Consider the following 57,671-nt stretch of genomic DNA (forward strand, 5'->3'; position numbering starts at 1 on the left):
ATGAAGCAATTGCCTGTTTCGCATTACTTACTGCCTCATCAATACGCTCAAAATCACTCGCAGATACGGCTTCTCCTACACTTTCCATAATGCGATGTTCTGACTGATAGTCACTTGTTCTGTAATGAATTGAACGCATATTATCAACTACCCTTCTATATTATTAACTAACTTAGCAAATTCATTTCCCCAATGCTGATCTGCTTCTGCAAATTCTCTTGCCGAAAATGCAACACCTTCTGAAATCAATCCAAATTTTCCATTTAAGTTATTCAAATTAGCTAATACCGCTCCATATGCACCCATACTTTTCTCGGATTTTAAACTCTGGTAGTACGGATTATTTACAACTTTTTCTAAATAATTCATACTTTCAGCGTATTTCTCGTCAATCGCTTGCAACTTTGTAATAATTTGAAATAATTCTGCTGGATCAACTGTTACTTTGTTAGCCATTTGCAACACCTACTTCTTTATTAAATCCTAAACTTTCAAATAACATAGAAATGATTAAAGAACTATGAATATTATAAGTTTGCTTTTTATCAGGATAGTACATGAATAACAATCCATACTGTTCGTATATTTGATATATACTATGTTGCTGCTTTGCATCAACACTAATTATTTCAAGTTCCATAGCATTTGTTATCGTGTTAACACCAGCGTTGTCAATAATTGCTAATGCTTCATCATCAATTGTTCTAAAAATAAAATCGTTTGATGATTCTTCTCTCATTAAAAATGGATATTGATCTAAAATTGAAGACCATACTGCCGCCCTATCAACAATCCTAATTTGAAATTTATTTTCATCAAATCTACTTAATAAGAAGTACCTATTTTCGATTGATATTGACGGACTGAAATGAATATCACCGAATCTAATGTTATATGGATGTTTACAATATTCTTTTAATTGATGTGCGATTTTTATACCACTTTCAGTTAATTCAAGGCTACCTGAAAGTAATTCTTTTGATAATAATGCTATTTTAGCTTCTTCATAATTTTGAGGTGGTGCAATTTCGAAATGAATTAATGGAATATCAGAGTTGCTCAATAATTTTAATTCTTCATACGTAAAGTAATCTTCTCTATCAAAAGTAAATTGAGTACTCATATATTCACCTCCTTTAATTTAGAAGTAATACTTAAATTATCATATTCAGATAAATTATCTTTTAATGATTTTATCGCATTAACATGTTCATCCATCGCGGGAGATATCATATTTTGAAACGTAGTTGCTGTTTTTAGAATATCAACAACCTTATTTTTAAATTCTCCCTCCCATGACGATCCTTCTATAAAACTTGTAAGTTCATTTGCCATTTTTAATGCATCATCAAATGCTACTTTGGCTGCTTCAGCATCCCTTAAAGCTGTGTTTATTTCATCTTCTAAAGCTTTTATCCCTTCGAATGTTGCAGTACAAACTTCCATTTCATGCATGTAAATCACTCCTATCCAAAGATTTTATTTTGATAGTAATCTCTTCTTTCTTCAGCAGAATTAATACATGTATCGATATTTTTTTTCGCTTCAATTGATTTATCAGTAAGATCATTTAATTTTCTCATTAACATTTGTTTTTTCTCTATATAAATGATATTTGGATTTTTAGTCTTTATAGTAACCGTATCATTGCCAGCAATACTTTTTGCAGATTCCATTTTTTGAATGGCAGTTTCTATTTTTTGTTTTTCATTTTCTAATTCACTAACAAGCAGTGCATATTGAGCAGCTTTTCTTCCATACTCCATTCGTTCTGCAATTTCAGATGCAATTTCAGATGCATGCTTTTTTATTTCTTTCGCATCTTTGTATCTAGCCTTAACAAACCTCTCAATTTCTTCAAACATAATTATCACCTCAATCTTTATTATTCAAACCATCTCATTTTATGATATGTGCTGTTATGAATGTAATATGCTTCTAATTCTTTTAAATTTGGTTCTCCAGTTAAATATCCAAAATTCATAACTTGTTGATCTGTTATTCGTATACCAAGTATCATTTGGCTAATTGATTTTTTAGCAATATCAAACTGATTATCATATGAATCAATTGCTGTTTTATGATTACCAGTTAACAGTAGTGACACACCAACTCTATGTCCTGATGTTAATATATTAGTTAATTCATTTTCAGTTAATCCTGTTTTTTGAATAAATGCTTTAAAGTCGTTGATAATATATACAGATTTCTTAGAAGATATTTTATTAACTTTAGTATTTTCAATTTCTGTTAATAACACTTCTTTCATCGTATTAAATCCATCTGCATCATTAAAATATAAGTTTACTTTTTCTTTATAGATTGCATATTCACCATTAAAGTCAGCAATTATAAATGAATAGTTTTGATTTAAATAATCTATTTCTCTTAATATCGAAAGTGCAATATGAGAAGTCTCATTAGGTTTTTCACTGGTTATAGCCGCATGCTGATTTAGGTTTATTGTAACTACACTAACATTATTATATTCAAGACCGATTGGTATCTGTCCTTTAGCTAATAATTCATCAAAGCGATACACATGAGCATTTTCTTTATAATCCATTGTTTCAGGCATCATTGGTACTTTGTTTGGTAGATTATTGTGCCAATTATTATGCATATTTGATACTTCTTCTTTTATATTTTCATTTAATGTCGCTATATTCTGATATGGCAATGGAATTTGGAAATATGTTTTATTTGTATCATTAATAATTGTACGTCCAATTATTTCAGAAGTTTCAATCTTCATTGTACCTAATACATTGCTTAGTTCTGATTTATCGAATAAATGTAATGCTAATTTCGTTTTAATATTTGTTAAAATTTGCATTTTTAATGCATTTGCTCTTGTTGCTGTTGAAATTAAATGCATATTTAATGCGAGTCCTTCTCTCGTAATTTTTGTAAGTAAATTTTCAAACGCTTCTTGAATAGGGGTTTCTTTAATACCGTCATAATTATCAATAAAAATTAATATATTAGGTATTATGTTTTTAGAACTTTTCTCATAATCATTTATTGAAACGACTCTATGTTTGCTTAGTATCTGTTTTCTTTCGTGTAATACTTCACCTAAAATCCTTATAACTTTTGTTATTTTTTCTTGTTGATCTATAGTAAAGTAATCCGCCACATGCGGGAAATCTACCATCGGCATTAATCCATTCGTCCCAAAATCAAATAAATACATATGTACTTGATCAGGTTGATGATGCCTTGCTAAATACGTGATGACGTTATGCAGAAACGTCGTTCTTCCATAACCCGGACTACCAATCAATGCAATATGACCCGTCTCTTGAACATGCTGAATCAGTACGCCCTGCATCTGCTCTTCCGGTACATCTTTAAACCCAAACAATATTTCTACCGGCTTACGTTCACTCGACCATAACGCTTTAAAGTCCGTCTCCACTAAATCACTTTGATAAATCACTTCAGGCAGCGGCGGTAACCACGGCGAAGGCACTTTCTCAATCCTCATCGCTTCATGCACTTCCTTAACTTCCTCTATCACCGCTTCCAGTTCCGTCTTCGTCTCAACAACCTTCACTTCTTCTAAACCACTCAAATCCTGTGTCACGTTCTCATACTGCCCGTAATGATTTATCTCATACAACGTCTTATCAATCGTCTTTCCACTATCATCCGGTGCATAATTCGCACCACTCCACGCCGATTGAAACAACTCATAAATCTCATTATTTCCAACCTGCAAGTACGCTCTCCCAGGCAACGTAATATCTGCAGCATCCGGCGTCTTCAATATTTCATTCGAATCCTGCTTATCCTGCACTTTCAACGCTAATTTAAATTTCGAGTTCGACCATATTTGGTCATTCACAACCCCAGAAGGTTTCTGCGTTGCAAGAATTAAATGAATCCCAAGTGAACGTCCAATACGTGCTGTTGACACAAGTTCTTTCATAAAGTCAGGCTGCTCTTGTTTCAGCTCAGCAAACTCATCTGAAATAAGGAATAAATGCGGCATTGGTTCTAGCTGCTTCCCGTCTTCAAGGAGCTTATGGTACTGATTTATATGATTCACTTCATTCTCATTAAACAAACGTTGTCTTTTCTTAAGTTCTGCTTTAATACTCGTCAATGCACGCATACTACTTGCACCATCTAAGTTTGTAATCGTTCCAACTAAGTGTGGTAAATCTTTGAATAAATTTGCCATCCCCCCACCTTTATAGTCGATCAGTAAGAATGCAACTTCATGCGGATGGAAATTCACTGCTAATGATAAGATGTATGATTGTATAATCTCTGATTTACCTGAACCTGTCGTCCCTGCAACTAATCCATGTGGGCCATGTGCTTTCTCATGCAGGTTCAAATGGACGATATCGTCTTTCCCTCTCACACCTATCGGTACAGCCATCGTCTTATACGTCTGGTTCGTTTCCCATCTTTGTTGTATGTTCAAGTCTTTCGTATATTTCGTTTTGTACAACTGCATGAAACTAATCGTTTCTGGTATCGTATTCTTCAAACTTTCAACATGATTAATATTCGCAAGCTTACGATATAAATATTCTTTATTGATCGTATCTTCCACAATCGCCGGTCGAATGGTCTGTCTTACTAATTCTTCATTATGAATCAATAACTCGGCATGACTTTCTGTCTTCATATCAATTACTGTTACGACGTGCTCTGGTAACGTTTCATATACATCGTCAACAAAGATTAGTGATATACCGTAAACTGTTAAATCCATATTCACGTATTCTAATATGACGTGGTCACTCAGTAACGTCATATCTGAAATCACCATGATATAATGCGGTAGAAATTGAATACTTTCTCTTCCTTGTTCTCTTTGCTGCTGCATTCTATCTTTAATAATGCTATAGAATGACGTCAACACTTGATCTCTCGTACGTTTATCATGCACTAGTCCACGTGTATGAATCGCATTGATATGACAATGTTTCAACCAACGCATACTGCTCAGCGTTTCATACTCATGTGTCTTCATGCAGAATAGAAACTGCACATCATGATAACTATGGAATGTTGCAATTTCCAGTACCATATGTTCAATATGCTTAAAGATGTAATGGCGATTCCCGATATAGCCAATCGGCCCTTCCATCAGTGAAATCGTTACTGGTACATCATCGATTGTTGCATATAAATCATGTAACTGATTCGCCTGCTCGACAAGCGGGTCAATCTCTTTCACGAAATCATCTTTGCGATATTCTATATCAAAGCTCGAAGCGATTTCCCCAGTCCCGATTTGATAATGAAGAAAGTCATGATGTTTACGCGTCTTTTCAAAGATTCTCACTGAATACTCTGAAATGATTTCTTTAATTTTATTCATATCCGGAAAGTGGTATTTCAATGCCATGCGTTGTGCATTCGCCAGCACATATAACTGACGTGTCTTATCAACTAAATATTGTTTATATGCTCTTTCACGTTCTATCGAATCATTTCGAAATTTATTCTTATCAGCAATATATTGCGAAATACTCATGATGATCGTTACGATACTCATCCCAATCATCATAATGATATAAATCCCTGTCGGTCTGAACATAAAGACAATCACCGTTAATATAATCATCACGAGTGGTGGAATAATCATTCGCCATAACCCACTCGTTGAGCGTCCTGGTTTCGCAGGTACTTTTTCGATCACAACTTTATCTGTCGGTTCACGATGTATAATTCTTGGCTTTCTGCGATATGTATTCGCATCGGATAACATTTGTGATTCTGCTGCATTTAATTGTGTATTGATTGCATTCTCTGAATAAATTTCAATTTGCTGTGCTTTCATAATGAACAACGTATGATCAATATAGATTTCATCGCCATCGTGAATCGTCACGGGAGATTGCATTCGCTTATAATTCACAAATATCGGTGTATCACTCCATAATTGATACGTATCACCAAGTTGTTCTAGTAATAATTGATGTTGAAACTGTTGTATTTGTATATCGCTCGTATTACATTGACTGATTTCGAGGAATGGCTGATTCATTTCAAATATGTCAGCCGCTTTAAATATCGCCATATCATAATCATTGATTTGGGTCGTTGCGTCGGTGATGTGTACGTTATTGATATAAAGTGTTAATGCTTCATGGTCTTCAAGTGATGCTTCTCGTGTTACTCCCTGAGTTGCTTCAGGGAATGTATGCTCAATTTGTGCTGTTGACTTTAATTGAACCGGTAACTGCTGATTGATCGCATAATCACCTGGTTCACTCATATTTAAACCGTATAATTGTCCGTCTTTCGTTGCTCTTATTCTGATCAATGCCATCACCTACTTGCTTTTTTCTTCAGACTTTTTCGTATCTTTTACTTTTGATTGTGCCGCTTCTTTATTCTTCTCAGCCTCTTCAGCTGCTTTTTCTTGATTTTCTTTTTCTTTCTTCGCTTCTTCTTCCGCTTCTTTTTCCTTTGATAGAATCGTGTCTAATTTTTCCTGGTACGGTTTCAGCTGTTCATCACGCTTCTCTCGATTCATATCTTCAGTCTTGATATCATTGATAATATTCATCAATGCGAGCTTCTGCATATCGTTACTCCCGATCACTTCAGAAAGGTTCAATGCTGTTTCATAATCGGTATGACTCATTTTGTACCAGTACTCTAATATATCTTTACGTGCATTGACAGATACCATATTTTTAATTTGTTGTATTTGTGAGTCTTCCAAACCTTGCTCATTCACATTTAAATAACTATCTGCATAAACAAATAGTTCATTTTTAGATAATGCGCCTGCGTCAATATCTTTATACGTATCAATGACTTTACTATAATGATGATTCTGATAATGTTGATACCCTTCAATAATGCTTTGCTTTATCTTTTCCGTATGAAGCATCGTATAAACTAACCAGGCGCCAAGCACAATCGCTAATGCTGTACTGATTATCGTTCCATATTTAAATAGATTAAATTGCTGCTTCGGATAATATCGGTATTGTTGGTCGAAACGTGCTTTCTCTTCAAGATAATGCGCCTTTAATACTTCACTTAATTCAGCAACGCTCGTTTGTGCATTAATTTGAGCTAAGAACGGGCTGAGTTTCGTTTCAGGTAGTACGCCTTCCTGTAACGCTTCAAATTGAATTGAAGGTTCAAATACATGCGTAATAATTGCTTTATATGCTTTAAGGAAATCTTGCTCTGTCAGTTTTGTCGGTGGAATTTTATTTTGAATGCCGCGTTGCTTTATTTTAGGGATACCGTCTTTAGAAAAATAAAGTTGATCTGGATGTAAAATAAATGTATAACGCGTCTTTATCATTTGAAATAACGAGGATATATTCAGTAAATAACGCATTTGTTCGATACGTTCAAACTGAGTAATATTGGAAAACGGGATATCACCTGGTTGCAGTGTATACGAAACTTCATATTGATCTGCATGAGAAATAAGCGTTGCATCCAGGAGGTGTTGGTGTGGTTTAACGAGTAAATTTAAATCTATTGCTGATGCATTAATTGCATCGCTCTTAGGAATGAACGTTGTTAATGTATCAAATTGTTCAGTTGGATGTGTATTTATTGCTTTAAATTCAGCTTTGTTATGATTTTCATTTGTTTCGGTTGATTGTTTTTTTGGATTTCTTTGATTTGATTGTTTTTTTTGGTTTGTTTGTTTTGTCTTAAAACGTTGTTGAAATTTCATATGCATCACCTTTCTCTTTCAATAAGATGAGTAAATCACCATTGCTCACGACACTTTGTGTCACTATATCATCGGCCGTAATAATAAATGCTTTATTCACGTTCTTAAATACGGGATACTGTACTGTTTGCTCAAGATGAAATGACGTACAGATTAAATGATATAAGTCTTTAAATGTAATGTGTTCTGGTATTGAAATATCGTACTTACGTTGAGCATGTTGAAATTGCAACGTAATATCAATATGATTTTTCATAACGACTCCTTTTCGTAATTTGATGCAATATGTATAGTGCAAAACAAATAAAAATAACAATGACACCCCAGGTTAATACTGGGGAGTCATCTTCTGCTATGCTGTTCGTCGGTCTTGAGACGAAAGATTCCTGCTTTGTAAATAATTTAGCTTTCGATTGACGCAAATCTTCACTTTCTTTGTCATCAAAGAGCGATGTTCTAAGCTGTTCAGTTTGTTTTGCCTGCTTTTTGTCCAGATGCTGTTGATTTGAAATCGTCTGATCATTAAATAATTCAACACCATACTGGTTTATATTAATTTGCTGACGTTGATGTTGCGTAACACCTTGATCGATATCAAGCTGTAATGATGCATACATCATTACAGAAAATAAAGTTGCAATCATTTTAAATCATCACCTGGTTCTTAAATTGTTTACGCACGACATTGAGTGCTGTAAATATGATAGCGACCGCAATAAGCATTGTAACTGTTAATGCGATACTCAATTCTCCTGATAAATAGTTAAAGAACATTCTATCAACGTAACTTAACGGTGAATACGCTGTATTCAGTAAACCGGATTTAAATTGTGATAATCCTTCTATAGATAATAAATAGAATGACAATATGATAAGCGATAATAACATACCGATTGAACGTAATTGACGTAACAAGAACGTATTAAATACTGTAAAGGTTATCGCTGTTATTGTAATTAACGCAATAAACACCATCATATGTTCTGTAATACCGAGTTGTTGAATCGCAATGCAACTTGCGACAGCAGATAATATTAATCCTGCGATTAACGTAATGGCTGTCATAACGAGATTATGTTTGAGCGGTGTCATGACTTTATATTTATTGTTAAATAACTGCGTGATATGATTCGTATCTTCATATGACTGTAAGCAATATGCAATCAGTAAAGAGAAGAGATAAATAAACAATACGATATAAATCGGTCCGTCAAATTTCTTTTCTGTCGGTATTTCATTTTTCACCTGATCTAACACCGTCTTGTCTAAAGGCATGCCGATAAAGTGCTTTAACGCTTCATTCGGTTGACCATTTCGTTCTGCATTCTCAAAAGATTTCGTGAAATTATTTTTAAATGTTTCTTCTGACTTTAAGTTTTGTTCCATCACTTGATTGAGATGCGTCGCTTTTTCACTTAACTGCTTCCCTTTTGACTCAATATCGTTTGAAGCATGCTTTAACGATGACAACTGGTGTTCGATTTCTGAACTTACCGTTCTTGATTGTTCACTTTGGTCAAGTAACTGTAGTGAGTCTTGCATTAAATGGTTAATATCTTCACTTAAAGAAAGTGTAACATTCGTTTCATCTTCTGACTTATCCAGGTCAATGGCTAGCGGCTCTGCATCACTTTGATTGAGTTTCTCCTCCATTGTTTGACCGAGTGTTGCTAATTGCTCCTGACTATCTGCGCGACCATTCTGTGCTTTCAAATAATCATCTAATATGCGCTGTTTCTCTTCTTTCAAAGCATCGACCGATTGATTTAATACGTCCTGCTGTTGATTGAACTGTTCAATTTGTCCATTAATCGGACCGTAAATTTCATCCGTTAATAACTGTACAAATAAATCGATATTCTCTGCTTCCGGATTAACTGACGTATTGCTTGGTGATAATTGATTATAAATATTAAATAATTCATTAAATGCCGTAAAATCTGTAAATCCACTTTGAGTACCACTTTGTGCTGTTTGTCCTAATAATACATGCTCATTAAATTCATAATAATAATGGTCATTCTGAGTTGTTGCTGGTTGTGCATCGTTTTGTTTAACCACTTGTATCACTTTAATGTTGCCGTCATTAAGTTTTTCCATCGTCATTTGTTTCACTGCATTTTTGCGTGATGCATTTGCGCCATTCGGTTGTTCCGATGTAGGTACGGCAGGTGTTTGCTGTTCAGTTGTTGCAGGTCGTTCTGATGATGGTGTCGTTTGTGGTGCTTTCGTTGCCGGTTCAGTTGTAACGGCTTCATGCGTTGCGGGTTCCCCTGTTGCTTGTTCCGTCGTTTGGTGATCTACAGGTTGTTCTGTCGTCGGTTGTGCTTCAGTCGTGCCTTTTGTTTGCTTGCCTTCAATGATGAAACGATGATTACTCTCTTTCGCATTACGGTTCTGAGGTATCATTTCACCTTCAATTGTTAACACAGCATTTGCAGGTACTTGTCCTAATGTAACTAGTCCTTCATTTAGATTACCGATCGTTGAACCATTTAAAGTGACTGAGCCGTTATAAGAGAATTTTGGATCCAGTTGCATCGTTAACTGACCACTTTGCATTGCGTTTAACACTTTCGTAATCTTAACTGGAATCGCTTTTGACGTATCCGTTGTATCATTACCAATTGACGTTAAATCAGTATCACCGTATGTATACTGATAATCTGGATGTGACTGCTGGAAATCTTGTGATTGATGGATCGCACTAATCAGTGCATTTTTCACATCATCCGGTAAGTGCGACGCCGATACATTATCAATGTTATGTGTCGGTAATGTATTGATGGCTTTCACGATACTCTCTTCTACTTTTAATTTCAGTTCGTCCTGTTTTAACTTCTCGTTCGCGACAATGTCATCTAACACTTTATTTTTGTTGTTGTCCATCGCAGCAAGTGCTTCTCGTACTTTATCTTCATATTTTTGTTTCGTCTGTTCATCCATTGTAAGCGGCTCATGTTTCGTATTTGTTGCAATCCCCTCGAAAAAGCGATCAAGCTGTTCATTAAACTGAACATCGGGCATTACTGTATCATCCGGATTAACTTTTGACTGTGTAATAATACTTTGCAGGTCGTTCATTAGCGTTGCGTTGTTTTGCTGGTGACTTGTCAGCGCTTCTTTTAATACGTTTGATTGTTCCTGCTGCTTTCTTGCATCTAACGCAATTACCGATTGAACTTTCTCATCGATTGGCGTTGTATTAATACCTAACAACTTCGCTCTAAAGTTATTCTGAACATTACTCATTTCGCTATTCCACGTTGAAATTATTGAATTAGATTGTTGTGAAAATGCACCATAATCTATAAAGTTCGTACCAAACTCTGCAATAGGTACTAACAATTGATGATTAAACGTTTGTTGTAACGATTGATGATTATCATATGTTTTTTCGATATTCTTTTGCGCATTCATCATATTTTGAATCACGCTACCGAAATAGATTTTGATTAATTTATTGTTATAAGCACTTGCTGTATCACTCGTAAATTTTTCGAGTTGTAATGCCAGCTGCTTATTATTTTCAGTATTATATTTAAAACTTAAATTTAACTTTTTAGGATTTTTAGTTGAAAATGAAGTTGCATTATTACTAAAGTCATCCGGAATTAATATCATCACCTGATATAATCCTTCTTTAAGCCCATCTAATGCGCTCGCACGATTCACAATTTCTGCATGCTCATTTTTCTGTACAACTTCTTTGGCGAAATCTTCACCAAAAGCAAGTGTTGTGTCGCCTTGTTTCACCGGAATATCTTCATTGACGATTGCGATATGTATATCTTTATTCTGCTTTGTTATTTCTTTTTTATTCGGTTCCCACTGTGTTTTGTTATGATGCCATATAAAATATGCACCACATAAAATGATAATTAATGTCACTATTGAAAAGATTAGTGCTATTTTTCTATTCATACATACTCGACCGCCCTATTTTAGTTAAGAAGTTTACACTGCATCCGATATTCGGACACAATTAAATGAAAGCCATGCACAAAAATGCATGGCTAAACAACTTTAGTTTAAACCAAAGTTTTGAGATAATTGTTGATCTGTTTCTGCAACAGCATCAGCTGTTTTGTTTAACTGTTGGTTAATATCATGAAGCAGTTGGCTAAAGTTTTCTACTTTCGGCTTTAACTGATTGAACTGCTCGTCAAATTTCTGGAACGCAGTCCCTTCCCACATAGAAGCAATTTCACCTTGTAAAGATGTTAATTGGCTTAAAATGTCGGAAATTTGTTCGCCACTTCTTCCATAAGTTTGAGCTTGACTCTTTAACTGTTCCGGTGTCATGGTAATTCTGCCTGTCATAATAATCCCTCCAAGTTATCAATTTTTTGTATCCTTTAGATGCATCAAGAGTCAATTTTTAACTCAACAACTTAATACTTAAAGGTACATTAATATTTTACCATTTTGATTTTTTAAAATAAAGACTACCAAAAACCCTTTAATTACCACAAATAAAAACGCCTTAATCCCTTGTGTTTCAAGGGGTTAAGGCGTTTGTTTTGCATTATTTTGTAAAACGTGGATTTAATTTTATTATATCAATATAATTTAACTAAACTTAAATTCGGTTTCTGAAATTACCGATTTTGTAACAAATTACACTAAATATCACTGATTTTGCAACTTTTTTGTTTTATTCACTTTACAATTATTAAGAAATTTTTTGAAATGTAAATAAATTGTTAACAACACAGGTGACATGAAATTTCTTGAAAAAAATTTTAATTTTTTAAGTTTTCCTGTCAACCGTTGATAATAAAGGCGTTACACAATATTTAATGTGAAAAATCGATAAAATAGTAAATTATATTTCCAAAATAATCCGGAATTATTTTCACTCATATCTGTACTAATGTTCAGTTTGTTGAGATTTAATCTTACACTATTTATTTCTCTCCACTTCACATTCAAGCATAAACCGATGAATTTCTTGTAATATTCTATCAAGTGCGTTCGGTTGAAAGACGTGTGCTTCTCCTTCAATAATATGCAGTTCATGGTGCACCTTTAAAGTTTCAAGCTGCTCATCCAGTAACATCGCGTGTTTCACGCCAACATTCTTATCGAGTGTACCGTGTATGATCATAACCGGTGGTGCTTCAGATGTAATATGTTGTATAGCCTCCCGCTTATCATATGCGGCTTTATCTGTAATGGGATCACCGACAAGCTTATGCAGCAAGCCACGCAAATCCGGTCGTTCTTCGTACATATAGTATATACTCGATACACCTGCCCAGAAGACGAATGATGTAACAGGTGCCTGTTCAAAAGTAAGCAGGCCTTGCAATCCCCCACGGGAAAAGCCTATTAAATGAATCGGGATATCCGGATACATATCGTTCAGTAAACGGATTAAGTACACAACATCTGCCTGATCACGTCCACCGAACTCATCCTGACCATTGCCTTCATACCCTCTATAGTAAGGTGCTATAACGAGTGTCTCTTCAAATGCAAATTGCAATAAACGTTCTGTTCTGATTTGCCCGACATTCCCTTTTCCGCCTCTTAAATACATCACAATGCGCTTCACTTCTGTTGACTCAGACGGCATATACATCAACGCTTTTACTTTTAATGTGTCAGATGGATAAGTCACTTTGTAAAATTTTTTACCTGTAATTTCATCGATAAAACCATGTTTGTTAATAAAAATAAGATCACCTTCCTAACAGATTCACAATATGTAATATACACGGGTCTTTTAATAACCGACTTTTGTCTTGCTCAGCAATATCATCCAGTGAAGCGACAATACACGGCCCGTTCGTTTCATAATAATCTTGTTGGGTCGTTAAATGTTCAAGTTCTACTTGAAAGACGTCCTTTTCAAATGGATGTTCACACATCACGGTATACGCGCCTATATAACGATATGATTTCGCCAGTCCACCGATTTCTTCTAGCAACTCCCGATGCATTGCTTCAATCGTTGATTCATTGGCTTCTACTTTGCCACCAGGAAATTCATACCCGCGTTGTTTATGCTGCGTTAAGACGTAGTTGTTGTTGTATGTCGTAATCATGAGCACATGTTTAGCGTCGGGTTGCGCTTTATGTAAGTTTAATATCACTTCATGCTGTTCTAAGTCGATGAATCTCATTTAGCTATTCTCCTTATATGTGATAAACTAGTCTCATAAAATAAAATTTACGAGGCATTTATGAATAAAAGATATGTATTAATACTCATTTTAACATTATTACTTAGCGCGTGTTCACAACAAAAGACCGTTCAACCGTTGACGAAAGATGAAATGATCCAGAAGATGCAACAATCGGTTAAAGCAATCGATAGCATCACTATAGCTGCGCAAAGCGATGTGACAGTCACTTACGATAAATTCACAACGAAGTTTACTCAGGATACAGATTCGCAGTTTGATACGATTAATAAAAGTGCATTACGCATCATCGCTGATTCTAACAATACGAAATATCCTGTGCAATCCATTATCTTTAATATGGATAAAGGGAATGTAACAGCATATCCTGAACCGTATTATTTAAATTATCGTGCACGCAATGCGGATATTCAGTACTTCTCAACGATGCAATCTAATTTAGTTAATTTAACAGGAATTATTCAGAATGTCGTTAAGAAAGAAGTCGATCATATTAAACTATCGGACGACACGTTGCATTACGACGGCTCAAGTGAATCACTAAAGTATTTATTTGACTACGGTAGTGATTGCTCAAGTATGAATCAAATCGCAATAATGAATGATTTAACCGATATTAAAGTGACGCAAGGTTCATTTGAAATCACGCTGTCTCCTGTACATAAGTTACCGAAATCATTAAACTTTGAGTTGAAAGTCGACGCTAAAATTAAAAACAAACCCGTTCATTTCATTATGAAACAATCGACACAATTTAAAGACTTCAACAAAACGAACGTCAAGTCTTATAAAGAGAAAGAAATTGAAGGTGAATAAAGATGAAACATATATTAATCGCATGTATTAAATTTTACAGAAATTATATCTCGCCGATGACACCACCAACTTGCCGCTTCCAGCCAACGTGTTCTCAATACGGCCTGGAAGCGATTGAGAAACACGGCGCTATTAAAGGCAGTTATTTAACGATTGTCAGAATATTGAAGTGTCATCCATTCCATCCAGGTGGTTATGACCCTGTTCCAGATAAAAAGAAAAAATCATAATATTGTTGCGTCGTTTATATTATGCATAACTTGCTATCAACGTAAGTCGATCGCGATTCACTTTCGGAACGGATAAATGTAACTGTGCATCGATGATTGATTCATCGTATAGCGAATAATCATCATTGAAGTAAGTACCCTTCGGCGTGACGTCGGGCACTGTTTTAAATTGTGCCCCGAGCATTGCTGTATAATATTTGCTCACTCCAAATTCATACATCCCCCCTGAAACGAATTGCATATCTGGAAATGCAGTTTGCAATTGTAACGCACGTGTTACCCCACCTAATCGACAATATTTAATGACCGCAGTCTTTACACCCACTTCATAATGATTGTGAATCGCCTGCATATCGGTCGCACTTTCATCAATTGCTAACGGAACATGAGGAAAGGCGCGATGCATTGCTTCGTAATGGTTAAGTTTACGAAATGGCTGTTCAATATATTGAATGTGATACTGACTTAACGAATTCAATAGCTGAAAATGTGACGCATCTAATAATCCATTCGCATCAATAACGATTTGTACTGAACTTTGCGCACGGATTGACTGGACTTGTTGCACGATATTTTGATGCATTTTTAATTTTACACGTGCAGCATCAGGATGAATGTGTGTCGCATCATGGTGCAGCGTCTGCCCAATTGGAATCATTAATGGCTTTAATGCGTGCGTATATTGATAATATACGACATCGAAACAACTGCTCGCGTTCGGATACTTCATGTCTAAATAGCGATATAACGAATCGATATTCGAAATGACTTTACCTTTTATCTGATGGAAGATTTGTATTACTTTCTCGAATACAATATCTATCGTTTCATAATGATACCAGGGCGTTTCGAAACTGTTGATTTCAGCAAAGTATTCCTGCTCATCAATTACCATCCCTACAACTAATACTTTACGTGAATGCATCGTAATGAGATTGCTCTTAATAGGTGTGTTAAACGGCGCTTCATATGTGTAACAATTAAGCTTTGTAATCTTCATTGATAAACATTTCCTTACATTGATGTCGTGATATTTTTCCGTTAGCCGTTCGCTTTAATGCTGACACACGCACATTACGTTTCGGGTGTTTATATTTAGCGATATGCTGCGTTAATACTGCTTCAATTTGTTCATTCATATCCGTATCCGCTTCATATAAACAGATGGGCACACTCCCCCATGCTTTATCCTGTAACCCAATGACACAAGCTGCCTTAACAGCAGTTTGATTTAATATCACTTGTTCAATTTCAGATGGATAAATATTCTCCCCACCTGAAATAATTAAATCTTTACGGCGATCCAGTATATATAAATAGTCGTTATCGATATAACCGATATCACCGGTTAAAAAGAACTCATCCACGAACGCTTCATCATTTACATTATCCGGATATAAATAACCGGTCATTACATTTGCACCGCGAACACCGATTTCTCCGATGCCTTCATGTGCATTAAAGATTTGAATATCGTTTGTAATACGACCAACGCTTTTCGGATATTGTGCAATATCGTCAGGCGTTGCAGTAATCATTTGCGAGCATGTTTCAGTCATTCCAAATGATGTATAAATCGGCAACCCAATCGCGCGCGCTTTACTCAATAACCGTTCGTCCAGTTTCGCACCACCGATTAATATACCTTCCAGTGTATATCGGGCGTTCAATCCATTGTTTAATAATCGTTCCAGCGTTTGCGGAACGAGTGAGATATGCGTAATATTTTTTTCCTGGATATCATTGATGATCTTTTGTGCGTCGAATTTGTTGTGGAGTACGACTGTACAACCTTCTATTACAGCTCTTAACAATATACTTAAACCACTAATATGAAAGAGCGGCAGCACATTTAACCAAATCGATTGTTGTGTGTAAACGAATGTCTTCTTACAGTTATCTGCACTTGCAATATGATTTCGATAGCGTTGAGGTACAGCTTTCTGTACGCCAGTTGTACCTGATGTAAACATAATCGACAATATATCGTTTGGAAGATTGTCCTCTGGTGAATTTAATTGCTCAGATAAATTATTTATTATGTTTGATTTAGCGTGTGTGCTGATCGTTTGAAATTGACGATCGGATAAGAGTATTGATGTATCTACAGACGCCATTTGTTGTTTTATTTCTGTTTCAGTTAAATGTTTATTAATCATGACCAGTTCAATGCCTGCAAGTATTGCACCGTGAATTATGAAACAATCGTTTAATGTGTTTTCTGCCTGCAGAGCAATACGTGCTACCTTCAGCTGATTAAGTTGATATGCAACTTGCAGCGCAGTTTCATATAACGTGCGATATGTAATCGTCTGATCTTGATAAATGATTGCAATTTTAGATGGTAATTGCGCTGCTGTTTCTTTTAACCACTGCATACGTTCACGTCCTATTATTGTAATACTATTATCATATCAAAAATGTAGTAGAAATTGTGGTGAAACAGTTTAAACGATGCCGGATAGTCGCAGTATCCGGCATCGTTTATAAAAATAATTGATTAAAATCAAAAATAGAGCCACCAGTAATGGTGACTCGACAAGCATTCTTATGGGAATTTAGGGAACTGATCGAAGTTCGGCTGACGTTTTTCTTTAAATGCGTCACGACCTTCTTTCGCTTCATCACTTGTGTAGTAAAGTAATGTTGCGTCACCAGCGAATTGTTGTAAACCAGCTAATCCATCAGTATCAGCGTTCATCGCAGCTTTTAAGAAACGTAATGCTGTTGGAGAGTGTTGTAACATCTCTTTACACCATTGCACAGTTTCATCTTCAATTTTATCTAAAGGTACAACTGTATTTACTAAGCCCATATCTAATGCTTCTTGTGCATCATATTGACGGCATAAGTACCAGATTTCACGAGCTTTCTTGTGTCCAACGATGCGTGCTAAATAGCCTGACCCGTAACCTGCATCAAATGAACCTACTTTAGGTCCTGTTTGACCGAAACGTGCATTATCAGCTGCGATTGTTAAGTCACATACGATGTGTAATACGTGTCCACCACCGATAGCATAACCACGTACCATTGCTACTACTGGTTTAGGAATGACACGAATTAAACGTTGTAAGTCTAATACGTTTAAACGTGGAATATTGTCATCACCAACGTAACCACCGTGGCCACGTACTTTCTGGTCTCCACCTGAACAGAATGCTAAGTCGCCTTCACCCGTTAAGATGATTGCACCGATGCGTTGATCGTCACGCGCACGAGAGAATGCATCGATCATTTCCATTACAGTGTTCGGCGTAAACGCATTACGTACTTCTGGACGATTGATTGTAATTTTAGCGATACCTTCGAAATATTCATATTTAATTTCTTTATACTCTTTTAATGTTTCCCAGACTCTAGTCATGATTTTCCTCCTTGATAAACGATACTATTATTGTATCAAACATTTTTAAATTCTCCACATGAATTGTATGACCTGCATCAATTATTACGTGCGCTGCCTGTGGTAATTGTTCAGCCATTCGCTTCGCAATCGCTTCAAACTTCGTATCTAAACAACCGGTTAGTAATAATACAGGTTTATTGAAGTTATTGAGCATCGGCCATAAATTCTGTTGCCTGCCTGTACCATATTCTCTTAATGCTTTCGCAATACCTCGAGCATGATGGTTCATTCTAATGTGACGCTGACGCAATGACTGTGTAGTTGTCAAAGGTTCAAATGTATTAAATAGCGATAACTGTTCCCATGCATCGATGAAGTCTTCGAAATTTGTTTCAATTTGTTTACTTCTTCTCTCATCCTGTTCAATGCGACTGTGCCTTAACGCTTCATCTTCAATCCCTGGTGTCGCACTTTCTAGTATAAGTTTATCTATTTGCTCAGGATAATGTAACACGGTATATAAAGCGATGCGTCCCCCCATAGAATAGCCATATAAAGTTATCGAATCATATTGTGAACGCAGTGATGCGAGCTTAAGACTTAAAGCTTTCGCAATATGATCAAACGACCATACTTCATTGTTGTCAAAATTTTCACCGTGACCCGGACATTCAACGAGCAGTACATCCATATGAGGTATCAGCTTATCTTTCGCGAGTTCAAATGAATCGATACTCCCTAGAAATCCGTGCAGCATAACGATTAAATGAGATTGATGCTGCTGATACAGTTTATAGTTCAGCATTCAGTTTCACCTTTAAATCATTGAGCAATTGTTGATGTGCTTTTAAATTTTCTTCGCGGTCAGAAGTGATTTCGATAATATGGCCTGACGCTTTAGGTAATGTAATTTCATCGAATACATTAAATTTCTTATATTTAAAGTCATATAACGTTGCTGTCTGTTCAAAATCTAAATCGAGCGGCGTACCAAACAAACGTTCAAAATGCGCTTTATCTTCATATTGTGGTAAATAACTGAATATACCACCACCATTATTATTCATTACGACGATATTAATTTGATGTTTATGTTCATTTGAAGATAATTTATCCATAATCAGACCATTCATATCATGATAGAAAGAAATATCACCGATAATGAGCGTCACTTTCTTATGTCGTGCCATACCGAGCGCGGTACTTACGACGCCATCAATGCCATTCGCACCTCTGTTACAATAAGGTTGACCTTCAAAGTGCGTAAAGAAAGTATCACAGTCTCTTATTGGCATACTATTACCTAAGAACACAACGTCATCCTGCTGTAATTGCTTAAAGATTTGATACGTTGCGCTGCCTTCATCACGCACTGTTTGTGCATGCTGCATAATATGATTAATAACAACATCATTAATCGTTTGCCAGAATTTAATCCACGCCTGATTATTCACCGGTTTCTCTTCCGCAACTTGTCTGAAGAAATCATTTGCTGTGATTTCAATAAATAAATCCGGTACTTTCGGGAATGTATAAGGCTGTACTCTAGGTTGTACTAGGATTTGTGGCGCATCACTCGCTTTAATCCACTGATTTATCGCTTTCGATACGACCGCATTGCCGACACGAATAATATAGCCAGGCGTAATAGATTTCAATACTTTAAACAGACTATCTCCCGTCGTAACGACATTCGGATGCTTTAAATGACGTATTTGACTCAGTGGATCTGCAATAATCGGCACATTATGAATTGTCGAGAAGATGAGCATTTGCGTTAAGTCTTCCTGCTGACAATCACCAGCAATAATTACACCATTCTGCCTGCTAATAATACCTTTCACCGTGTTCACATCAAACGCCTTCTGATAACTTACTTGTACTTTCGGCTCAACCGTTAACATCCCTTGCAGTGCAGCATCAGGCATTAACGGTTCTCTGAATGGAATGTTAAAGTGAACAGGCCCTTTCATCGGTCCACTTAAAAATGTACTCGCCTGCATCATTACTGCATCAATGAACTGAAGCGTTTCTGAAGCATCATCAGCAATCGGAAAATCACGTTCATATTGTACGAAATTACGATACATCCCAACTTGATTAATCGCTTGCGGTGCACCAACATTTCTTAGTTCATGTGGTCGGTCACTCGTAATCACAACAAGTGGCATATTGCTAATAAAGCATTCTGAAACTGCCGGTACATAATTGCTCGCCGCAGTCCCTGACGTACAAAGAATCGCAACGGGTCTATTCGTCGCTTTCATTAAACCTAATGCATAAAAAGCAGCACTGCGTTCATCCGGATGTATATACGTCGTCATCTCTGGATGCAGTTCACATGCAATCGCTATCGGTGTTGAACGTGAGCCTGGTGATATAACAATTTCATGAATCCCATAATCATATAACGATTTCACAAAATGAAATACTTGTTTCGTTAATGCATCATTCATTTTAAATTACCCCTAACATTTCTAACATCGGTTTAAATTTAATTTCTGTTTCATGTACTTCACTTTCAACTACACTTGATTTGACGATACCACAACCTGCATATAATATCGCTGTGTTGTCCTCGATAATCATTGAGCGTATCGCCACGATAAATTCACCAGCATCATTTAAATCAACATACCCTAAAGGCGCACCGTATAAGCCACGTCCTTCATTTGCCTGTTGCAGAAAAGTCATTGCAGCCTGTTTCGGGAAACCACCGAGTGCTGGCGTTGGATGTAAACTTTCTGTTACTTCAAGTAAACCACCGCGGTTAAGCTTTGCTTTAATCGGTGTATATAGATGATACACATATTGATTTTCTAATATATCAGGTTCGTTGTTGAATTGAATATTTTCTGTAAATGGTGCAAGGTCTGCCTGAATACTGCGCACAACGATATTGTGTTCATATAAGTTCTTGTCATCATTTAATAGTATTGATGCCGCATTGTGCACATCTTTACCGATCGTACCGGCAATGGCGTTCGTTTGAAGGACACCGTCTTGTACTGCAACGAGCTGTTCCGGTGTCTTTGTGATAAATGTTTGTTCTCCCGATTCTATTAATGCGAAATAACTCACTTCATCATTATTTAACGCTTGTTGAACAAAGGATTGTGCATTGATTGGCTGCTGCATCGTTATTTTACGTTTACGAGATAAGACGACTTTGTCCAGTTTATCGTCACGCATCATAGCAATTGCTTCATGCGCGTTCATTTGAAATAAATCTAAATCTATATCTTCAACGTGTTGTGGCTGATTAACCGGTACACCACTAACGGTATGATGACGTAGTGTATGCATTAAATGTGTAATATCAATATCCTGATCTACGCAAATTAATGACGCTTTTCCGTCAACTTCCATAAACTGCAATTTCGGAATAACAAAATGACTTTTGTGAAAAGCATGGAAGTTTGGACTGTCATTATTATCAAATTGAAAGCCACCAAATAACTTTAAGTCACCAATAGTTCCGTTACCTGTATATTGCGCTGTGCTAAGTATCTCTTTAAATTGCGTTTCAACGTATACTGGTTGAATTGACGCATGCGTAATCGTAGCACGATGTCCTATGCCGATTAGTTTGAAAGATTTGTCTTTATTAATGAAGATGTAACGCTCTCCTTTTACATCTTTGAAATAATCCATAATAACAGCTGCATCGACCGAAAAATCTAAATCAAACTGTTCAATTTTTTCTATTTTATTTATGCTTAAATTACGATATAAACCTTGATTGTCCGGCACATTCTACACTTCTTTCACTACAAAATAATATACTTATTATTTTAACATTATTCATCGTCCAGTGGATAAATTATGATGGATTTGTTGACGCTTCGCATGATTAAATATAAAATTTATACATTAAGAATAAAAGAGGTATAACTATGTCTGAACATTTACAATCACATTCTGGTATTGCAAAATACTATCATTTAATGCGTCCGCACACTTTAACGGCAAGCTTCGTACCGGTTCTCGTCGGGACAGCATGCGCTAAATATTTCACAAATATCCGTATCGATTTGCTCATTATGATGCTCATTGCGTGTTTATTAATCCAGGCCGCAACGAATATGTTTAATGAATACTTTGATTACAAACGTGGATTAGACGATCATACATCTGTCGGGATTGGCGGTGCAATCGTACGTAACGGGATGCAACCGAAAGCAGTGTATAACTTAGCGATTGCGTTCTATATTGTTGCAGCACTCATCGGACTTTATATTTGTGCGAATTCTTCCTGGTTGATTCTGTTAGTCGGGATTGTATGTATGGCAGTAGGTTATTTATATACAGGTGGCCCATTCCCAATCTCATGGACACCCTTTGGAGAAATCTTTGCCGGATTCTTTATGGGCTTTGTTATTATTATGATTACGTTCTATATTCAAGTAGGCCACTTAGAATGGTATCCTGCTATTATGTCTATTCCAGTATCGATTAATATCGGCATGATTAATATGGCAAATAATATCCGAGATCGTGTTAAAGATAAAGCAAGCGGTAGAAAGACGTATGTTATTCTGGTTGGCAAATCAGTTGCCATTTTAACGATGGCGTTATTATATTTAATCAGCTTTTTAATTGTGCTGTACACTGTATTCTTTAAACCATATGGCTCACCGTTTTTATTATTAATCTTGCTCAGCTTTAACTTACCGATTAAGGCTGTTAACCGTTTCTTAAAAGGCGATACGCCAATCGAGTTAATGCCTGCGATGAAAGTGACTGGTCAGTTTAATACTGTATTCGGTTTCTTATTTGCATTAGGATTATATTTAGCTGCGTTAACTGCAATTTAACGAAATGATATAACCCCGAATGACTTTATGATAGAAAGTCATCCGGGGTTTTGATTTGTATAGTTTTAAAGTAGCTTTAAAATAATTCTATTATGCGTGTTTAAAAAACTCTTTTAATCTCTCTACAACAATTTGAGCATCTTCTGGTGTCACATCATGTACGCCAGATTGCGTTAAATCGATGACATAACTTTTCGCATCATAATTAACGTCGATTGTAGTACCATTTGCTTGATAACTCGCTGGTTCTACTTCCTGAACTTTATCCTGTTCAAAATGTTCGCGGTAATCAGCACCAAATTGTCCTAGCTTTAATTCTGCATAAGTTACTAATTTATCAATATTCGCCATCGTATTGCCCCCTTTATAATGTTTCAGACATTTTTATTCTAATAAATTCTACAATCTTAGGCAAGTCATCGCTTTTTATCATTCTCACTGTTACAGATTTATCGCTTAACTTTTTGCGTTTATGCTTGATGTAAAGTTCTCCAAACTCACCTTCCGTATTCATTTTAAAGTCAACATCGACAAACTTGTCATATGCGATAACATCATAATAAATGCGTTTTGATTTTACTTTACTATGCACTAACACGAGACGATCCTGTAACATAATGAACAGGCCATGCTGATTTAAGTTGATATGACTATACGTGGCGAATTGAATCATTTCTTTATTCTTTATGTCTTTACAAATGACTTTCAATAATTTAATAAAGAAGCGACGTTCTGATTTTTTTATTCTTTTAAATATTTTTGAGAAACGTTTATATCGCACTGGATAATTAATTTCTGATAACACGTTACGTGTTGATACTTTAACTTTCATTTGACCACCTTATCGCTTCAGCTTTCTTTTTATATTATGCTAACTTATAAACATTATACATGCTTTTGTTATTAAAAAATAGTGAATTAATATTTTTTTATTGTCATTCATTCTCTTTTTACTTTGAAATTTTATATTAAAAAAACTATCTATTGTCATTAATAACAATAGATAGTTCATCGTAGCGGATCGTGAGAGATTCGAACTCTCGAAACGCTTGTGGCGTTTACACACTTTCCAGGCGTGCTCCTTCGGCCAACTCGGACAACGATCCATAAAATTGTATAAAAAAATCAGAAGCGATATTTCACTTCTGATTATATGACCCCTACGGGATTCGAACCCGTGTTACCGCCGTGAAAGGGCGGTGTCTTAACCGCTTGACCAAGGGGCCTTAAATGGCTCCACAGGTAGGACTCGAACCTACGACCGATCGGTTAACAGCCGATAGCTCTACCACTGAGCTACTGTGGAATAATGGAGCGGGTGATCGGAATCGAACCGACAACATCAGCTTGGAAGGCTGAGGTTTTACCACTAAACTACACCCGCGTTAATCAATGGGGCGACTGATGGGAATCGAACCCACGAATGTCGGAACCACAATCCGATGCGTTAACCACTTCGCCACAATCGCCAAACTTATTTAAAAAAGATGGCTCAGGACGGAATCGAACCGCCGACACAAGGATTTTCAATCCTTTGCTCTACCGACTGAGCTACTGAGCCAAAATGGCGGTCCCGACGGGAATCGAACCCGCGATCTCCTGCGTGACAGGCAGGCATGTTAACCGCTACACCACGGGACCACTTTAATTGCGGGAGGCGGATTTGAACCACCGACCTTCGGGTTATGAGCCCGACGAGCTACCAGACTGCTCCATCCCGCGTTAATAATAATTTCTCTCTCAAAAAGAGTACTTTTAAAATATATCATTTTAAGATTGTGAACGCAACATTAAAAAAGTGTAAATTTGTTCTATAGAGGCGGATTTCTTACGAATGTTGTATAAAAGGATGGTTTTTAAGCGACGTTTGTATTTATGAATATAGCATAGGAGGGGTTTGTTGTTTATGAGCTAGCGGTATTTTACGTTTGTCGCTAGCTCGATTGTGTTTCGGGAATGTTTTTGGGTTGAGCTAGCGATATTTTGCATTTGTCGCTAGCTCGATTGTGTTTAGGATATATTTTTGGCTTGAGCTAGCGGTATTTTGCGTTTGTCGCTAGCTCGATTGTGTTTCCAGAATGTTTTGGGGTTAAGCTATCGATATTTTACGTTTGTCGCTAGCTCGATTGTGTTTCCGGAATGTTTTTGGGTTGAGCTAGCGATATTTTGTATTTGTCGCTAGCTCGATTGTGTTTAGGATATATTTTTGGCTTGAGCTAGCGATATTTTGCGTTTGTCGCTAGCTCGATTGTGTTTCGGGAATATTTTTGGATTGAGCTAGCGGTATTTTACGTTTGTCGCTAGCTCGATTCAAAATACATACACGTTTTATATCTTCATTATTACTATTAAATGGTTGCGCTATTACATACATTTCGTAACCATAAAAAAGTCAGACATATCCAATCATGTCTGACTCAATATTGATATTACATTACTTTTCAATTTGATGTACTAAATGCGTTAATATATCACAATACGGTGTTTCAATACCCGCTTCATCACCGAAACGGCTTACTGCACCAGTTAAGAAATCTACTTCTGTCTTACGACCATTATGAATATCCTGAGTCATTGAAGGATAATGTAAACCAACGACATCTGGTGAGTACATTTTATGGAATTTATCCATCGTTGCATCTAAATCTAATTTAGCACCTTTTGTTGCGCCAACTGCGATAATTTCTTTAACAAGCGGAATGAGCATTTCATCTGCTTTTTCATATGCACCGAATTCACCAATACGTTTATCTGTCACAGAGCAATACGTATTAAAACAGCAATTCACTAACGCTTTGTTCCAGATTGTAGTCACGATATCATTACTAATCACACCATTTAATTGTGCTTGATCTAATATCACTTTTAAATTTTCAATAAATGCATCCATGTGCCCATCCGGATAGCCGAATTCAATATTACCAGAACCTTCAAGAATCAATTCACCCGGTCCTTTTAATCCTGCAGACCACATCGTCACAGCAAGGATAACTTGTTCATGATTTAATTTCTTCAGTAACATATCACCATGCCCTAACCCATTCATGAGTGACATGACTTTCGTATCATCCGTTATAACACCTTGAGCTATTAAGTTATCGATCGTTTCTTCGGCAGTTAATGCTTTTGTAAGTAAGATGACTAAATCAACCGGCTCTTTATAGTTATCCATAAATTCAGCTTTCACTTTGTGATTTGTTTGCTCACCGTAAGCATTTACTGTAATACCGTTGTGATTCATTGCATCCACATGTTCCTGCCATTTATCTAACAACACAACATCCTGACCGCTTTCTGTTAAATATAAACCAACTCGACCACCCATAGCACCTGCACCAGCAATTGCAATCTTCATAAACATCCTCCTCACATCTTATATTATCTACTTATATTTTATCATAATCCGCGATATATTGTTAATCATTTCACATACTTGGATATTAAAAAATCCACCTCACTTAAAAAGTCAGGTGAAAATTATAGTGTCCAAAATTTATATACCATAATAGACAAAAAACCTCGTTACATCACTAGCTTGAACAACTAGGATAAACGAGGTTTAATTCTTTAACGGAGATGGAGTCCATTAACTAAGTGTCATAACTAATCATAATACGTCATAACGATTGATATAACAGCGTTTATAATCATAATGAATAATAATAAGTTATAGCGGTTTGACACTTCTTTGACACGTAAGTGACGCTCAATCATTTTTTTTATCTTATTGCAAAAGATTTTTAATTTTAAAATAGAGTTATTTTCTACGTGAAATAGCTCTATTTTTTATTTTTTTCAAGCTCTTCTTGATACTTACATAGTTTTTCAGCTGTTTCTAATCTGAGTTTACCTATATCTCTTTGCCCTAATCTTAATCTACTTATTATTGCTCTAGATACACCAGTTTTATCTTCAATTTCATTTCCTGGTATATCACTCTCTAATAATTTAATAATTTCATTTCTCATAAATTTACATGGATAATCTTCTGTTTTAGCCATAAATAAAATATAGTATCGACAAAATTAATACTGTAATACCAATTAAATAGTTTAAAGCTGTCAATGTTCTTAATTTTTTTAAATTTGTCATTTTAGCATCTCCATTCTATAATAGAGGTAGAGGGCTTTCGCCCCTACCGTTAGTTTAATAACATCTTAATAGCTGTTATTATTGCCGATATGCCAAGAGTGTAGTTTCTGAATGCCTCACTCTTGGTTTTTTGTGTTTCTGCTTTGATTTTTTCAATCTCTGCATTTGTCTTTCGAAGATTATCCATGTTTATCACCTCCATGTATATAATATATCATATTTGTAACCACTTGGCAACATTTATTTTAAAAAATATTACCCTCACACTAATAATTTTAATGTGAGGGTATTAAATTATTTATAAATTGGTCGTATGAACCACATTTCAGTTTCGTAAGGGTGTGAACGTTTTGTCGCTTTCTCTGTTAATGTACGTCCTCCACCTTCCCAATTCTGTTCTACTACTACAATCATATTTAAGTTCGCACTTAAAACGACTGCTGTATGTCCCCATGATTTACCGTCTTTATCAACACCGAAACCTTTACCCCAAACAACTATGTCTCCTGCTTCAGCTAAGAATTCAGGAGTATTTTTATACACAATTGCTTTTCCATCAAAGTTATTTGAAAATGGTATGTTAATAGCACCTTCTCCATCTAACGCAGCTTGAAACAACCTAAACCAATACATGCTTACTAGATCGAAACATTGCCATCCAAAATACCCGTCAAAATCATATCCGTTGCCAATTAAACTTCTCGCATACTTAACCGCTTCAGATTTAGTTAATAAACATTGTGTGATTGATGGTTTTGACGGCGCCTTCTTAACAGTCGGCGCCGATGTCACTTTTTTACTTTTAGCACGTCTCCAGGCTTAATTATCGAATTATCTTTTAAACCGTTTAATTTTTTGAGTTCATCTAATTTTAGATTGTACTTTTTAGCAATACCCCAAAGCCCATCCCCCTTTTTTACAATGTAAGTTGATGAATCAACTTTTACTGGAGTCTTTGGCGTAACTTTAACTTGTGACTTCTTTGTCTGAGATGTAGTTGTCTCACCAATCATTTTAACTTTTGTACTGTCACCTTTATATAATGCTGCAACGTACTCTTTTAATTTATTAAAAATGTCATTCCATGTCACAGTTACACCTAATTCTTTACCGCGACTTCGAATATATGGCATTGGGTCGACATGGTCAGTATATCCTCTAAATTTAGAAACAGCTTCGTGTGTAAAAACTGTACCATCACCATCATCTGTACCGTCATAAACTTCAATATCGTACCAATACATCTGATATGCAAAATAAAAAATCCATCTATCAATTGATTTAAGAAATCTATCTTTAGTATGTTCATGAACTAATTCAGCTTGAATAGCATATGAATTAATTCCAGGACCTGCTCCCCAACATAGATAATCAGTATTTGCAGTTTCAACAATCTTATCAGCATTTGCCCAACCGTGTACGAATGCATTATTAAAGTTTCTTGACATATAATTAATTTCACCGTCTATTGTACTATTGTCATTACCTGTATCATGCATGACGATACAATCTGCCAACCCATTTGATGTAGCGTATGTGTATTGTGGTAACCCTTTTACATGTTGTGTAATTATTTCGTATTTCATTTTTGCATTTTTACTCATTGCTATTACCTCCATATAATTTATGCGATTCATTTGGATCGGTTGGATATTCTTTAGACATTGATTTATCACTATCATTAAGGCCGGACACTGTTGGGTCATTTACAATACCGATAGCGACCAAAATACTAACTACAGTAGTTGCAATTAAAACAATCTTTTGAACTGTATCAGAATAATCAACTCCAAAAAGATTCGTGATTTGATTAATAAACATAGCTATTAATCCAATCAAACTTATAAGTGTTGTTTTACTCTGAAATCGTAATTTCCAATTTATTTTCATATCATTACCTCCATAAAAATAGCGTTAGGACATAGCCTTAACGCTTTAATGATTCGCAATCATTTAATCCATTGCGCTCCTTTATTCTGTTCGCTTTTTCTTCTTCAGTAATATCGATTAATTTAAGTAAGTCCATGAATAGCCAAATAGATACTAAACTCAACACACCGAATGCAATATTCGGATAATTGATCAAAAACGATGCATTGATAAACATGTAATAAATCATACCTATTAAATGAACAATCGTGATTATTCCGTATTTCCTTGTAAATAAATTAATCAAATAAAGTATCGATACTGCTAAACTAATCCAAGCTAAATTCTGTTGCGTTCCAACCATTCCGATATATGTTTTATAAATTTGACCAGACTTACCTCGCGTTGCTGCAAATAACTCTGGCTCTACAGATAATGTGAACCAAACATACAGACTAAACAACATCACAAATATTTCGTTATATTTCGGACTTCTCATCATTAAATCACTCCCAGCTTATTCAAGATGTACCCTACAACGCCGCCAACAACTGTAGTAAGTAATGTTTTTTTGATTGTCTTGCTTAATTCTTTGTTACTTTCAATGATTGCTTTTGCATCTCCAAATTCTTCATTTAACTTTCTGAAATCCTCTTCTACTTTTGTAATTCTCTCTTCGTTTTTTTCACTTCTTTTATTAATGTCATCAATACTTGTGTCTATATAATTTAAAACAGCAACCCAAGCGTCAGTTGACATGTTCTCTACTTTATTTATAAATCTTTTAATCACACAAACATCACTTCCTTAAGTTAATAAAAAAGACACCTCAATAATGAGATGTCTTCAATCTTATTCACTACATTGCTAACTCAGGCACATCCCAATCAACAAGTAACTGTTTTACTTGAGGCTTTAAGCTTTCTGGGCAACGGCTAAAAGTATACTTTCCTTCTAAAATTCTATTTGCAATTAATAAAGCTAACATATTATCACTTCCTTTCAATTATTATAAAAGAGTTTCCAATAGCTCAACTATTGCACCCTCTAATGTCTCCACTTTTTTCTTTAATTCTGCAATTTCTTCATCTTTCGATAATTCTGTATTTATAAACTCACTATTATCTTTTTTATCTGATAATAAGTCAGAAATATCTTGTCCTTCATTTATTGAAACTGAATCATCGAAAAAGGCAATATTAAAAATACTGCCTTTCATTTCAAATACACCTGAATCTAATATGTTAACTGAATAATCTTTTAATCCAAATTCATCTTTCTTTTCGGAATAATCAATTACATTTTCTAATAACATAGCAACTATATTATTTTCGTTATAAAATGCTAATTTAGGCATATGTCACCTCCACTTTTAGCGTTGGATGCATCGCCATGTAGTCATATGGACTTGTGCTATCTGTATTAACAGCGAAACCCTTCCAACTAGATAATTTTATTAAAGAAGCAAATTCAGTTGTTACATCTACCCATTTAAATTCACCAAATGCCAATCCAATAACTTTAGAATTTGAAGATGTAGTTGGCGCTGATGATGGTTTTGAAGCATAACTATGCATACGTATATTAGCATTTCTTGTACCAGTGTAACCCTGCATGTTAACTGATGATCGTCCAACATAGATACGTACTTTTTTAATTGTCTTACCATTAAACTGGTCGAATTGACTACCAAAAAACCAGAATCCAAGACGCTCACCATAAGGAGACCACACCCCCTGGATTGGATATGTTGGCATAAACGTTCCGCCCCAACCAACACCTTGATAATTCACATAATAATGACCAGATGATGTACTAGTCAGTGTTACTGTTTTCGTAACTGGTGGTGTTGCAACTGTTTCTGTTGCTGCGGTTGATAAGTTAGTCACTCCACTAGTATTGATGAACGAACCAGAGAACACACTTGTAACAGCATTAGCTTTTGCTTTTACGTTATTACATTCAACTTGCGATGCATATGCTGAAACAATTCCGAAATCAGTCGCATATAAATCCACATCTCTTAAATAAGCGTTAGAACCCGTTAAGCAATCAACGCCACGTAACACGTTAGTTGTCTTACCGGCACGCCATTCGAAGTAACTATTTCTATTAACTGATACACCAAATGCATCACCAGATCCATTAATACTTACATCAGATGCATTTACAGATGAACTATCGATTGTAATACCATGTTGTCCTTTGTCAGGTTCAATTAATAATTTCTGAACATAACAATCAATTGTATTACCGCTAAACACAAAAGACGCAGAACTTCTAACTTTTACAGTTGCAGCAACACCATTAGTATCACACGAAGCAAAAATTATTTTACCTTTCCCTAAGAAACCTTTAACTTCAATTCTTTCGCCACTGTCTAATTCTCTTAGATAGATATAGCAAGTTCCGTTGTAAACCATAGGAATCTTAGACAACGCCATTTCAGCCGTAGCAAATGCAGTACTTAACGTTAATCCATCATTTTCGTTACTGCCTGTTCCAGATACATAGAAAGTCATATTCTCACTTGATTGAGTTACAATATCTTCATTTTCAATTTTTTCAACTTTTAATAATCCGATTGACAATTCAGACGCAGTAGCTTGTTCAGTATCAAGTCCAAAAAACACTTTATCGTTTTTATCTTTGATTTCGATTTTGCCGTTTTTATCAGTACCACCAATTCTTAAATCACTTACCCTCACTTTGCCATCCTGCATATAAACATCTCCGATTAAATTAATAGCACTTGATTTTAAAGTGATATTAGATCCAATCGTTGCACTTGAAATACTACCGTCAACATTATGTGTAATCGTTGCACCGTCTACCGCATTCATAACAAAGTCTGTGATTGCTTTTGATAACGTTTGATTTGCTTTGTTAAATTCTTCCTTTGTAGCACGCGACGTGATATTTTTACCATCTTGTCCAATGTATGTTTCAGTAGTTATTAATCTTTGATCTATATCGTATGGCGCTGGTTGCCAATCAGTCACAACATTACCCTTTTCAAGCTGAATTTGACTAATTACACTACTGTATGCAGTTTGTGAACTTGGCGTATTATACACTGACAAGGTAATATTATTATCACCGCTCATTGTACTTGCTGGACAAATAAATGTAGCTGTCCACAATCCACGTTTACTATCGAATGTTAAATCAGCTGCTTTTGTAGAAGATGTATTACGCCATATACCAAACTGACCGCCTGCTAAATTACCTTTTATTGAGATAGTATATTCTTGGCCAACTATCCAAGGCTCCGTTAATTCGTATCTATATACTAAATAAGCACTTGATGAATGCGGTATATCACTTAATTTTATTAAGTTTTTTCCACCAACATTGATATTATTTATCGCTTGTTGACTTGTCTTTTGCACAATTGCATCATCACATATTTTAAATTGTGATTGCAGTTCTCCAACCTTACCTTTATACGTATTCAATAACGTATCTATTGTTGATTTTTCGCTTGCTGTTATTTTTCCATCTGAAATATAACTTACTAATGTATCTCGTAATGCTTTGTGTGCATCATTAAATGCGAGTTTAGTATTAAAAAGGTTTGTTTTTTCAGTTGTAGAATTTAATATTGGATGATTATACAGCGATGTAAAGATATTACTTAAATCTTGATAATCTTGATCTATTCTTGCTAAATGTGTATTTAAAGCTTTTGCTTCTGCTTCTTGTATAATTCCATCTTTAAATGTCTTTGAAATCTCTGAACTTAAATTACCAAAATTATTTATAGCTTGATTGATTTCATTTGTAATATCTTCTGGAGCTTGTTGATAACTACTAATCTTATTACCTTCAACTAACATGATGTCTGAAAATTCCATGTTGGCATATTGAATTGTTCCTGTTGATGTGTCTTTATGATAACCGGAGTATATTAATACTGTTGTGTCATCAGCAAAAGTTGATGGTGTTTTAAATGTATTTTTAACATTGATTACATCTCCAACTTTCATAGCATTATAATCAGTTGTCGATAAATTACCAAAGTAAACATCATTTAACGTACTTGCTGAGTATAAATAAATAGCGCCATAAACACTTGAACCTGTAGGATACGTTGGTTTACTTAATAATTTTACTTTGTAATTCATTGTATATTCAGTATCTGGTTTTAACTTGTTTAATATCCAATTCTTATCCAATAATTGTACTGACCAGCCAGTATGAGTTAATACTTTTGTTGTTCCAACTAACGTTGCTGTTGTCTTAATAGATGCGCTGTCTATTAAGTTTCTTGTACCAATAACCATGGCGTTAACCGCTTCAGAACTTCTCGATTTTGCCTGATTATCTGATATGTCATTCATACATTGTTGAATATGTGTATTAATATTAGATAATGCCGTATTATACGCAGACATTTTTGTATTGATTGTAGTTTTTTCGGCCGCATCTATTTTTTTATCGGCAATAATTGTTGTAATAGTAGTTTGTAAATCAGTATAAGCATTGTCATATGACGTCTTTAGTGTTGTTAATGTAGTTTTTAATGAAGCAGATAAAAATGTATTTGCTTTTAAATCATTTACATTTGTTGTGTTATCTAGTTTATCTTTATCAATTTCGTTTAAATTTGATTTTAATGCAACATACTCTGCATCAGTTAATATTCCATCTTTAAATGATTTCGATATTTCTGTAGATAAGTTAGCAAAATTTGTAATTGAATTTTCAATTTCTGAGAAAATATCTTCTGGCGCTGGTTGCCACTCGCTCGGCTTTGTTGCCCTTTCTAACATAATTTTTAAGTCATTCTTAGTTTTACCCGTTAAAATATTGCTACGATATGATACTCTAAAGTATTTAATTCTATCATCATCGTGAATAGTAAATTTATTACCTCCACTTTTATTACTTCCACCAATATCTAAAAAAGATTTATTCATATCATAGTAAATTAATTGAGAAGTTGATATTGATGATAAATACGTTTCGTTTTTATTACACGATACAAATCCGCTTGTTAAAGATCCTGTTTCAGGATTTAACAAACCTGATGACCAAATCAAAACTTTATTTTCAACCGCTTCATTAAGAATTAAAAGATTACGGCCGCTAATAATGATATTGTCAACTTTACCAGTACTTATTGCATCTGTTGCTTCTTCTAATCTTTGTGCTAGTGTTGCTAGTGTTGTTTTGTAATTAGTGAAGTTTGTTGATACTGCACTACTTTCGCTTGCTGTTGCTTTGCCGTCTGCAATCGCTGTAGTAATTGATGACATCAATGCTGTATAAGCACTATCATATGATGTTTTTGCGCTTGATAAGTTTGTTTTCTGACTTGTGTTATTAAGAATCACATTATTGTATACAGATGTATATTGACTATCTAAATTAGCTTTTTGTGATTCTAAAGATAACTTTTGTTGTTGTATCGCTTTTGCTTCTGATTCAGTAATAACGCCATCTCTAAATGTACCTTCAACAGTATCTTTATACTCATTCAAATTAGATTGAACGCCATTAATAGCATTTGTAATATCCTCAGGAGCAGGAGACCACGCTGTAGGTTTTGTAGCTTCTTCAACCTTAATATTGTCGTATGTTAACTTCGCATCAGCAATGTTTGTATAAAAAAGTAAATGTGATGGCGTCATATCTTTACCTATTAAGTTCACATAAACCCTTTGTTTAATTCCTGCCTTTAGCGCAATCGGTACAGATGTATACGTTGTATTAGATATATATTTTGTGACAGTACAATCTCTATCTGCTGTTAAATCAACACCCAGAACATAGCTTTTATTAATTTCAAATTTAGGAATTGACATTGCACCTATTAGAGGCAAATAAACACTAATTGCTTTACCTGCGTCCGGCGTTACTGTCCAAGATTTATCTGAATTTTGAACAGATAATCCCGTTCCAACGTTATTAGGGTTAGCTTTTCTGTTTTTACTGTCAATTAATAGATTACGACCACCAATTGTTACATTCGAAACAGCTGCATCAGCATAGTCTTTAGCATCTTTAATACCACTTGTATAAGTTGTCAATGTGACTCTATCACTAATATCATTAGATAATTGTCTTCGTTCTGAGTCAGCAGTATCAAGCCTATCAACAATACCGTCTTTATCTGCTGAATAATCAGACTTTGATACTTTTTGATTGATTTCATCATTTAATTGATTGATTGCACTAGTAGCATTGTGTGCTTCTGTTGAAACAGGCGATAATTTATCATCAAGTAATGTATTTGTCTCAGTTTTTGAATAGTATGACTTAAATTTTTCTTGGGTAGCTGAAATACCACCCTCAGTAGTTGAAACACGTAATGTTAAATTATCTATTGTGTCTAATGTATCTTCTAATGCTGGTTGATAAGATGTTGATTTGTTCCCTTCGACAAGCATCGGATTAAATATATACAAATTGTTAGCCGTATTGTTACGTGGCAATCCTAAATATATTTTATTTACCTTCTTGCCACTTGCTGCATCTATTTTAGAAGTGAATTCAACTTTTTGCCATGAAGTCCCCACAACTGGCATATGTCTAACAACACCTCCATCAGTCGCATCTTGAGATAAGAATATTCCATTCAAAGTTTGTGTTACATCTGATTTCATATAAGCAGTAAATGTGTATTCTTTTGCACTATCTAATGTGAACGCTAAAGGTATTAAAGTAATAGAATATGCAGCACTATCTGTTGAAGCCGTTGTTATACCTTGTTTGTATACTGATCGTCCTAATTCATCTTGAACAATGCTAGCAGTACCCACATGTTTACTATATAACGTACTCCACTTAGATATATCACCTTTTGAAAAATCTGATTGTAATATTAAATTTCTACTTCCCACAGACGTATTATTAATGCTTGTCTCAATCGTTGAAAATTGTCTTGTAAATTCTTCTTTCGTGTCGATAATCTTAGCATTTACAGATTTATTAATAGCCTCAACTAATGTTGCATCTTTATCATTAGCATACTTTTGTAAGTCAATAATAACTTGATTAATTTGTGCTTGCGTTGGAATATTTGCAGTTAATTGCCCAGTTTTTGAATCATAAGTACCATTAATTGTACTTGCTACTTTAGTCATAGCATCAGTAAATTTTTGTTCTGTATATTGCGACTGTAATAATTTAATTTTGTCGATTATTGATTGATTCGCTTTATTATATTGAACGTTAATTTCTTTTGATTTATTTCTAAAGTCATTGATAGCTGATAAGAATTGACTTAATTCAGTCATCGTTGCGTTATCTACAGTTAATGCATCATCATGCGCTTTCATAGTTGAATATGATAATTTGAAGTTATCAAATGCATTTTTTAAACTGTCTTTAGCTAACGTATCTGTTAGATACTCATTTGCTAATGCATTTGTTACTATGTTATAAATTCGGTCATATTCTAACGTTAACTGATTATAGATTTCATGATAGTTGCTATAGATCGCTTTCTCTTTTTTGATACCACCGATTTTTTCGGCGTCGTCTGGCGTCTTATTATCCCAACCACCATTTTTAAATTCTCTTAACACAACAGCTTCAGGATTGTTTGTGTCGTACCAAAGTTTGCCGTCCTCAACTACATCAGGTGGTGTTGTCCCCGTATGAATTTTATTCTTCTCAATAATCGTATTCAGATTAAACACGTTATCATTTAACTTTGTACTTAATTGAGATTTAATAGAATTAAAGTAACTTCTTAAATCAGATTCGCTAAATCTTTTAATTGATCCTAAAGTGAAAGTTTTTGAAAAATCATCAAATATATCACGTTGCACACTTTTAACTGTCGCTTCCATATAAAAATGTGGTGTATAAGTGACGTCTCTAACACGTATTCTGTCTCCAAAATTCGCCTGAACACCTAATTGATTATTTACTTCGATTGCTTCAACTTCATATTCGACTAATGCATTGATTTTATTCTTCAATACCTTTTTACCATATGACTCTAATGAAGATATTGTTTGTACACCATCAACATTAATAATATCCCAAGAATATTTCCCATTATTTCCCCATCGTAATCTAGCATCAGGATCATATACTTTAGTAACAATAGATTTATCTTTAGCATCTTTACCAGTCACTAATAAAGCAGTAACTAATTCACGTGTATCAACTTTATGTTTAATTGAAACAACGTCTTTACCTCTTACTAACTCTTTACCAGTGAATTCACTTAAATCATCAGATTCTCTCATATGAACATAACGACCTGTAATCTTATTTCCACTCGTTGTGATTGTAGAATCAAATTGTAATCCTGATAATTCTTCAATTTTTAATAATAGATCGTAAGGGCGTGTGTATTCTTCTGTCTTTAAATCGATGAAACCAGCAAATTCAATATCACCAACTTCGTATTCAGTGATACTCAAAGCATATACAACAGCATCATGTACAGTCATATTGATTTTGTTTATCGGTGGCAACGGTTCGCTATTTCTAGCTAAATCATCAAGCCATGCAGCATCACACTGAATAAATACTTCATGTTCACTAGTTTCTTTATGTTTAATTACAAATTCGCGATAATCACCATTCGTTGTATCAGGAATGATAATTCTATTTTGATTTTCAAAGTCATCAACATACGAATATTGAACTGTAAAATCAAACGTTTCTGAGTGATCATCACGATTTCTAGTATGAACGTTGTTTAAAATCACATGCTTTTTAGAGTTATTCGTATAATAACCCTCTATTTTCTCAGAACTTCTATTTAATACGTGAATTCCTGTCATTGTATGCCTCCCTAATAATCAATACTTTGCCATTTCACTGTTACATCAAATGCATCTGACGGATAAATAAATAACTCATGTTGTCCGTGAGGTAAACCGAAGTAGTTAGATCCAAAATCCTTATGTTTTGTTGCGTCCGATTTGTTCAGTAACATCGATTGATTGTAGTTATCAATAATTATCTTGTCACCTTCATCAATCAAAATATCCACATCATTACCTGTATTTGAAACGATTTCTCTTGTTTGAATATCGAATGCCCCGGCTTTAAATTTATCCATTTCTACCATGTTGGGGTTTCCCCAATCAAAGCGAGCAATATAAATACTTGCAACTCGTATCGGTTGTTGATATTGCTGATAAATATCTCTATAAGTACGAGAGAATTTGTTTTGTACGATTTCACGTGTTCTACCGTATTTTGCAATATCTTTTCTAGTTTTCATTTTTACTGTCTTGATGGTATTAATTGAAAATGTCCAGCTTCGACCGTGTCGACGTATTGAACAGTAAGCATAATCATCAAGATAGTTGTCCCATTTAGGTATATACTTAATGATTGTTTGAACTTCTCCTACTTCGTCCCATAACTTTGCAATTACAGTTAAATCATTCTTTTGATAACTTGGGTCTACTAAACCTATTGCAGCAACTAATCGACCATTCTCATCCCACAAATGCGTAAATACTTTTCCTGTACCAAATTTATTAACATTGATATTATCTTCATAAATTTTAATAGTAAATTTATGTTCAAAGTCTTGTACTGTCCTTGATAATGCCCTTTTTAATCCTGTGCCTATCCAAGAATTTGGCGCCGTTGGATATTTATGATCACGTACAAAAAAACCACCTGATGTAGCCATTGCGTACGCACCAATCATTCCGCCTGTTTCATTATCTCCAAAAGTCATACCAGAAGGCCCTATATAATCCCAACCTGTTAAATTGTATAAACTATCTTTTAAAACTGTAGGAGATAATTTTTTTATATTTTTATTTGCGCTTGGAGGTTCGCCTAACATGATATAATCATCATCATCTTTAGTTACCATCAAATGTGTCGTATCTTTTAATGCTGTCGCTTCAATCACTGGATAAGTATCTACCGCACCTTTATTATCTATAGCAACTTGACCAGCAATAGCAGTGTTTGAATATTCGGTCAGAGAATATTTGAATGGTGATAGTAATTTTATTTTTAATGTAAATGAATAAAAAGGCTGAGTATCTAACTGAAAATTAAAATCACCGTATATATAACCCATCCAATACCAATCTTCATTTTCTATGTGAATAGAAGCTTCTGAATCGTGATGAAAAAAATTAATTAATAAATCCGAAACATCTTTAGACTTTAATTTATCCACGTTCTGAAATGTCATCGGTATATCAACATCTAAAGTGTTGACTTTTTTTCCATTAAATACTGCTCCTGCTCTTGCAGATACTTCTGTACTTTTAATTTCAATCGGATATGATGGAATTGAAAAATTATCACCAATATATAAATGATGCAACATTTTCTCATTAACAATTAATGTTCTCATTTCGTACTCCTCACTTTATAAAAAATAAGAAGAGTGAAATGATCACTCTTCTTTATATTGCAGTTCTAGGTTGGAAAGTACGTTTTCTTGCTTTCATTTCATCATGATATTCATGAGTTACTTTAGCAATTTCACGACCATTAGCCTCAACTACTGTATATCTATCATTTTGAATCGCTTTTGTTTGTTCTTTTAATTCTCTTATTTGCTCATCTTGTTTACTAATCATTTTCATCATTAACTTTATTAATTCTGATTCGCCTTGATTGTCGTTTTTCAATGATACATTAGGTATCTTATTACCTAAGTCTTTTCCGCCGCGTTCTTTCGGCATAATTTTCATAGCTGTATAAGCTAATAACTTCATAGCATCGTTGTGACGTGATGGTTTTGTTGGAATGATTATCTCTTCCCAACCCTCTTCAGCAAGCGATGCAATTTGTGGATGTGTCGCAATTCCACCTGTTTTATATGCGTAATTAGCAGCTCTATTAAATGCACCATGTAGCCCCATTGAGCCATAACGATTCATAATATATCTCATTGCTGAAATTGCTTGGTCTAAAGGGCTATTAAAGTTACTATGTCCTGGCAAAGCATTCGCTCTAAACGTACTTCCAATAATCTGAAATAGTCCTCGTGATGGATCACCGTTTTGAGCATTCACATCCCAATTATTAACTACGTTAGGATTATAATTTGATTCTCTCCATGCTAATTTCATCATTGCATCCGTTACAAATGAATTATTAAATTGACCACCTAAAATAGATTGCGCTTTTTTAATAACACTTCTTGTATATGCTGCACCGCTTCCTTGAGGATAATTAGATCCACCGGAAGCTTTTAATTTACCACTTGCTTTAAGTTGTTTTAACCACGGCTCAGGGTCGACATCTCGACCATTTACACGACGCCCAAAATGTAAATGAGGCCCCGTACTAAATCCTGTATTACCAGTCAGACCGACAATATCTCCAGCTTTAACATGAGTTCCGTCTTTTGGTGATCTACTAAAGTCTTTTAAATGTGCAAATATTAATTCTACTGCACCTGCTACGACTTTAACCCAGTTACCATAACCACCAGACATAAATGACTGACGTCGTAATGTTCCTGACATCGGAGTACCAACTTCTTGATATACAAAAGGAAAATCGACACCCTCATGAAATGGTCTACCTGTAGCCGCAGTATATGCCGCAGTATGTCCAAAATGATAGTTAATTAAGGCAGGATCTAAAACGCCGCCGATGCCATCGCCACCACTATTTTCTTCAAAAGTTTTAGTAATGAAGCTTAAAACGGCTTCTTTAATTTTATTAAATCCACCTTTTGCGAAATCTAAAGCGAAGTTAGATAAATTACCGAAACCCGTCTTTTTAAGGACGCCAGCAATCATTTTTTCAACGAATTCACCTGGTTCGCTTAGCCATTCCATAACGTCACCAATACCATTGATGATAGATTTACCTAAATCTCCAAAGAATCCGCCTGCTCCAGTACCTGTTGAGAATCGAAGTGGTCTAGTACCTAATAAATGTTCAGTTTGTTTGTTTGAATATACAATTGTTCCAGCTGGCGCTGGCAACGTTGTTTCATTTTCGAATAAGTGCATTTTTCCATTTGGAAATTGCACTAACTCGCGTTTTCCTATGCCATTTCCAACACCAAAATCACCGACAGTGATTAGACTGTCTTGCGCTAATGCTCCATTCTTAGTACCTTTACTAAATTTAGGTGGTGTCCACTCACCTATCTTTTTATCAACACCTAGTTTACTCATGACTGTGTTGATACCACCGATTGTACCGTTAACTACACCACCAAGTTTACCAATCATAGAACTACCTAAGTTTCTAACACCTTGAACTGCTTTATCTTTACCGTTCGATATTGCATTACCTAATTTTGACGGCAGCTGTCTTGCACCATCAACCATATTACCGAATGAGTCAGCTACTTTCTTTTTCATTCCGTCCATTAAGTTGAAAAGCCCATCTTTCATTCGTCTTAATCCGTTTAAAGCTCTGTCTTTCATTCTTGAAATCATATTTGGTACAAATTCATAGATTGCCCGAAATACTTCTTTTGTTTTAGTCCAAATATTATTGAATGTGGAACGGAAATTTGCAAATAAATTAGATAAAATTCTGACGATAGATTTCCACATGTTTGTTAGTACTGATGTACTCGTTCTATGTAGTTTCGACCATGTTTCTGTTACAAATTTATAAATAGATGAGGCTGATTTAGTAAAGATACCTTTGATTCCATTCCATAATGTAGGGAAAATTCTAGTAAAACCTTTAGCAAAAGCTAAACCACCTTTAATGATTCGACCAAAGAACATTAAATTGATACCATGCCAAATAATTTCAATAATACCTTTAGTAATTCGCCATAATCCCTGAAACAATTTACGCCAGTTACCTGTAAATAAGGCACTGAATACTTGAATGATGCCTGTAATTACATTGATTGCGCCTTTAATAACGCCAACAATTGCCTTAAATGTTCCAACTACTACCTCTTTTAAAATAACAAAAGCAACTTTTAAGGTAACACTAAATAGTTTGCCTAAAATACTTAAAATAGGTCGTACAACAGCCATCATATTTTTTAGCGCCTGTACTATCATTTTTCCGTTTTGATTCCAAAAGGTGCTTAATTCTCGACCTATATCTTTAAATACCTTTCCTACTGCTTTAGACATGTTTGTAAAAGTTGATTTAATGACGTTTACAGTTGTTTTAATCCCACTGACTAAAGTAGGAGAAAAGAATTTATTAAGAGTTAATGTTCCACCCTTATTATTTCCCTGGAATAACTGAAACACGCCTTTAATAGTTCCTTTTATCGCGTTAAAAGCTCGACCGACACCAGCCATTGCACCATTAACGATATTTCTAAATGTTTCAGATTTTTTATAAGCGATTGTGAAGCCAACGCCCAAAGCTGTTAATGCTGCAACAGCAATTAATATTGGAGCGCCTAAAGTTGATAGTGCTCCTAAACCTGTCGCAATACCACCAACAGCCATTAATACAATCGGAGCAATCGCAACAAATCCGACAAATCCCAATGTTAATTTCTTTCCTAAATCAGACATACCAACAAACTTATTAGCAACATCTTTACCTAAATTAGCTAATGATTTTAACGCCTGTACTGCCATTGGTAAGATAGGTTTACCGATTTCAGCTAAAAAGTCTTTAAAGGCAGTCTTAACGTTACTTGTTTGAGTAGCTAATGTATCAGATTCGCGACTTGCTTGCCCTAATGCACCAGATAATTTATTTCCGTCCTCAACCATTTTTAATAATGTTAATTGTTTTTGCTCTTCAGATAATTTTTGAAATGATTTGCCGTACAACTCGTTCGCTTTTGCGTTTCGAGTTGTTTCTGTAGAAGAAATACCTAAAGCCGCATCATTTTCGTAGTTACCTTTTAAGTAAGATTGTAAGTTTTCTGTTACTTCACTTATTGATCTATCATAAAAGGCAGCACTATCTGCCGCGGCCAATGTTGCTCTTGACGTTAAATCTAAAGCACCTTTTGTGTCTACACCTGTTGTTTTAGCAAATGCAGCCATTTGTACATAACTATCTTTTAATGTGTTAGGCATTAGCCCTGTTGTTTTAGAAATATTATTAAGACTTTTAGTAGCTTCATCTTCTAAATTGCCGAATACTTGTTTAAATTGTGAAGATGTCGCTTCTGATTCTGCCGCTGCATCTAGCGCAACAGTTCCCAATCCAATTATAGGAGCAGAAACTGACATAGATAAATTTTTACCTAAATCAGTCATCTTTGAGCCAAAACCTTTTAATTTTTCGCCTGTTTCTTTTATTTTTGCTTCTAATTTACCGAAAGATGTTTCAAGTCGTCTATTATTTTCAATCATTTGATTCTGTTCATCTTGTGCTTTAGATAAAGCACTTGATAAATCATTTAGACTAGCTTTTTCTTTCAACAACTGAGCTCTCTTGCTTTCCATCGCTCTAATTTGTTGTTGTGATGCGCCCTGTTTCTCCGCTTCTATACGCGCTTTTTCATACGCTTCTTCTAAACTTTTAACTATTTTTTCTTGTGCCTGGAACTTCTTTCCTAGTCCCTCTGTCCTTGTCGCTAATATGTCGTATTCTGAGCCTGTTCGCTTTACTGCCGACATATTCGCTTGAAATTCTGCATTAACAGACTTCATAAGAGCTCTCATGTTAGTTGTACTCTGTCTAAGTTTAGAATCGTCTAGGTTGACTTCAATAGCCATATTTCCTAATGGCGTACTACCTATAGGCATATTTTTACCCCCTTTCTACGCGAAAAAAGGGGAAACCCTATGTTTCCCCCTTTTTATAAAGCGTCAAAATTATCTTCTATGTTTTCTTCGACTTCACTTTGTTCAATCTTTGAAAGTATTCTGTACTGTGATTCCATCAAGTCAAAAATATCCGACTCGTATAATTCATTTAAATTCATGTGTTTTCCGTCATCACGCGATTGCATAAAATCAATGAATTCAGTAAAATACTCTAATTGTTTTTTATAGGAAAAAGATTCACTTGTTATTTGTTCTTCTCGCTCAAAAAATCTTTTGTTGTATTAGTTACTTCTTTTTGTCCAAAAATTGATTGAAGCTGATCCATTAATGTTTCGAATAAAACAGGTGCATCAATGCCGTCAATCATTTCATCTTTAGTAAATTGATCGTTGTAAGAACTTGCCACAACGTCAGCCAACTCGTCAATTAGTGCAATGTCCGGTGTAGTACCTTCAGGTAGTTCTTCAAATGCTTTACCAATTTTTAAAGCTCGCATAGCTAAAGATCCCTTTGTGAAAATTGAAGTGAATTCTTTTTCTGTACCTTTTTCAGCATCTGTTACTAATGTTATTTTTCTCATTTATATTTTCCTCCTAATATGTAAATAAAAAGAGCGAAGTTCATACTCCGCCCTAAAATTAGATTGCTGCAACTTTGAATACTTTTGCGTCAAACTTCGCTTTATCAAATCCTTGTGCATCTGAATGCACTTTTGTTTTATAGAATCCGTCAAAAATACGATCTAAAACAGTACCTTCTAATTTGTATGATTGCGCTTTTGCTTTATCTTCTCGTGTTTCAGCGTTGTCATCAACTAATGCAAATGATACTTTGGCTAAACCTAATAAAGCATATGAACCATCGTTATATGTTAATTCTGCCGATACTGCAAATTCCGGAGAAATATCCTCACTTGTGTAAGTGATTAAACCAGTTGTTGCGTCTTTATTAGCGCCCTGAATTGCTAAATCCAGTTCTTCAGGTAATGCAGCTAATTCGATTGATAATTTACCACCACTCTTTGAATTAAGTGTGCCAATCGCTTTATTTGATGCATAAACTTTATCAGAACTTGACTCAGGATTGACCCCAAACTTTTGAAGTAAATCCTCTGCGACTGTGATAAGTGGCTCGATCGTTAAAACATCTTTATTGTCTGCTGTAATCTTTGCTACACGTAAATTACGTACACCAGTTACAAATTTATGTTGTTTAGCTTGTGCCATATTTATTAGCTCCTTTTTAATTTAAATTATTATAATGCCTTGATAGCGTCTACCATCTCGTAACATTTCAGTATCTTCGTCATCTGTGAAAATACTTGTAGATTGTTGAAAATATTCTTTTCTCATAATGTCCTGAATGATTTGTCCGATAACAAACGGATCACCATCTTCTTGCTTTTGCCATACGTCAATTTGAAATTCTGCGAAATAACTGATTTGATTATTTGATGAGTATTCATAAGGCACCCAATTAATTTGAGTTATTCTGATTACTGGAGATTGTTCCCGATTTTCTTCCGGTATTCGTCTCAGCCATATATTTTCAATAGGCACTAATTGAGTGAGTGAATCACTTTCAGCTAATGCCTGATAAACTTCTTCTAAAATGTTTCGTGTAAATAATTCACTCACTTTAATGCCCCTTTCAATTCATCCATTATTACTTTTCTGACTTCGCTTTTTGTTTCCTGCATCGTCTTACTCATAAATCCTTGCGGTGATTGATTAATTGTTCCGAATTCAACAACGTGAACCCTGTGTTTTATGCCTTTAGGATAACCAATCGCAATATACTCTCCACCCGTTTCACCATCAATACGCACATTTGATTTAACTACATGCTCTTTCATGTGTATATCATGTTTGTCGCTTCTTGGCGTATTCTTTTCAAGTTGCTTTTCAACTACTTCGCCAGCACGTTTTAAAGCGTTTTTCTTGGCGCGTTTGATATTTACACCAACCGCTTCCAATCTATCTAAAATTGCTTCAGTACCTTTTATTTCAACTCCGGATTGATTAACCATGAGCTATCCAATCCTTTCGGCGATAATAGTCATAAAACGCTGCTCATAGAAATCAGGTAATATTTGAATGATTTTATATACGGTATCTAAATAACGCACTGTACACTTGTTTGTATCAATATCAAATGGTACTTGTCTTGTAACCATTCGTATTTGATGTTGTGTATTATTGCTTACTGCCGTATGGAAATCTTTTGCCCACACAGTATCAAAAAAGGCGTACAGATCACAGACTTTTTTAACAGTCTTTTTCTGTACACCTCCGACATTACTCACTGTCGTTTGTTCTATAGTGATAAGTTTGTTCATCTTGTTAAAATCAAAATTCATATCAATCACCCACAAAACGTCTATATTCAATTTTCAACTTCATTATGGCGCTTTTAGCACCGTAAATCATGTGATACTGTGGTTTATCAGTTATTTCTTTTCTATTTTCATAAAAATGAGACACTAACAAAACTACCGCTCTATTGTATGTCTCATTCTCATCGAAAAATGTTTCATTTCTTGTGGCGCTTGTTGAGACTGTATTTTTTACTTCTTCTTCTGCCCATTTGATGTACATTTCTAAAAGTTCATCATCATAGTCTAAAGTAATTCTAAGATGTTTCTTAATAGTCTTTAAATCCACGACTATTCACCCACTTTAGTTACTTCCTCTTTCACTTCAACTTCTTCTTCAGGTGCTTCTTCTTTTGTTTCAGCTGCTTTCTTAGTTGCTACTTTCTTAGTTGCTGCCTTTTTAGTAGTAGCTTTTACTTCTTCTACTAATGGATAAGAGCCTTCATATTCTAATAATTCTTTTGCACGCTCATTTGATACTTCAAAAACTTCATCTGACGGCTTACGTTCAATGTTTTCTTTTAAGTCATACCAAAAACTTAAGTTTCTTAATTTAATCATAATAATATCCTCCTAAAGTTTTATTTAATTAGACTGCTGGTGAAAACGTTACTTTTACAACAGCTTTTGGATTTTTAACATGTGCATCAATTCGAATGATAGGCGTGAATACTTTACCGTATTGATTCCAAATCTCATAATTTACATACAACTCTTTACGTTTAAATAAAATAGCTGCATCTTTAAGAGATCCGATATACATAGTATTTGTACCAATAAGCTCTTTGTCGTAAAGTTTTACGTCTAATCCGAATAACTTAGTACCACTTTCAGAAGTAATTGATGGTTGTAATAAATAGTTGCCTTGAGAATCTTTCATCTTATCAATAATGTCATATACATCATCTGATAATACGATTTGTTTTTTGTAGCGTTTTTTAATACCAGTGTTAATAATAGTTTTTAATCCATCCAATGTCGTAACTGATTTAGCTTCTAAAGGTGCTAATGCGTCTAAAATCTTTTTATTTTTAGTTGCCACAATCGCTTCTGCTACTTCTTCATTAATGATTGATTCAACTTCAACACCATCATCTAATGATTCCCAAGACGCTTTAATTAGTCCACGGTGAGTTTCAATTTTGTACTCTTGGTTCCCTAATTTACGTAAACCTAACTCAGGTGATTCTTCTAATTCTGCAACTGTTGGAAGTGGCGCTAATGCAGTATCATCGTTACGTACTGGATATGTACCACTTAAATGAGTAACGTTTTTAACAGTGACTAAATCTTCGAGTGAATCTAAGTCTTCCGTAAATTTTTCAATTGAAGTTACAACCTCTGGTGGTACTAAGATACCTGCATCAGTTGTTTTGATACCTGCTCGCTTTTCTCCTGTAATTAAAAAGTGTCGATAGTCAGCTACTGCCGTGTTTTGTTTTTGATGATCGTTCAATACCACTTCTTCGATTAAGTTTGAATTTGTCATGCTTCTCTTATCTCCTTCTTCTTGTTTTGATTGTTCTACTATTTTTGTTTCTTCTTTAACTTCAGTTTTTTTTGTCACACCAGTCGTTTCTTCTGATGTTTCTTCTTGTTGTTCTTCTTTATTTTCTTCTTCAGCTTCCATTTTTTGTTCAGCTTCCTCTTTTTCAATATCTGATTTAAGCTGCTTAACTTCTTCCATTAATTGATTTGCTTTTTCTAAGTTGCCGTTGTCAATTGCTTCTTTTAATTCGTTGTTTTTAGTTTCATACAATGTTTTATTTTCTTCTAATGTCGCCATAATATGCTCCTTTGCTATAAATTTAAATATTCATGTTCAAGTTTTAGTAGACTTAATTTACGTCTGCGCTCAATCTCGTATTTTTCAATACTGCGCTGTGCAATTTTTACATCGCTTGTTTTGTATGCTGGTAAACTCACAATGCTGATTTCACGAATATTATCTATCTTAGTAATCGTATGTTTATAAATTTTTTCGTCAGGATCATACTCGATTTGTTTACCTTCATCACTCGCAAAAAACTCAAATGAACATTGATTAATGTTACCAGCTTTAATAGACTCGTATACATCTCTTGCTAAGTTTGTATTTGGTAATTTTGCTTTGAAACGCAGACCAATATCATCCACTATTATTTCTAACGTCTTTGCAGTTTGGCGCCCCAAAACATTAGACCAATCATGATTAAACAACAATCTGACATCATCAAATACAGTACCATTCAATGCTTCAGGTAATATCACTTCTCTGAAATTACCTAGTATTTCAGACCATTGATTAAAACGTAATGCATAACCCTCAACGACCATATCACTCTCGCCAACCTCAATATTATTAGCTAGCGTTCTTACTTCTGTCTCCATTAGTTATCACCACCTTTTTTGTTAGATGCTTTATTAAGTTGATACTCGTCTACAATGTCACTATTAACGTAATTCAGATTTGTAACGAACTTTGCGCCAATGTCATTATTGAGTTGTTTATAACCTAATTTGGCACGGGCTTCGTCTACGCTAATTAAACCTAATTCACGTTGAATTTTTACGTTTTCATGTAACTGTTTCGTATCAATATTTTTGTATTCATCAACATTGAACTCTAGTTCAATCAATATATTTGAATCCAATTTATAAAGCTCTGATGTTATTACATCGAGATAACTCTTCAAAGTACTTATTAAATAGTCTTGATTTAACTGTGATAAATCCAAGTTCGAGGTACTGATACCAAATTTATGAAGTGGAATACCTGTAACTTGTGCAACTGCTGACTTTGATGTATTACTTGTGTGAACGACTTTTATAAGTTCTGTATCTATAGAAATTGGCTTATATTCAAAGTCATCATCAAGTACTACAACCGATGAGCTATTATGTAATCCTGCATTTGCTTTCTGCCATTCATTTTTTACTTCTAACTTTGATTCAGGCGATAAGCTTTCGCCCTTTGCCGTTAGAATTCCGCCAGCGTGTGTACCGTTTCTAAAAAAATTATCAAGAAAATCTTTACTTGATTTATTAATGTTTAAATCTGCTTTAAGTGATCGTAATGGCGAACGTCCTACAACGCCATCAGTTGATAACATTTTGAAATGTAACATGTCTTTACTCAGTACAACACGCGTCTCATTGTCATTTGTAGTACTATAATTTCTGACCTGATACTTTACTTCTTGAATATGATTCGGATTTTTAGTAATTATCACTTTTACATTTGCATGAGGTATTAAATCAAGTTGTATAGCTCTGCCTGCTTCATTTCTAGTAATTTCGACAAATACATTACCATCGAGAATTAAGTTAGCTACAATAGCATATTTTAAGTTGTAGGCACTCATAAAATTATTAGGTCTTATATTCAACAAATTTAATAAATCTTTATCGCGTTCTGATTCTATTGATGTCAACTTAAGACCTGCGATGTCGCTGCTAATCATGTGAACGGCAGTGAGTACGTCAGAATTTTGTAAAGCATCAATACCAACAAAGTCTATTTCATTCCAATCGCTCGTTGTAATTACTTCAAGAAAAGAACTAATATTATCTTTTATGATCGTTAAATCTCTTTTTTGATTCTTGGAAAAAAAATTCATTGTTTACCTCCTTTCTTATTTACTCGCAATAAAAAAAGACCCATTCAGGTCTTTATTAAAAATGCTATTAAAATTAGTGTGATCCCTAATGAAATCAAAAATACAAATGTACTAAATGTTATAAATATAGCGTAGATAATTGTGATGATACCTACAAAGAATAACACCAAATGTATATAAGCAAATAGAATGTCTAGTAATTTTCTCAAAATATAATACCTCTCTTCTTTATTTTTTCATCGAGAGATGGTTTAGCATACTCGTGAAATTGTGCATCCGTATAAGCATTCATTCCAGCAACAATAGGATCTATTTTATTTCTTGCTTTCGTCTTATTAATTAATAAGTTATCATTAACCATTTTTATTCTTGCGTTTCTGACTGATATGTTTAGCAACTCATTATTACTATGTACTACTTTGCCCTCTATGATGTCATATCTAAATTGTTTGATTGTTTCAGACAATCCCATCATGCTTTGAGCAACCTCAATTAACTTAAATTCCGGGCAACGCGTTTCCATATCTATCAGCCACATACTTGCTAAGTTTCTATCATAGTAAATACCTTTGACATTTAATTTGAAACGGTTAGCATAATCAATAATATAATCGGTTATCTGTTTATAATTAATTAATCCGCTTCCCAAATCTGTAAGCGTACCTATACCGTTATCAATAAAGTTTTGATAGTTTATCTTGTCGCGTTTAATCTTTAAATCAAAGCTACCTTCATAACCGAAAAAACCATGTGTATCAATGTACATTTTATTTTGAAGGGCATGAATAGCAGTGACTGCGCTTATATCTCCTAAACGTGATAAATCGACACCAATCCAACAATCTGTTCCCGAAATATCAGGCGCATCAATCGTATTACTTTCCCAATCTTTTATATTACAAAACGAATCTTCTTTGTGACTATTTGCCTGCCACAAGTTAAAGTTTTTAATTTTGATATTTGTAAGCTGTCCTTTTTCTTCCTGCTCTTTAATATCAGTTTTAATATTTCTCATGATAACTTTTCTTTTAGCTTCGTTTTCAAGTAATGGCATTGCTTTAATCCAAAGCGATTCGTCTCCAATTTCTTCTTCACTGTCCATCTCTGCACAGTAAACGAAATAATTTTCATCAACGATTTCTTGATTAAGCAACTTTGTAATATATTGATATTCTTCCGCATACATTGGATTGTTTAGATCATCACCGGCCGTACTAACAATTAACGTCAAAGGGTTATCTTGTTGTGACATCCCTGTCTTTAATCGTGAATACATTTCTGTATCAGGCAAACCGGCGAACTCATCAAGTATTGCCATACTCGGATTTGTACCGTCTACTGCATCCGGATTGTTTGCCAGGGCTTTTATAGTGCTTTCAGACGGAAGATGTTCAATAGATGTACTAATAACTTTAATATTTTTCTTCATGTACTTCGATTTACTACGTAGTTGATTAAGTTGTGACTTGGCCATATTAAATATTACATTAGCTTGTTTGAATGTTAACGAACTAATATATATTTCACGGCCACGTTCCGGAGCTGTACCGAAAATCATTTCGTACTGACCTAAACCATTAACGATTATAGATTTACCTTGTTTTCGTGCCATTGATATATAACCTTTTGTAAATCGTCTGAATGAAGTTCCTTCATACACCCATCCATATAGTGATCCAACGATAAAATGTTGGAATAACATTAGCGGCATTGTTTTACCCGTTTTTGTATCAGGTAACATTGCCAAATAATCAGAGACTTTAATCGCTAGTTCTGGTCGCCACTCATATCCTATTGGCGGATTTTCAATATCTCTTAAATGTCGTTCACAAGTTAAAATATTCTTCTTACTTGCTATTATTTCACCGTTTACTACTTTCTTGGCGTATATTGTAGCGTAATCAGGTCTAATAGGAGCCATTAACTATCTCCTCCTAAAAGACTTGATAAAGGATCTTCTTCATCTGTTTCTTCCGGCACTAATCGCATACGTGATTCCATTGACATTCCCAACAAACTACCATGAGATTTTATTTCTTTAAATAAATCTATTTTTTGACGTCGTTTACTGATAAGCATTTTATCTAAATCAATATAATACTCTTTTTTAAGCTCGTCTTTTATAGAATTTATTTCTTCGGTTATATCGTGATATTCAGAAACCAGGTCACAATATTGAATTAATATCTGCTGATCTAATTGGCTTACTGGAATCGAACCAAATAATTTAACTACTCTTTTGTATTCTTTTTTTGCTACATTTGAAAGATATTTTGGAGGCGTTTTATTAATTGGCTCGAATTCAGTTAGCTTCTTTTCTTTTTCTGCCTTTGCCTCTAACTCTGCTGTTGTGTAGTGTTTACTTGTGTTCGCTAGAGGTTTTGGCTTTCTGCCAACCCCCAAAATATCACCACCTTTCAAAAAAAATTCTATTTCGGGAGACCGTCACACTTTTCAAAAAGGGAACTTAGAAAAGAAGAGGGGGCTCCGTTCTTTTCGTCTTTTCAAAACAAAGGGTCTAAATTGACGGGGGGGACTTTTTTATATCCGAAAAAATTATTTTTTTATTTTTAAAATTAAATTTTATATTTTCTTTCGTCTTGTCTCGTCTTTTTGTTGTGACATTGATGACATAGCAATTGTAAATTGTCGTCATCTAATCGTTTAGACCATTCAACTTTGCTTGGTATGATATGATCTACAACATTACCAGCAACAATTAAACCTTCTTTAAAGCAATATTGACACAAATGATTGTCTCTTTTGATGATTTTCTTGCGTTTATTGCGCCATTTTGCGCTTTTATAGAAAGAAATATATTCTTTATCGTATTTATATCTATCTTTGTTGTACTTCGCTTGTGTTGTGGCATCTGCATGCTTGTGACAGTACCTGTCAGGCTTCTCTATCAGTTCTCTACATCGCGGATGCGCACACTTAATATATAATGCTATCACTATCATCTCCTTATATAACAAAAGACACCTACAGTTTGCAGGTGTCTATAACCATCTATTAAATCAAAGGAGGTACACACCTATTATAAACTCAACACAACAATACATTCACATTAATCTTATTCGACTACTTTGTTGCTTTTGTTGTATTTGACTTCTTTGAAGCATTAGAGAATAATTCGACTATCTTATCTACTCTCTTACCTACTTGCGACTTGTGCAGTCTTACTAACAATCCTATTTGAGTATGACTGTATCCACGCTTTAAAAGTTGTAAGATATAAATGTCTTTGTCATTAGTAATCATATTCTCGTGTTCATCAATAAACTTAACTTTAATTGCTAATTTCTTTATGTAGTTATGTGTGTGTTCTCTTTTTAAAATTTGATTATATACTTTGTCACTTGTAGTTCCTTTTGTTTTTGGCATGGTAGAATCAATTCCATATTGTGCAATACTCGTACTATCTCCGCTTAATAAGTCCGCTTCAATCGCTGTTAACATCCACGGATAATCTTTAAGCATCTGTCTGATTTCGTTTGGTGTGTACATCTGTTCCCTCCTAAATCAATTGCAATTGTTCGTTATGTCCATAGTGTTCATATAACTCGTCTTCTGTCTTAAATATCCCTATCGCGATGCCACCAACAAACTCTAAACTTATAATCACACCAGCATCATTAATTGTATATAGTACTTTGCTAATGTGTTTATCGCTCACCCTGTATCGATTGATAATGTATTTGTTATAAATCTCTTTGAACTCTTCGAAATTGATTTTAATTATTTCAGTGACCATATCTACTCTCATTTCTGTTTAGATTACTTTACAACTTCAACTTCATTATTTTTAATTTTCACTTTGCTGCCTTTCGCAATCTTTTTATAAACTTCCGGTGTCACAACATACAACCTATCATCACCGTCTTTTTCGACGGTGATCGTATAGATTGGTTTACTCGATAAGCTTTTCAACTTTGTCTTTAAATCACTAATGTAATGACTGCTATGTCTTACAGAATCATTATGATTACTGAATAGTAAGTAGTACATTAACCAGTTATTTTGATAGATAGAATTGTTATAGTAATAGTTACTATCATTTCTTCTGTACGATGGTTTAATTAAAGACCTACCTAAACTATGCGTTTTATAACCTAATCTAGAAGTAGAGTTAATTCTAGAAGAGTTACTCATTCTTGATGTCGTATTCATTCTTGATATAGATGTCTTTGCTGCATTCATTGATGAAGATCGTGATACTGATGAACTTCTCGAAACACTTGACGATGAGCTTGCTCGTCCTGATGCGCCTTTAGCATAAACATCATCTGTCACATATAAATTAGCAAGTAGTAATGTACATAATAATATTCTCTTCTTCATTAATCACACCTACTTAATAACTGACTTGTCTTTAACTTCAGTAGTAAACTCTTTTTCATTGTTATAGATCATGTATGGTTGTCTAAATATGTACACATCATTAGTATCACTCTTACGAGTCATAAACGGTTTTTGATTTGGATCTTTTAAAATACGTTCATAATAATTTGATGCTTCTTTGTAAATATACTTAACAACTCCATTATCTTTATATGCAATTTCATATAGACCCTCTGAGTCATCACCATCAGCTATCATTTCAGAGTAAACAAGATCATACTTCTCAGAACTTTTAACACTAGATTCTTCTTTCTTGTACTTTTGATTTACCTCCGCTTCGCTGCATCCAGAAAGCAATCCTACTACTAATAATCCTGTTAATATTTTTTTCATTTTAAATTCTCTCCTTTTAATTACATTCATCTAATAATTTTTGAAGTTCGCCATTCTCAAAAACGATTTGATCATTTAATACTTTATGACCTGACTTTAATTCATCTAATTTATCGATATGTTTATCGATTATTGGTTTAATATACTTTTCAAACGTTTCTACGATATGTCTTGTAGCTTTTGCTTTCGTTGACATATCTTCTAATTCAAAAGCAAAGAACTCAACGCTTCTTATTTTTAATCCCGTTTCAAAATCACTAAATGTATATGTGATTTTATTTGGATCAATATTAACGTTACCATGCTGAGTAAATAAACGTCCGTTATAGTCAATTACATGAGCATACACTTCTTTAATTTCATTTTCATAAGGTATTCTTACTTTTGCGATATTGCCATAAATTAATATATTATCTTGCATTGTATTACCTCCACAATATTTATGTCTTCAAAATAAAATAATGTAAGTTTAATTTTATTATTAATCTCTATCTACTATCTCTACATCATCATTGTTTTTATAAACACCTCTCACACGTATTCCATTATCATCAACAAACATGAATGTAGTACCATTTTCAAGGATTGTACATTTTTTATGTACGTTTAATTTATGCACTATTACATTATTATTTTCATAAATAGGTTTGTTATGCATATCATAACCACCCGTAAATGCACCTAATGTATCTTTGTCGATTGGTGTCCACTGCTCTACTACGCAATATTCATCGTTTGCTTCAATCATTGAACCCTCTAAAATGTAACCATCAAAATATGCACCTTTGATATATTTGCCTGTAATTAGCGACTTCGCTCTAACTGTTGTCCTTAATTCGTTCATAATATCCTCCTAATAAAACTTTTATTTTATTTATTTGTTTTTATTTCTGATATTACATCTTTTATTATTGCTATGCTCAAACCTATAGCAAGAATAACGAATAATAACACTAACATCTCAGCACTCATATTATTTCCTCCTAATAAATTCACATAATCGTAATTAACATAATTGTGATTATGCTACTTCAACATATTATTAAACTTATCTATTAACCATTTGGTAAATTGAGTAAAGTGTAATGTTCTATTTAATTCTTTCATGAAGTCATCACACGCTTTTTTAAATTTTTCACGATGTTCAATCATTTGTCATTCTCCTATTAGTGTTTAACTGCATAAGAATAAACATATTGTAATGCTTTCAGCCATACATGATTGCTTAAATGAGTATCTTTCTTACAATCTTCCTTTGCATTATCAATAGATTCACATATAAATTCTTTAAAATTATTAATGATAATAAGCCTATCTAATGCTATTTTTACTGTTTCTTTCAGTCTCTTTTCAAGTTCATCAGCACGTTGTTTTTGTTGTTCGTAAAGTTGTTTGAAATAATTACTTTCAAGAAATTTCAAATCAACCTTAGTTCCGATTCCAAATCCATCTTCAATTCTTCGAAGTTCCACAATATGTTCTTCAATACTATAAACTTCCCATTCTTTTGACTGCCAAATAACTTTATCACCTACTTTAATCAACCAACCCACGCTCCTTATAAACTTCACCATTGTTAACATCAAGCGTTAAATAGACATCATCAATTTAATCATTTCGAATCTCCTTGAATGTTTCATAAAATATCTTTTTAGGCACCTTGCCAGTTACAACTTTATTCCATTCGTCCGTTCCTGCGATGTGAATATAGTTTTTACTTTTTCCTGTAATCGTATAAAATCCACCGTATACTATATCTTCATACATATGATCACCGCTTCAACTAATAATTATTATCGCGTCTTAATCTGATGCTTCTAATTCTTTTAAATGCAAAATCAAGGACACTATTAAAGCTTCTTGCTGCATTTTCTGCAAAGTCAGAAAGTTTTTCGATAGGCACTAGTAAATTATTTGAAGTGGAAAGCACTTTAGTATTTTGCGATTTCTTTCGTTTGTGTCCTTGCTCTGCCCACAATATTGCCCTATGTCTTCGTGATTTCATTTGACAGCCTCCATGTTTTTTCTACCAGCATCTAGATAGTCAAAGAAATAACCGTATTTAAATTTAACGATTGGTTTCTTATTATCTTTAAAATATGCATAAGGTATACTTTTTCTATTTAGTGTTTCCATCAATTCAACAAATTCATCTATATCGATTCTGTACATTTCATCAACATTTCTAAAATATATTAATAAAAAGGCTATACCATTTAATAAACTAACTTTCTTTAAGTATTCGATTTGATGTGATTTAACTGCTGCAAAAGAAAACGCAGTCTTTTGACACTCCTTAGTATCAAATGCGATAAATTGACCGTGTTCTGTAAGACCTGTAAAGTCTACTGTTGATTTCTCTGTATATTTAGCACCAATCAAATCATCACCTTTACGAATTACTTTTGTTGGAGTTGGTATTTTATTGATTAATGCTATATTGCGATGTGCATACATACGATTTGTGTTAGTAATGACATCTTCAAGCCATTTACCTCGTATGCCATGTCTGTTATAATATGCGACCAATATAAGATGCTCCTTTTCGATAGATATTGAAGCGGTACATTACCGCTTCAATCTATTTTTTAATTTGATGATCATTAATGATTTTTTCACAGTATGATTAAAAGATTGCTTATAACTACTTGATTTAATTGACGTCATATTCACACCTCTTAATTTAATTTTTTAACGTCCCAGCGCTCACTGTTAAGAATCGGTAATATATAATTAACTTTGAAAAATGGACGTCTCATAAATCCATTCATTTCAAAGGCAATTCCGTCCCAGGTACTACTCCTAAATATCTTTTTACGTCCATTCGGGAAATAGCATTCAACGATAATTCCTGATTTATTTTCTGTTTTGTTAAATTCACACTTAGAATACTGTTCGAACTGATTAATTATTGTTTTAGCGTATAGGCTCATCATAATGCTTCACTCGTTTCTAAGAAGTCGAATAAATCAGGTTGTTTTAATTCATCAAGAAAATACAGTTTATTTTTCTTTTTAAAACTTTGAAATTCTGATTCATTCATTCCACATGTTCTTATTGCTGGGTTATCTGAAATTTTTACAATCTGATACATGTCATTTTTCAAAGGCAATACATTGCATTGCTTTACGCCTTCTCTGTTAAATAAAAATCCTAGCTTTCTAGTCATTAATAACATCCTTTCTATTTGCTATATCTGTAATAGCTGTTTTATTTGTTGCGTGTATCCGTACTTACCAATTAACTCATCCAAAAAGTCTGAATTAACTTCTAGATACTTTAGATAACTCTTTTTCAATGGCATGTTATGCTTGTATATACTTTCTATTTCTCT

Annotated in this window: 63 protein-coding genes and 8 tRNA genes (1 of these 71 running past the window's edge); 3 read left to right on the forward strand and 68 right to left on the reverse strand. The window is 34.3% G+C overall.

Going from position 1 to position 57,671, the window contains the following annotated elements:
* Nucleotides 1-147: 147 nt before the first annotated feature.
* The 12 genes from OCL94_RS13215 to OCL94_RS05610 all read right to left on the reverse strand — a co-directional run bounded on the left by OCL94_RS13215 (nt 148) and on the right by OCL94_RS05610 (nt 13,809).
* Nucleotides 148-456 carry a hypothetical protein gene (locus tag OCL94_RS13215; RefSeq protein ID WP_317618544.1) on the reverse strand — a complete coding sequence of 103 codons (309 nt, stop codon included), beginning with the start codon at nt 454-456 and terminating at the stop codon, nt 148-150.
* The gene (locus OCL94_RS05560; protein WP_262995427.1) at nt 449-1,123 is read right to left on the reverse strand and encodes a DUF5081 family protein; all 675 of its coding nucleotides are present in this window, start codon (nt 1,121-1,123) and stop codon (nt 449-451) included. Before OCL94_RS05560 ends, OCL94_RS13215 begins: the two co-directional genes overlap by 8 nt.
* Nucleotides 1,120-1,455, reverse strand: a complete 336-nt coding sequence (locus OCL94_RS05565) for a hypothetical protein (RefSeq protein ID WP_262995429.1) — start codon at nt 1,453-1,455, stop codon at nt 1,120-1,122. Before OCL94_RS05565 ends, OCL94_RS05560 begins: the two co-directional genes overlap by 4 nt.
* A gap of 11 nt (nt 1,456-1,466) precedes the next feature.
* On the reverse strand, nt 1,467-1,865 hold the full coding sequence (locus OCL94_RS05570) for a protein esaC (protein ID WP_262995431.1): 399 nt from the start codon (nt 1,863-1,865) through the stop codon (nt 1,467-1,469).
* A gap of 20 nt (nt 1,866-1,885) precedes the next feature.
* On the reverse strand, nt 1,886-6,292 hold the full coding sequence (essC, locus tag OCL94_RS05575; RefSeq protein ID WP_262995433.1) for a type VII secretion protein EssC: 4,407 nt from the start codon (nt 6,290-6,292) through the stop codon (nt 1,886-1,888).
* 9 nt (nt 6,293-6,301) lie between these two features.
* Nucleotides 6,302-7,678, reverse strand: a complete 1,377-nt coding sequence (gene essB, locus OCL94_RS05580; RefSeq protein WP_262995435.1) for a type VII secretion protein EssB — start codon at nt 7,676-7,678, stop codon at nt 6,302-6,304.
* On the reverse strand, nt 7,656-7,934 hold the full coding sequence (locus tag OCL94_RS05585) for a hypothetical protein (protein WP_262995437.1): 279 nt from the start codon (nt 7,932-7,934) through the stop codon (nt 7,656-7,658). The genes essB and OCL94_RS05585 overlap by 23 nt, the downstream gene beginning before the upstream one ends.
* Entirely contained in the window at nt 7,918-8,322 is a 405-nt protein-coding gene (locus tag OCL94_RS05590) for a type VII secretion EssA family protein (RefSeq protein ID WP_262995439.1), read from the reverse strand. The genes OCL94_RS05585 and OCL94_RS05590 overlap by 17 nt, the downstream gene beginning before the upstream one ends.
* 1 nt (nt 8,323) lies before the next feature.
* Entirely contained in the window at nt 8,324-11,602 is a 3,279-nt protein-coding gene (gene esaA, locus OCL94_RS05595) for a type VII secretion protein EsaA (protein WP_262995441.1), read from the reverse strand.
* A gap of 102 nt (nt 11,603-11,704) precedes the next feature.
* Nucleotides 11,705-12,001 (reverse strand): WXG100 family type VII secretion target, encoded by a 297-nt coding sequence (locus OCL94_RS05600; RefSeq protein WP_262995443.1) that lies wholly within the window; start codon nt 11,999-12,001, stop codon nt 11,705-11,707.
* A 583-nt stretch (nt 12,002-12,584) separates the two neighbouring features.
* Nucleotides 12,585-13,259, reverse strand: coding sequence for an alpha/beta hydrolase family protein (locus OCL94_RS05605; protein WP_262995445.1), 675 nt, complete (start codon nt 13,257-13,259; stop codon nt 12,585-12,587).
* 106 nt (nt 13,260-13,365) lie between these two features.
* A complete protein-coding gene (locus OCL94_RS05610; RefSeq protein WP_262995447.1) occupies nt 13,366-13,809 on the reverse strand; it encodes an NUDIX domain-containing protein in 444 nt (147 codons plus the stop codon).
* A gap of 60 nt (nt 13,810-13,869) precedes the next feature.
* Between OCL94_RS05610 and OCL94_RS05615 the strand changes: the two genes are divergently transcribed.
* Nucleotides 13,870-14,646 carry a hypothetical protein gene (locus OCL94_RS05615; RefSeq protein WP_262995449.1) on the forward strand — a complete coding sequence of 259 codons (777 nt, stop codon included), beginning with the start codon at nt 13,870-13,872 and terminating at the stop codon, nt 14,644-14,646.
* A gap of 2 nt (nt 14,647-14,648) precedes the next feature.
* Nucleotides 14,649-14,876: a membrane protein insertion efficiency factor YidD gene (yidD, locus tag OCL94_RS05620; RefSeq protein ID WP_262995451.1), complete on the forward strand. Its 228-nt coding sequence runs from the start codon at nt 14,649-14,651 to the stop codon at nt 14,874-14,876.
* Nucleotides 14,877-14,895: 19 nt separating this feature from the next.
* Here yidD and OCL94_RS05625 read toward each other — a convergent pair whose 3' ends face one another.
* From OCL94_RS05625 to OCL94_RS05650, 6 genes are all read right to left on the reverse strand, one after another.
* Complete coding sequence (locus OCL94_RS05625; protein WP_262995453.1) at nt 14,896-15,876, reverse strand: enolase C-terminal domain-like protein; 981 nt, start codon at nt 15,874-15,876, stop codon at nt 14,896-14,898.
* On the reverse strand, nt 15,857-17,254 hold the full coding sequence (gene menE, locus OCL94_RS05630) for an o-succinylbenzoate--CoA ligase (RefSeq protein WP_262995455.1): 1,398 nt from the start codon (nt 17,252-17,254) through the stop codon (nt 15,857-15,859). The genes OCL94_RS05625 and menE overlap by 20 nt, the downstream gene beginning before the upstream one ends.
* A gap of 170 nt (nt 17,255-17,424) precedes the next feature.
* Nucleotides 17,425-18,246, reverse strand: coding sequence for a 1,4-dihydroxy-2-naphthoyl-CoA synthase (menB, locus tag OCL94_RS05635; protein ID WP_262995695.1), 822 nt, complete (start codon nt 18,244-18,246; stop codon nt 17,425-17,427).
* On the reverse strand, nt 18,236-19,030 hold the full coding sequence (gene menH, locus OCL94_RS05640) for a 2-succinyl-6-hydroxy-2,4-cyclohexadiene-1-carboxylate synthase (protein ID WP_262995457.1): 795 nt from the start codon (nt 19,028-19,030) through the stop codon (nt 18,236-18,238). Before menH ends, menB begins: the two co-directional genes overlap by 11 nt.
* Nucleotides 19,017-20,681: a 2-succinyl-5-enolpyruvyl-6-hydroxy-3-cyclohexene-1-carboxylic-acid synthase gene (gene menD, locus OCL94_RS05645; protein ID WP_262995459.1), complete on the reverse strand. Its 1,665-nt coding sequence runs from the start codon at nt 20,679-20,681 to the stop codon at nt 19,017-19,019. The genes menH and menD overlap by 14 nt, the downstream gene beginning before the upstream one ends.
* Nucleotide 20,682: 1 nt before the next feature.
* Nucleotides 20,683-21,978 (reverse strand): isochorismate synthase, encoded by a 1,296-nt coding sequence (locus OCL94_RS05650; RefSeq protein WP_262995461.1) that lies wholly within the window; start codon nt 21,976-21,978, stop codon nt 20,683-20,685.
* A gap of 143 nt (nt 21,979-22,121) precedes the next feature.
* Here OCL94_RS05650 and OCL94_RS05655 point away from each other — a divergent pair, with 143 nt between their 5' ends.
* Nucleotides 22,122-23,042: a 1,4-dihydroxy-2-naphthoate polyprenyltransferase gene (locus OCL94_RS05655; RefSeq protein WP_262995463.1), complete on the forward strand. Its 921-nt coding sequence runs from the start codon at nt 22,122-22,124 to the stop codon at nt 23,040-23,042.
* A gap of 90 nt (nt 23,043-23,132) precedes the next feature.
* Here the strand turns inward: OCL94_RS05655 and OCL94_RS05660 are convergent, their stop codons facing one another.
* The 50 genes from OCL94_RS05660 to OCL94_RS05910 form a co-directional block, all read right to left on the reverse strand.
* The gene (locus tag OCL94_RS05660; protein ID WP_262995465.1) at nt 23,133-23,393 is read right to left on the reverse strand and encodes a hypothetical protein; all 261 of its coding nucleotides are present in this window, start codon (nt 23,391-23,393) and stop codon (nt 23,133-23,135) included.
* Between the two features lie 13 nt (nt 23,394-23,406).
* Nucleotides 23,407-23,874, reverse strand: a complete 468-nt coding sequence (locus OCL94_RS05665) for a PH domain-containing protein (protein ID WP_262995467.1) — start codon at nt 23,872-23,874, stop codon at nt 23,407-23,409.
* Between the two features lie 185 nt (nt 23,875-24,059).
* Nucleotides 24,060-24,148 (reverse strand) — tRNA-Ser (locus tag OCL94_RS05670).
* Nucleotides 24,149-24,196: 48 nt separating this feature from the next.
* Nucleotides 24,197-24,268, reverse strand: a tRNA-Glu gene (locus tag OCL94_RS05675).
* Nucleotides 24,269-24,273: 5 nt separating this feature from the next.
* Nucleotides 24,274-24,348, reverse strand: a tRNA-Asn gene (locus OCL94_RS05680).
* A 4-nt stretch (nt 24,349-24,352) separates the two neighbouring features.
* Nucleotides 24,353-24,426, reverse strand: a tRNA-Gly gene (locus tag OCL94_RS05685).
* A 9-nt stretch (nt 24,427-24,435) separates the two neighbouring features.
* Nucleotides 24,436-24,511, reverse strand: a tRNA-His gene (locus OCL94_RS05690).
* Between the two features lie 19 nt (nt 24,512-24,530).
* Nucleotides 24,531-24,603 (reverse strand) — tRNA-Phe (locus OCL94_RS05695).
* 4 nt (nt 24,604-24,607) lie between these two features.
* Nucleotides 24,608-24,683: transfer RNA gene (locus OCL94_RS05700), tRNA-Asp, on the reverse strand.
* 7 nt (nt 24,684-24,690) lie between these two features.
* Nucleotides 24,691-24,764: transfer RNA gene (locus OCL94_RS05705), tRNA-Met, on the reverse strand.
* 712 nt (nt 24,765-25,476) lie between these two features.
* Complete coding sequence (locus tag OCL94_RS05710) at nt 25,477-26,397, reverse strand: ketopantoate reductase family protein (RefSeq protein WP_262995469.1); 921 nt, start codon at nt 26,395-26,397, stop codon at nt 25,477-25,479.
* Between the two features lie 424 nt (nt 26,398-26,821).
* Complete coding sequence (locus OCL94_RS05715; protein WP_262995471.1) at nt 26,822-27,043, reverse strand: hypothetical protein; 222 nt, start codon at nt 27,041-27,043, stop codon at nt 26,822-26,824.
* A gap of 140 nt (nt 27,044-27,183) precedes the next feature.
* On the reverse strand, nt 27,184-27,321 hold the full coding sequence (locus OCL94_RS05720; RefSeq protein WP_262995472.1) for a hypothetical protein: 138 nt from the start codon (nt 27,319-27,321) through the stop codon (nt 27,184-27,186).
* Between the two features lie 107 nt (nt 27,322-27,428).
* The gene (locus OCL94_RS05725; RefSeq protein ID WP_262995475.1) at nt 27,429-27,926 is read right to left on the reverse strand and encodes a CHAP domain-containing protein; all 498 of its coding nucleotides are present in this window, start codon (nt 27,924-27,926) and stop codon (nt 27,429-27,431) included.
* Complete coding sequence (locus OCL94_RS13220) at nt 27,923-28,738, reverse strand: LysM peptidoglycan-binding domain-containing protein (RefSeq protein WP_317618545.1); 816 nt, start codon at nt 28,736-28,738, stop codon at nt 27,923-27,925. Before OCL94_RS13220 ends, OCL94_RS05725 begins: the two co-directional genes overlap by 4 nt.
* Nucleotides 28,731-29,024, reverse strand: coding sequence for a phage holin (locus OCL94_RS05740; RefSeq protein ID WP_262995477.1), 294 nt, complete (start codon nt 29,022-29,024; stop codon nt 28,731-28,733). Before OCL94_RS05740 ends, OCL94_RS13220 begins: the two co-directional genes overlap by 8 nt.
* A gap of 37 nt (nt 29,025-29,061) precedes the next feature.
* Nucleotides 29,062-29,505, reverse strand: a complete 444-nt coding sequence (locus tag OCL94_RS05745; RefSeq protein WP_262995479.1) for a hypothetical protein — start codon at nt 29,503-29,505, stop codon at nt 29,062-29,064.
* Nucleotides 29,505-29,795 carry a hypothetical protein gene (locus OCL94_RS05750; protein ID WP_262995480.1) on the reverse strand — a complete coding sequence of 97 codons (291 nt, stop codon included), beginning with the start codon at nt 29,793-29,795 and terminating at the stop codon, nt 29,505-29,507. Before OCL94_RS05750 ends, OCL94_RS05745 begins: the two co-directional genes overlap by 1 nt.
* A 67-nt stretch (nt 29,796-29,862) precedes the next feature.
* Nucleotides 29,863-29,991 (reverse strand): hypothetical protein, encoded by a 129-nt coding sequence (locus OCL94_RS05755; protein WP_262995482.1) that lies wholly within the window; start codon nt 29,989-29,991, stop codon nt 29,863-29,865.
* Between the two features lie 21 nt (nt 29,992-30,012).
* On the reverse strand, nt 30,013-30,360 hold the full coding sequence (locus tag OCL94_RS05760) for a hypothetical protein (RefSeq protein WP_262995484.1): 348 nt from the start codon (nt 30,358-30,360) through the stop codon (nt 30,013-30,015).
* Complete coding sequence (locus OCL94_RS05765) at nt 30,353-37,753, reverse strand: phage tail spike protein (RefSeq protein WP_262995486.1); 7,401 nt, start codon at nt 37,751-37,753, stop codon at nt 30,353-30,355. Before OCL94_RS05765 ends, OCL94_RS05760 begins: the two co-directional genes overlap by 8 nt.
* An 11-nt stretch (nt 37,754-37,764) precedes the next feature.
* Nucleotides 37,765-39,303, reverse strand: a complete 1,539-nt coding sequence (locus tag OCL94_RS05770; RefSeq protein ID WP_262995487.1) for a phage tail family protein — start codon at nt 39,301-39,303, stop codon at nt 37,765-37,767.
* 52 nt (nt 39,304-39,355) lie between these two features.
* A complete protein-coding gene (locus tag OCL94_RS05775; protein WP_262995489.1) occupies nt 39,356-43,606 on the reverse strand; it encodes a peptidoglycan DD-metalloendopeptidase family protein in 4,251 nt (1,416 codons plus the stop codon).
* A gap of 265 nt (nt 43,607-43,871) precedes the next feature.
* A complete protein-coding gene (gene gpG, locus OCL94_RS05780) occupies nt 43,872-44,207 on the reverse strand; it encodes a phage tail assembly chaperone G (RefSeq protein ID WP_262995492.1) in 336 nt (111 codons plus the stop codon).
* A 58-nt stretch (nt 44,208-44,265) separates the two neighbouring features.
* Nucleotides 44,266-44,853 (reverse strand): major tail protein, encoded by a 588-nt coding sequence (locus tag OCL94_RS05785; protein WP_262995494.1) that lies wholly within the window; start codon nt 44,851-44,853, stop codon nt 44,266-44,268.
* A gap of 21 nt (nt 44,854-44,874) precedes the next feature.
* The gene (gene gp17 / locus OCL94_RS05790) at nt 44,875-45,264 is read right to left on the reverse strand and encodes a tail completion protein gp17 (protein WP_262995496.1); all 390 of its coding nucleotides are present in this window, start codon (nt 45,262-45,264) and stop codon (nt 44,875-44,877) included.
* On the reverse strand, nt 45,261-45,656 hold the full coding sequence (locus OCL94_RS05795; RefSeq protein ID WP_262995498.1) for an HK97-gp10 family putative phage morphogenesis protein: 396 nt from the start codon (nt 45,654-45,656) through the stop codon (nt 45,261-45,263). Before OCL94_RS05795 ends, gp17 begins: the two co-directional genes overlap by 4 nt.
* Before the next feature lie 3 nt (nt 45,657-45,659).
* Nucleotides 45,660-45,965 carry a head-tail adaptor protein gene (locus OCL94_RS05800; protein WP_262995500.1) on the reverse strand — a complete coding sequence of 102 codons (306 nt, stop codon included), beginning with the start codon at nt 45,963-45,965 and terminating at the stop codon, nt 45,660-45,662.
* Between the two features lie 22 nt (nt 45,966-45,987).
* On the reverse strand, nt 45,988-46,290 hold the full coding sequence (locus tag OCL94_RS05805) for a head-tail connector protein (RefSeq protein WP_262995502.1): 303 nt from the start codon (nt 46,288-46,290) through the stop codon (nt 45,988-45,990).
* Nucleotides 46,291-46,292: 2 nt separating this feature from the next.
* Nucleotides 46,293-46,562: a hypothetical protein gene (locus OCL94_RS05810; RefSeq protein ID WP_262995504.1), complete on the reverse strand. Its 270-nt coding sequence runs from the start codon at nt 46,560-46,562 to the stop codon at nt 46,293-46,295.
* Between the two features lie 28 nt (nt 46,563-46,590).
* A complete protein-coding gene (locus tag OCL94_RS05815) occupies nt 46,591-47,787 on the reverse strand; it encodes a phage major capsid protein (protein ID WP_262995506.1) in 1,197 nt (398 codons plus the stop codon).
* Between the two features lie 14 nt (nt 47,788-47,801).
* Complete coding sequence (locus OCL94_RS05820) at nt 47,802-48,371, reverse strand: HK97 family phage prohead protease (RefSeq protein ID WP_262995508.1); 570 nt, start codon at nt 48,369-48,371, stop codon at nt 47,802-47,804.
* Nucleotides 48,371-49,600 carry a phage portal protein gene (locus tag OCL94_RS05825; protein WP_262995510.1) on the reverse strand — a complete coding sequence of 410 codons (1,230 nt, stop codon included), beginning with the start codon at nt 49,598-49,600 and terminating at the stop codon, nt 48,371-48,373. The genes OCL94_RS05820 and OCL94_RS05825 overlap by 1 nt, the downstream gene beginning before the upstream one ends.
* Before the next feature lie 205 nt (nt 49,601-49,805).
* Complete coding sequence (locus OCL94_RS05830) at nt 49,806-51,521, reverse strand: terminase large subunit (protein ID WP_262995512.1); 1,716 nt, start codon at nt 51,519-51,521, stop codon at nt 49,806-49,808.
* Nucleotides 51,521-52,003: a phage terminase small subunit P27 family gene (locus tag OCL94_RS05835; RefSeq protein WP_262995514.1), complete on the reverse strand. Its 483-nt coding sequence runs from the start codon at nt 52,001-52,003 to the stop codon at nt 51,521-51,523. The genes OCL94_RS05830 and OCL94_RS05835 overlap by 1 nt, the downstream gene beginning before the upstream one ends.
* Nucleotides 52,004-52,176: 173 nt before the next feature.
* Entirely contained in the window at nt 52,177-52,557 is a 381-nt protein-coding gene (locus OCL94_RS05840) for an HNH endonuclease (RefSeq protein WP_262995516.1), read from the reverse strand.
* Between the two features lie 127 nt (nt 52,558-52,684).
* The gene (locus OCL94_RS05845; protein WP_262995518.1) at nt 52,685-53,110 is read right to left on the reverse strand and encodes a hypothetical protein; all 426 of its coding nucleotides are present in this window, start codon (nt 53,108-53,110) and stop codon (nt 52,685-52,687) included.
* Between the two features lie 10 nt (nt 53,111-53,120).
* Nucleotides 53,121-53,357, reverse strand: coding sequence for a hypothetical protein (locus OCL94_RS05850; protein ID WP_262995519.1), 237 nt, complete (start codon nt 53,355-53,357; stop codon nt 53,121-53,123).
* A 23-nt stretch (nt 53,358-53,380) separates the two neighbouring features.
* Nucleotides 53,381-53,944, reverse strand: coding sequence for a hypothetical protein (locus tag OCL94_RS05855; protein ID WP_262995521.1), 564 nt, complete (start codon nt 53,942-53,944; stop codon nt 53,381-53,383).
* A 9-nt stretch (nt 53,945-53,953) separates the two neighbouring features.
* Nucleotides 53,954-54,337 carry a hypothetical protein gene (locus OCL94_RS05860; RefSeq protein ID WP_262995524.1) on the reverse strand — a complete coding sequence of 128 codons (384 nt, stop codon included), beginning with the start codon at nt 54,335-54,337 and terminating at the stop codon, nt 53,954-53,956.
* A 16-nt stretch (nt 54,338-54,353) separates the two neighbouring features.
* Entirely contained in the window at nt 54,354-54,758 is a 405-nt protein-coding gene (locus tag OCL94_RS05865) for a hypothetical protein (RefSeq protein WP_262995525.1), read from the reverse strand.
* A 60-nt stretch (nt 54,759-54,818) separates the two neighbouring features.
* Nucleotides 54,819-55,181, reverse strand: coding sequence for a hypothetical protein (locus OCL94_RS05870; RefSeq protein WP_262995527.1), 363 nt, complete (start codon nt 55,179-55,181; stop codon nt 54,819-54,821).
* Between the two features lie 182 nt (nt 55,182-55,363).
* Entirely contained in the window at nt 55,364-55,489 is a 126-nt protein-coding gene (locus tag OCL94_RS05875; RefSeq protein WP_262995529.1) for a hypothetical protein, read from the reverse strand.
* 14 nt (nt 55,490-55,503) lie between these two features.
* A complete protein-coding gene (locus tag OCL94_RS05880; protein WP_262995531.1) occupies nt 55,504-55,881 on the reverse strand; it encodes a hypothetical protein in 378 nt (125 codons plus the stop codon).
* 64 nt (nt 55,882-55,945) lie between these two features.
* The gene (locus tag OCL94_RS05885; RefSeq protein ID WP_262995532.1) at nt 55,946-56,104 is read right to left on the reverse strand and encodes a hypothetical protein; all 159 of its coding nucleotides are present in this window, start codon (nt 56,102-56,104) and stop codon (nt 55,946-55,948) included.
* Between the two features lie 16 nt (nt 56,105-56,120).
* The gene (locus OCL94_RS05890; protein WP_262995534.1) at nt 56,121-56,342 is read right to left on the reverse strand and encodes a hypothetical protein; all 222 of its coding nucleotides are present in this window, start codon (nt 56,340-56,342) and stop codon (nt 56,121-56,123) included.
* Nucleotides 56,339-56,866 carry a Holliday junction resolvase RecU gene (locus OCL94_RS05895; protein WP_262995536.1) on the reverse strand — a complete coding sequence of 176 codons (528 nt, stop codon included), beginning with the start codon at nt 56,864-56,866 and terminating at the stop codon, nt 56,339-56,341. Before OCL94_RS05895 ends, OCL94_RS05890 begins: the two co-directional genes overlap by 4 nt.
* Before the next feature lie 149 nt (nt 56,867-57,015).
* The gene (locus OCL94_RS05900) at nt 57,016-57,273 is read right to left on the reverse strand and encodes a hypothetical protein (protein WP_262995538.1); all 258 of its coding nucleotides are present in this window, start codon (nt 57,271-57,273) and stop codon (nt 57,016-57,018) included.
* Entirely contained in the window at nt 57,270-57,506 is a 237-nt protein-coding gene (locus OCL94_RS05905; RefSeq protein ID WP_262995539.1) for a hypothetical protein, read from the reverse strand. Before OCL94_RS05905 ends, OCL94_RS05900 begins: the two co-directional genes overlap by 4 nt.
* 21 nt (nt 57,507-57,527) lie before the next feature.
* On the reverse strand, nt 57,528-57,671 hold the 3' end of the coding sequence (locus OCL94_RS05910; RefSeq protein ID WP_262995541.1) for a hypothetical protein. The gene runs 174 nt beyond the window's last position; only the last 144 of its 318 coding nucleotides appear in the window; its start codon lies off the right edge, out of view; its stop codon occupies nt 57,528-57,530.

Origin of the sequence: Macrococcus capreoli (genome assembly GCF_025628935.1) — a bacterium.
In the GTDB taxonomy this organism is placed as follows: Bacteria; Bacillota; Bacilli; order Staphylococcales; family Staphylococcaceae; genus Macrococcoides; species Macrococcoides capreoli.

What these genes read in the sequence shown, in the direction of transcription:
- menH (WP_262995457.1), bottom strand. Translation starts at nt 19,030, where the DNA reads ATGCTGAACTATAAACTGTATCAGCAGCATCAATCTCATTTAATCGTT.
- OCL94_RS05900 (WP_262995538.1), bottom strand. Translation starts at nt 57,273, where the DNA reads ATGATGAGCCTATACGCTAAAACAATAATTAATCAGTTCGAACAGTAT.
- OCL94_RS13215 (WP_317618544.1), bottom strand. Translation starts at nt 456, where the DNA reads ATGGCTAACAAAGTAACAGTTGATCCAGCAGAATTATTTCAAATTATT.
- OCL94_RS05775 (WP_262995489.1), bottom strand. Translation starts at nt 43,606, where the DNA reads ATGCCTATAGGTAGTACGCCATTAGGAAATATGGCTATTGAAGTCAAC.
- OCL94_RS05820 (WP_262995508.1), bottom strand. Translation starts at nt 48,371, where the DNA reads ATGGAGACAGAAGTAAGAACGCTAGCTAATAATATTGAGGTTGGCGAG.
- OCL94_RS05715 (WP_262995471.1), bottom strand. Translation starts at nt 27,043, where the DNA reads ATGGCTAAAACAGAAGATTATCCATGTAAATTTATGAGAAATGAAATT.
- OCL94_RS05865 (WP_262995525.1), bottom strand. Translation starts at nt 54,758, where the DNA reads ATGCAAGATAATATATTAATTTATGGCAATATCGCAAAAGTAAGAATA.
- OCL94_RS05845 (WP_262995518.1), bottom strand. Translation starts at nt 53,110, where the DNA reads ATGTACACACCAAACGAAATCAGACAGATGCTTAAAGATTATCCGTGG.
- gpG (WP_262995492.1), bottom strand. Translation starts at nt 44,207, where the DNA reads ATGAGAAAAATAACATTAGTAACAGATGCTGAAAAAGGTACAGAAAAA.
- OCL94_RS13220 (WP_317618545.1), bottom strand. Translation starts at nt 28,738, where the DNA reads ATGAGTAAAAATGCAAAAATGAAATACGAAATAATTACACAACATGTA.
- OCL94_RS05875 (WP_262995529.1), bottom strand. Translation starts at nt 55,489, where the DNA reads ATGATTGAACATCGTGAAAAATTTAAAAAAGCGTGTGATGACTTCATG.
- OCL94_RS05585 (WP_262995437.1), bottom strand. Translation starts at nt 7,934, where the DNA reads ATGAAAAATCATATTGATATTACGTTGCAATTTCAACATGCTCAACGT.
- OCL94_RS05565 (WP_262995429.1), bottom strand. Translation starts at nt 1,455, where the DNA reads ATGCATGAAATGGAAGTTTGTACTGCAACATTCGAAGGGATAAAAGCT.
- OCL94_RS05655 (WP_262995463.1), top strand. Translation starts at nt 22,122, where the DNA reads ATGTCTGAACATTTACAATCACATTCTGGTATTGCAAAATACTATCAT.
- esaA (WP_262995441.1), bottom strand. Translation starts at nt 11,602, where the DNA reads ATGAATAGAAAAATAGCACTAATCTTTTCAATAGTGACATTAATTATC.
- OCL94_RS05605 (WP_262995445.1), bottom strand. Translation starts at nt 13,259, where the DNA reads ATGCCGTCTGAGTCAACAGAAGTGAAGCGCATTGTGATGTATTTAAGA.
- OCL94_RS05850 (WP_262995519.1), bottom strand. Translation starts at nt 53,357, where the DNA reads ATGGTCACTGAAATAATTAAAATCAATTTCGAAGAGTTCAAAGAGATT.
- OCL94_RS05770 (WP_262995487.1), bottom strand. Translation starts at nt 39,303, where the DNA reads ATGAGAACATTAATTGTTAATGAGAAAATGTTGCATCATTTATATATT.
- OCL94_RS05800 (WP_262995500.1), bottom strand. Translation starts at nt 45,965, where the DNA reads ATGAACAAACTTATCACTATAGAACAAACGACAGTGAGTAATGTCGGA.
- OCL94_RS05905 (WP_262995539.1), bottom strand. Translation starts at nt 57,506, where the DNA reads ATGACTAGAAAGCTAGGATTTTTATTTAACAGAGAAGGCGTAAAGCAA.
- OCL94_RS05720 (WP_262995472.1), bottom strand. Translation starts at nt 27,321, where the DNA reads ATGGATAATCTTCGAAAGACAAATGCAGAGATTGAAAAAATCAAAGCA.
- OCL94_RS05610 (WP_262995447.1), bottom strand. Translation starts at nt 13,809, where the DNA reads ATGAGATTCATCGACTTAGAACAGCATGAAGTGATATTAAACTTACAT.
- OCL94_RS05815 (WP_262995506.1), bottom strand. Translation starts at nt 47,787, where the DNA reads ATGGCGACATTAGAAGAAAATAAAACATTGTATGAAACTAAAAACAAC.
- OCL94_RS05830 (WP_262995512.1), bottom strand. Translation starts at nt 51,521, where the DNA reads ATGGCTCCTATTAGACCTGATTACGCTACAATATACGCCAAGAAAGTA.
- OCL94_RS05855 (WP_262995521.1), bottom strand. Translation starts at nt 53,944, where the DNA reads ATGAAGAAGAGAATATTATTATGTACATTACTACTTGCTAATTTATAT.
- OCL94_RS05590 (WP_262995439.1), bottom strand. Translation starts at nt 8,322, where the DNA reads ATGATTGCAACTTTATTTTCTGTAATGATGTATGCATCATTACAGCTT.
- menD (WP_262995459.1), bottom strand. Translation starts at nt 20,681, where the DNA reads ATGAATGATGCATTAACGAAACAAGTATTTCATTTTGTGAAATCGTTA.
- OCL94_RS05570 (WP_262995431.1), bottom strand. Translation starts at nt 1,865, where the DNA reads ATGTTTGAAGAAATTGAGAGGTTTGTTAAGGCTAGATACAAAGATGCG.
- OCL94_RS05560 (WP_262995427.1), bottom strand. Translation starts at nt 1,123, where the DNA reads ATGAGTACTCAATTTACTTTTGATAGAGAAGATTACTTTACGTATGAA.
- OCL94_RS05745 (WP_262995479.1), bottom strand. Translation starts at nt 29,505, where the DNA reads ATGATGAGAAGTCCGAAATATAACGAAATATTTGTGATGTTGTTTAGT.
- OCL94_RS05710 (WP_262995469.1), bottom strand. Translation starts at nt 26,397, where the DNA reads ATGAAGATTGCAATTGCTGGTGCAGGTGCTATGGGTGGTCGAGTTGGT.
- OCL94_RS05660 (WP_262995465.1), bottom strand. Translation starts at nt 23,393, where the DNA reads ATGGCGAATATTGATAAATTAGTAACTTATGCAGAATTAAAGCTAGGA.
- OCL94_RS05810 (WP_262995504.1), bottom strand. Translation starts at nt 46,562, where the DNA reads ATGATTAAATTAAGAAACTTAAGTTTTTGGTATGACTTAAAAGAAAAC.
- OCL94_RS05860 (WP_262995524.1), bottom strand. Translation starts at nt 54,337, where the DNA reads ATGAAAAAAATATTAACAGGATTATTAGTAGTAGGATTGCTTTCTGGA.
- OCL94_RS05795 (WP_262995498.1), bottom strand. Translation starts at nt 45,656, where the DNA reads ATGGTTAATCAATCCGGAGTTGAAATAAAAGGTACTGAAGCAATTTTA.
- OCL94_RS05785 (WP_262995494.1), bottom strand. Translation starts at nt 44,853, where the DNA reads ATGGCACAAGCTAAACAACATAAATTTGTAACTGGTGTACGTAATTTA.
- OCL94_RS05755 (WP_262995482.1), bottom strand. Translation starts at nt 29,991, where the DNA reads ATGTTAGCTTTATTAATTGCAAATAGAATTTTAGAAGGAAAGTATACT.
- OCL94_RS05890 (WP_262995534.1), bottom strand. Translation starts at nt 56,342, where the DNA reads ATGAAATCACGAAGACATAGGGCAATATTGTGGGCAGAGCAAGGACAC.
- OCL94_RS05825 (WP_262995510.1), bottom strand. Translation starts at nt 49,600, where the DNA reads ATGAATTTTTTTTCCAAGAATCAAAAAAGAGATTTAACGATCATAAAA.
- menE (WP_262995455.1), bottom strand. Translation starts at nt 17,254, where the DNA reads ATGCAGTGGTTAAAAGAAACAGCAGCGCAATTACCATCTAAAATTGCA.
- OCL94_RS05665 (WP_262995467.1), bottom strand. Translation starts at nt 23,874, where the DNA reads ATGAAAGTTAAAGTATCAACACGTAACGTGTTATCAGAAATTAATTAT.
- OCL94_RS05615 (WP_262995449.1), top strand. Translation starts at nt 13,870, where the DNA reads ATGAATAAAAGATATGTATTAATACTCATTTTAACATTATTACTTAGC.
- OCL94_RS05600 (WP_262995443.1), bottom strand. Translation starts at nt 12,001, where the DNA reads ATGACAGGCAGAATTACCATGACACCGGAACAGTTAAAGAGTCAAGCT.
- OCL94_RS05625 (WP_262995453.1), bottom strand. Translation starts at nt 15,876, where the DNA reads ATGAAGATTACAAAGCTTAATTGTTACACATATGAAGCGCCGTTTAAC.
- OCL94_RS05740 (WP_262995477.1), bottom strand. Translation starts at nt 29,024, where the DNA reads ATGAAAATAAATTGGAAATTACGATTTCAGAGTAAAACAACACTTATA.
- OCL94_RS05765 (WP_262995486.1), bottom strand. Translation starts at nt 37,753, where the DNA reads ATGACAGGAATTCACGTATTAAATAGAAGTTCTGAGAAAATAGAGGGT.
- OCL94_RS05870 (WP_262995527.1), bottom strand. Translation starts at nt 55,181, where the DNA reads ATGAACGAATTAAGGACAACAGTTAGAGCGAAGTCGCTAATTACAGGC.
- yidD (WP_262995451.1), top strand. Translation starts at nt 14,649, where the DNA reads ATGAAACATATATTAATCGCATGTATTAAATTTTACAGAAATTATATC.
- OCL94_RS05760 (WP_262995484.1), bottom strand. Translation starts at nt 30,360, where the DNA reads ATGCCTAAATTAGCATTTTATAACGAAAATAATATAGTTGCTATGTTA.
- essB (WP_262995435.1), bottom strand. Translation starts at nt 7,678, where the DNA reads ATGAAATTTCAACAACGTTTTAAGACAAAACAAACAAACCAAAAAAAA.
- OCL94_RS05885 (WP_262995532.1), bottom strand. Translation starts at nt 56,104, where the DNA reads ATGTATGAAGATATAGTATACGGTGGATTTTATACGATTACAGGAAAA.